The organism is Paenibacillus farraposensis, assembly GCF_020736845.1.
GTDB lineage: Bacteria > Bacillota > Bacilli > Paenibacillales > Paenibacillaceae > Paenibacillus > Paenibacillus farraposensis.
The window spans coordinates 694,719-748,131 of record NZ_JAFFQR010000112.1; the positions used below are offsets into that span (position 1 = coordinate 694,719).

At 45.0% G+C, this 53,413-nt stretch carries 81 protein-coding genes and 2 pseudogenes (1 of these 83 running past the window's edge); 6 read left to right on the forward strand and 77 right to left on the reverse strand.

The annotated features are described in order from the left end of the window. Positions 1-56: 56 nt before the first annotated feature. From JO375_RS21835 to JO375_RS21865, 7 genes are read right to left on the reverse strand one after another with little or no spacing between them, the layout of a single operon-like run. Positions 57-2,057, reverse strand: a complete 2,001-nt coding sequence (locus tag JO375_RS21835; protein ID WP_229526432.1) for a glycoside hydrolase family 55 protein — start codon at positions 2,055-2,057, stop codon at positions 57-59. Further along, positions 2,050-2,598: a YmfQ family protein gene (locus JO375_RS21840; protein WP_229526433.1), complete on the reverse strand. Its 549-nt coding sequence runs from the start codon at positions 2,596-2,598 to the stop codon at positions 2,050-2,052. Before JO375_RS21840 ends, JO375_RS21835 begins: the two co-directional genes overlap by 8 nt. Next, complete coding sequence (locus JO375_RS21845; RefSeq protein WP_229526434.1) at positions 2,591-3,658, reverse strand: baseplate J/gp47 family protein; 1,068 nt, start codon at positions 3,656-3,658, stop codon at positions 2,591-2,593. Before JO375_RS21845 ends, JO375_RS21840 begins: the two co-directional genes overlap by 8 nt. After that, entirely contained in the window at positions 3,651-4,058 is a 408-nt protein-coding gene (locus JO375_RS21850; protein ID WP_229526435.1) for a DUF2634 domain-containing protein, read from the reverse strand. The genes JO375_RS21845 and JO375_RS21850 overlap by 8 nt, the downstream gene beginning before the upstream one ends. Then, the gene (locus tag JO375_RS21855; RefSeq protein ID WP_229526436.1) at positions 4,055-4,393 is read right to left on the reverse strand and encodes a DUF2577 domain-containing protein; all 339 of its coding nucleotides are present in this window, start codon (positions 4,391-4,393) and stop codon (positions 4,055-4,057) included. Before JO375_RS21855 ends, JO375_RS21850 begins: the two co-directional genes overlap by 4 nt. 20 nt (positions 4,394-4,413) lie before the next feature. Further along, a complete protein-coding gene (locus JO375_RS21860; protein WP_229526437.1) occupies positions 4,414-5,412 on the reverse strand; it encodes an XkdQ/YqbQ family protein in 999 nt (332 codons plus the stop codon). A gap of 4 nt (positions 5,413-5,416) precedes the next feature. Next, positions 5,417-6,130: a LysM peptidoglycan-binding domain-containing protein gene (locus tag JO375_RS21865; RefSeq protein ID WP_229526438.1), complete on the reverse strand. Its 714-nt coding sequence runs from the start codon at positions 6,128-6,130 to the stop codon at positions 5,417-5,419. 92 nt (positions 6,131-6,222) lie between these two features. Between JO375_RS21865 and JO375_RS21870 the strand changes: the two genes are divergently transcribed. Continuing rightward, positions 6,223-6,489: a hypothetical protein gene (locus JO375_RS21870; protein WP_229526439.1), complete on the forward strand. Its 267-nt coding sequence runs from the start codon at positions 6,223-6,225 to the stop codon at positions 6,487-6,489. Here JO375_RS21870 and JO375_RS21875 read toward each other — a convergent pair. The 61 genes and pseudogenes from JO375_RS21875 to JO375_RS22175 form a co-directional block, all read right to left on the reverse strand. Next, on the reverse strand, positions 6,467-6,700 hold the full coding sequence (locus JO375_RS21875) for a hypothetical protein (RefSeq protein WP_229526440.1): 234 nt from the start codon (positions 6,698-6,700) through the stop codon (positions 6,467-6,469). The genes JO375_RS21870 and JO375_RS21875 overlap by 23 nt on opposite strands. A gap of 20 nt (positions 6,701-6,720) precedes the next feature. Then, positions 6,721-8,823: a hypothetical protein gene (locus tag JO375_RS21880; protein ID WP_229526441.1), complete on the reverse strand. Its 2,103-nt coding sequence runs from the start codon at positions 8,821-8,823 to the stop codon at positions 6,721-6,723. A gap of 44 nt (positions 8,824-8,867) precedes the next feature. After that, positions 8,868-9,419, reverse strand: coding sequence for a hypothetical protein (locus JO375_RS21885; protein ID WP_229526442.1), 552 nt, complete (start codon positions 9,417-9,419; stop codon positions 8,868-8,870). A 232-nt stretch (positions 9,420-9,651) separates the two neighbouring features. Continuing rightward, positions 9,652-10,074: a phage tail assembly chaperone gene (locus tag JO375_RS21890; protein ID WP_229526443.1), complete on the reverse strand. Its 423-nt coding sequence runs from the start codon at positions 10,072-10,074 to the stop codon at positions 9,652-9,654. 29 nt (positions 10,075-10,103) lie between these two features. Then, on the reverse strand, positions 10,104-10,577 hold the full coding sequence (locus JO375_RS21895) for a phage tail tube protein (RefSeq protein ID WP_229526444.1): 474 nt from the start codon (positions 10,575-10,577) through the stop codon (positions 10,104-10,106). Position 10,578: 1 nt separating this feature from the next. Then, entirely contained in the window at positions 10,579-11,901 is a 1,323-nt protein-coding gene (locus JO375_RS21900; RefSeq protein ID WP_322098769.1) for a phage tail sheath subtilisin-like domain-containing protein, read from the reverse strand. After that, the gene (locus JO375_RS21905; protein ID WP_229526445.1) at positions 11,901-12,143 is read right to left on the reverse strand and encodes a hypothetical protein; all 243 of its coding nucleotides are present in this window, start codon (positions 12,141-12,143) and stop codon (positions 11,901-11,903) included. Before JO375_RS21905 ends, JO375_RS21900 begins: the two co-directional genes overlap by 1 nt. Further along, positions 12,136-12,561 (reverse strand): phage tail terminator family protein, encoded by a 426-nt coding sequence (locus tag JO375_RS21910; RefSeq protein WP_229526446.1) that lies wholly within the window; start codon positions 12,559-12,561, stop codon positions 12,136-12,138. The genes JO375_RS21905 and JO375_RS21910 overlap by 8 nt, the downstream gene beginning before the upstream one ends. Positions 12,562-12,565: 4 nt before the next feature. After that, positions 12,566-12,964, reverse strand: a complete 399-nt coding sequence (locus JO375_RS21915) for an HK97 gp10 family phage protein (protein WP_229526447.1) — start codon at positions 12,962-12,964, stop codon at positions 12,566-12,568. Beyond that, positions 12,961-13,332: an ABC transporter ATP-binding protein gene (locus tag JO375_RS21920; RefSeq protein ID WP_229526448.1), complete on the reverse strand. Its 372-nt coding sequence runs from the start codon at positions 13,330-13,332 to the stop codon at positions 12,961-12,963. Before JO375_RS21920 ends, JO375_RS21915 begins: the two co-directional genes overlap by 4 nt. Positions 13,333-13,334: 2 nt before the next feature. Next, positions 13,335-13,709, reverse strand: coding sequence for a head-tail connector protein (locus JO375_RS21925; RefSeq protein ID WP_229526449.1), 375 nt, complete (start codon positions 13,707-13,709; stop codon positions 13,335-13,337). Between the two features lies 1 nt (position 13,710). After that, positions 13,711-13,983: a hypothetical protein gene (locus JO375_RS21930; RefSeq protein WP_229526450.1), complete on the reverse strand. Its 273-nt coding sequence runs from the start codon at positions 13,981-13,983 to the stop codon at positions 13,711-13,713. Positions 13,984-14,030: 47 nt separating this feature from the next. Beyond that, the gene (locus JO375_RS21935) at positions 14,031-15,074 is read right to left on the reverse strand and encodes a major capsid protein (RefSeq protein WP_025720216.1); all 1,044 of its coding nucleotides are present in this window, start codon (positions 15,072-15,074) and stop codon (positions 14,031-14,033) included. Positions 15,075-15,092: 18 nt separating this feature from the next. Further along, positions 15,093-15,464 (reverse strand): hypothetical protein, encoded by a 372-nt coding sequence (locus JO375_RS21940; RefSeq protein WP_229526451.1) that lies wholly within the window; start codon positions 15,462-15,464, stop codon positions 15,093-15,095. Between the two features lie 15 nt (positions 15,465-15,479). Further along, positions 15,480-16,115 carry a phage scaffolding protein gene (locus JO375_RS21945; protein WP_229526452.1) on the reverse strand — a complete coding sequence of 212 codons (636 nt, stop codon included), beginning with the start codon at positions 16,113-16,115 and terminating at the stop codon, positions 15,480-15,482. Between the two features lie 103 nt (positions 16,116-16,218). Then, positions 16,219-16,533, reverse strand: coding sequence for a hypothetical protein (locus JO375_RS21950; protein ID WP_229526453.1), 315 nt, complete (start codon positions 16,531-16,533; stop codon positions 16,219-16,221). A gap of 89 nt (positions 16,534-16,622) precedes the next feature. Further along, a complete protein-coding gene (locus tag JO375_RS21955) occupies positions 16,623-18,329 on the reverse strand; it encodes a minor capsid protein (protein ID WP_229526454.1) in 1,707 nt (568 codons plus the stop codon). Further along, positions 18,326-19,798, reverse strand: a complete 1,473-nt coding sequence (locus tag JO375_RS21960; protein ID WP_229526455.1) for a phage portal protein — start codon at positions 19,796-19,798, stop codon at positions 18,326-18,328. Before JO375_RS21960 ends, JO375_RS21955 begins: the two co-directional genes overlap by 4 nt. Before the next feature lie 15 nt (positions 19,799-19,813). Next, positions 19,814-21,049 carry a PBSX family phage terminase large subunit gene (locus JO375_RS21965; RefSeq protein WP_229526456.1) on the reverse strand — a complete coding sequence of 412 codons (1,236 nt, stop codon included), beginning with the start codon at positions 21,047-21,049 and terminating at the stop codon, positions 19,814-19,816. Beyond that, the gene (gene terS / locus JO375_RS21970; RefSeq protein WP_229526457.1) at positions 21,046-21,795 is read right to left on the reverse strand and encodes a phage terminase small subunit; all 750 of its coding nucleotides are present in this window, start codon (positions 21,793-21,795) and stop codon (positions 21,046-21,048) included. Before terS ends, JO375_RS21965 begins: the two co-directional genes overlap by 4 nt. 80 nt (positions 21,796-21,875) lie before the next feature. Beyond that, positions 21,876-22,112, reverse strand: a complete 237-nt coding sequence (locus JO375_RS21975) for a hypothetical protein (protein WP_229526458.1) — start codon at positions 22,110-22,112, stop codon at positions 21,876-21,878. Between the two features lie 24 nt (positions 22,113-22,136). Beyond that, positions 22,137-22,628 (reverse strand): hypothetical protein, encoded by a 492-nt coding sequence (locus JO375_RS21980; protein ID WP_229526459.1) that lies wholly within the window; start codon positions 22,626-22,628, stop codon positions 22,137-22,139. Between the two features lie 429 nt (positions 22,629-23,057). After that, positions 23,058-23,579: a sigma-70 family RNA polymerase sigma factor gene (locus JO375_RS21985; RefSeq protein ID WP_229526460.1), complete on the reverse strand. Its 522-nt coding sequence runs from the start codon at positions 23,577-23,579 to the stop codon at positions 23,058-23,060. 1 nt (position 23,580) lies between these two features. Continuing rightward, a complete protein-coding gene (locus JO375_RS21990; protein ID WP_229526461.1) occupies positions 23,581-23,817 on the reverse strand; it encodes a hypothetical protein in 237 nt (78 codons plus the stop codon). A gap of 42 nt (positions 23,818-23,859) precedes the next feature. Beyond that, positions 23,860-24,078, reverse strand: coding sequence for a hypothetical protein (locus tag JO375_RS21995; RefSeq protein ID WP_229526462.1), 219 nt, complete (start codon positions 24,076-24,078; stop codon positions 23,860-23,862). Beyond that, entirely contained in the window at positions 24,068-24,364 is a 297-nt protein-coding gene (locus JO375_RS22000) for a hypothetical protein (RefSeq protein ID WP_229526463.1), read from the reverse strand. Before JO375_RS22000 ends, JO375_RS21995 begins: the two co-directional genes overlap by 11 nt. A gap of 220 nt (positions 24,365-24,584) precedes the next feature. After that, positions 24,585-25,016 carry a hypothetical protein gene (locus tag JO375_RS22005; protein ID WP_229526464.1) on the reverse strand — a complete coding sequence of 144 codons (432 nt, stop codon included), beginning with the start codon at positions 25,014-25,016 and terminating at the stop codon, positions 24,585-24,587. Then, positions 25,013-25,171, reverse strand: a complete 159-nt coding sequence (locus tag JO375_RS22010; protein WP_167438255.1) for a hypothetical protein — start codon at positions 25,169-25,171, stop codon at positions 25,013-25,015. The genes JO375_RS22005 and JO375_RS22010 overlap by 4 nt, the downstream gene beginning before the upstream one ends. Before the next feature lie 25 nt (positions 25,172-25,196). Further along, on the reverse strand, positions 25,197-25,373 hold the full coding sequence (locus JO375_RS22015) for a hypothetical protein (protein ID WP_229526465.1): 177 nt from the start codon (positions 25,371-25,373) through the stop codon (positions 25,197-25,199). Between the two features lie 56 nt (positions 25,374-25,429). After that, a complete protein-coding gene (locus JO375_RS22020) occupies positions 25,430-25,795 on the reverse strand; it encodes a hypothetical protein (protein ID WP_229526466.1) in 366 nt (121 codons plus the stop codon). Continuing rightward, positions 25,792-25,950 (reverse strand): hypothetical protein, encoded by a 159-nt coding sequence (locus JO375_RS22025; protein WP_229526467.1) that lies wholly within the window; start codon positions 25,948-25,950, stop codon positions 25,792-25,794. The genes JO375_RS22020 and JO375_RS22025 overlap by 4 nt, the downstream gene beginning before the upstream one ends. After that, positions 25,943-26,359: a YopX family protein gene (locus JO375_RS22030; protein ID WP_229526468.1), complete on the reverse strand. Its 417-nt coding sequence runs from the start codon at positions 26,357-26,359 to the stop codon at positions 25,943-25,945. Before JO375_RS22030 ends, JO375_RS22025 begins: the two co-directional genes overlap by 8 nt. 43 nt (positions 26,360-26,402) lie before the next feature. Continuing rightward, positions 26,403-27,215, reverse strand: a complete 813-nt coding sequence (locus JO375_RS22035) for a DNA adenine methylase (protein WP_229526469.1) — start codon at positions 27,213-27,215, stop codon at positions 26,403-26,405. Between the two features lie 12 nt (positions 27,216-27,227). Continuing rightward, positions 27,228-27,485: a hypothetical protein gene (locus JO375_RS22040; protein WP_229526931.1), complete on the reverse strand. Its 258-nt coding sequence runs from the start codon at positions 27,483-27,485 to the stop codon at positions 27,228-27,230. A 447-nt stretch (positions 27,486-27,932) separates the two neighbouring features. After that, positions 27,933-28,346: pseudogene (locus tag JO375_RS25180) on the reverse strand (DNA cytosine methyltransferase); the annotation flags it as partial. Positions 28,347-28,395: 49 nt separating this feature from the next. Continuing rightward, positions 28,396-28,836: an HNH endonuclease signature motif containing protein gene (locus tag JO375_RS22050; protein WP_229526470.1), complete on the reverse strand. Its 441-nt coding sequence runs from the start codon at positions 28,834-28,836 to the stop codon at positions 28,396-28,398. Positions 28,837-28,869: 33 nt separating this feature from the next. Continuing rightward, on the reverse strand, positions 28,870-29,391 hold the full coding sequence (locus tag JO375_RS22055; protein WP_229526471.1) for a hypothetical protein: 522 nt from the start codon (positions 29,389-29,391) through the stop codon (positions 28,870-28,872). Between the two features lie 320 nt (positions 29,392-29,711). Continuing rightward, positions 29,712-29,927, reverse strand: a complete 216-nt coding sequence (locus tag JO375_RS22060) for a hypothetical protein (protein ID WP_229526472.1) — start codon at positions 29,925-29,927, stop codon at positions 29,712-29,714. A gap of 69 nt (positions 29,928-29,996) precedes the next feature. Next, on the reverse strand, positions 29,997-30,512 hold the full coding sequence (locus JO375_RS22065; RefSeq protein WP_229526902.1) for a crossover junction endodeoxyribonuclease RuvC: 516 nt from the start codon (positions 30,510-30,512) through the stop codon (positions 29,997-29,999). A 9-nt stretch (positions 30,513-30,521) separates the two neighbouring features. Next, the gene (locus JO375_RS22070) at positions 30,522-30,770 is read right to left on the reverse strand and encodes a hypothetical protein (protein WP_103046793.1); all 249 of its coding nucleotides are present in this window, start codon (positions 30,768-30,770) and stop codon (positions 30,522-30,524) included. After that, complete coding sequence (locus tag JO375_RS22075; protein WP_229526473.1) at positions 30,730-30,897, reverse strand: hypothetical protein; 168 nt, start codon at positions 30,895-30,897, stop codon at positions 30,730-30,732. Before JO375_RS22075 ends, JO375_RS22070 begins: the two co-directional genes overlap by 41 nt. Before the next feature lie 100 nt (positions 30,898-30,997). Then, positions 30,998-31,426, reverse strand: a complete 429-nt coding sequence (locus tag JO375_RS22080; RefSeq protein ID WP_229526474.1) for a YopX family protein — start codon at positions 31,424-31,426, stop codon at positions 30,998-31,000. A 59-nt stretch (positions 31,427-31,485) separates the two neighbouring features. Further along, positions 31,486-31,722 carry a hypothetical protein gene (locus JO375_RS22085; protein WP_229526475.1) on the reverse strand — a complete coding sequence of 79 codons (237 nt, stop codon included), beginning with the start codon at positions 31,720-31,722 and terminating at the stop codon, positions 31,486-31,488. Positions 31,723-31,725: 3 nt separating this feature from the next. Beyond that, positions 31,726-31,917, reverse strand: coding sequence for a hypothetical protein (locus JO375_RS22090; RefSeq protein WP_229526476.1), 192 nt, complete (start codon positions 31,915-31,917; stop codon positions 31,726-31,728). A gap of 34 nt (positions 31,918-31,951) precedes the next feature. Next, positions 31,952-32,110: a hypothetical protein gene (locus JO375_RS22095; RefSeq protein ID WP_229526477.1), complete on the reverse strand. Its 159-nt coding sequence runs from the start codon at positions 32,108-32,110 to the stop codon at positions 31,952-31,954. Next, positions 32,107-32,529, reverse strand: a complete 423-nt coding sequence (locus JO375_RS22100; protein WP_229526478.1) for a BC1872 family protein — start codon at positions 32,527-32,529, stop codon at positions 32,107-32,109. The genes JO375_RS22095 and JO375_RS22100 overlap by 4 nt, the downstream gene beginning before the upstream one ends. Before the next feature lie 16 nt (positions 32,530-32,545). Beyond that, positions 32,546-33,004 (reverse strand): hypothetical protein, encoded by a 459-nt coding sequence (locus JO375_RS22105; protein ID WP_229526479.1) that lies wholly within the window; start codon positions 33,002-33,004, stop codon positions 32,546-32,548. Between the two features lie 17 nt (positions 33,005-33,021). Continuing rightward, positions 33,022-33,747, reverse strand: a complete 726-nt coding sequence (locus JO375_RS22110) for an ATP-binding protein (RefSeq protein WP_229526480.1) — start codon at positions 33,745-33,747, stop codon at positions 33,022-33,024. After that, the gene (locus JO375_RS22115) at positions 33,704-34,510 is read right to left on the reverse strand and encodes a DUF4373 domain-containing protein (RefSeq protein WP_229526481.1); all 807 of its coding nucleotides are present in this window, start codon (positions 34,508-34,510) and stop codon (positions 33,704-33,706) included. Before JO375_RS22115 ends, JO375_RS22110 begins: the two co-directional genes overlap by 44 nt. A gap of 11 nt (positions 34,511-34,521) precedes the next feature. Beyond that, complete coding sequence (locus JO375_RS22120; protein WP_229526482.1) at positions 34,522-34,860, reverse strand: hypothetical protein; 339 nt, start codon at positions 34,858-34,860, stop codon at positions 34,522-34,524. 12 nt (positions 34,861-34,872) lie between these two features. After that, positions 34,873-35,199, reverse strand: a complete 327-nt coding sequence (locus JO375_RS22125; RefSeq protein WP_229526483.1) for a hypothetical protein — start codon at positions 35,197-35,199, stop codon at positions 34,873-34,875. A 2-nt stretch (positions 35,200-35,201) separates the two neighbouring features. Next, entirely contained in the window at positions 35,202-35,483 is a 282-nt protein-coding gene (locus JO375_RS22130; RefSeq protein ID WP_229526484.1) for a hypothetical protein, read from the reverse strand. A 13-nt stretch (positions 35,484-35,496) separates the two neighbouring features. Beyond that, positions 35,497-35,925 (reverse strand): single-stranded DNA-binding protein, encoded by a 429-nt coding sequence (locus JO375_RS22135; protein ID WP_229526485.1) that lies wholly within the window; start codon positions 35,923-35,925, stop codon positions 35,497-35,499. Between the two features lies 1 nt (position 35,926). Then, a complete protein-coding gene (locus JO375_RS22140) occupies positions 35,927-36,526 on the reverse strand; it encodes an ERF family protein (protein ID WP_229526486.1) in 600 nt (199 codons plus the stop codon). Positions 36,527-36,577: 51 nt separating this feature from the next. Beyond that, positions 36,578-36,796, reverse strand: coding sequence for a hypothetical protein (locus JO375_RS22145; protein WP_229526487.1), 219 nt, complete (start codon positions 36,794-36,796; stop codon positions 36,578-36,580). A gap of 143 nt (positions 36,797-36,939) precedes the next feature. After that, positions 36,940-37,104 carry a hypothetical protein gene (locus tag JO375_RS22150; RefSeq protein ID WP_229526488.1) on the reverse strand — a complete coding sequence of 55 codons (165 nt, stop codon included), beginning with the start codon at positions 37,102-37,104 and terminating at the stop codon, positions 36,940-36,942. Between the two features lies 1 nt (position 37,105). Beyond that, positions 37,106-37,294: a hypothetical protein gene (locus JO375_RS22155; RefSeq protein ID WP_229526489.1), complete on the reverse strand. Its 189-nt coding sequence runs from the start codon at positions 37,292-37,294 to the stop codon at positions 37,106-37,108. Between the two features lie 134 nt (positions 37,295-37,428). Beyond that, the gene (locus tag JO375_RS22160; RefSeq protein ID WP_229526490.1) at positions 37,429-37,710 is read right to left on the reverse strand and encodes a hypothetical protein; all 282 of its coding nucleotides are present in this window, start codon (positions 37,708-37,710) and stop codon (positions 37,429-37,431) included. 2 nt (positions 37,711-37,712) lie between these two features. Next, positions 37,713-38,459 carry a phage antirepressor KilAC domain-containing protein gene (locus JO375_RS22165; RefSeq protein WP_229526491.1) on the reverse strand — a complete coding sequence of 249 codons (747 nt, stop codon included), beginning with the start codon at positions 38,457-38,459 and terminating at the stop codon, positions 37,713-37,715. Then, positions 38,456-38,605: a hypothetical protein gene (locus JO375_RS22170; protein WP_229526492.1), complete on the reverse strand. Its 150-nt coding sequence runs from the start codon at positions 38,603-38,605 to the stop codon at positions 38,456-38,458. Before JO375_RS22170 ends, JO375_RS22165 begins: the two co-directional genes overlap by 4 nt. Positions 38,606-38,616: 11 nt before the next feature. Then, positions 38,617-38,883, reverse strand: a complete 267-nt coding sequence (locus JO375_RS22175; protein ID WP_229526493.1) for an XRE family transcriptional regulator — start codon at positions 38,881-38,883, stop codon at positions 38,617-38,619. Between the two features lie 223 nt (positions 38,884-39,106). Here JO375_RS22175 and JO375_RS22180 point away from each other — a divergent pair, with 223 nt between their 5' ends. Next, complete coding sequence (locus JO375_RS22180) at positions 39,107-39,994, forward strand: LexA family protein (RefSeq protein WP_229526494.1); 888 nt, start codon at positions 39,107-39,109, stop codon at positions 39,992-39,994. Between the two features lie 11 nt (positions 39,995-40,005). Beyond that, on the forward strand, positions 40,006-41,547 hold the full coding sequence (locus JO375_RS22185; protein WP_229526495.1) for a recombinase family protein: 1,542 nt from the start codon (positions 40,006-40,008) through the stop codon (positions 41,545-41,547). A gap of 18 nt (positions 41,548-41,565) precedes the next feature. Here JO375_RS22185 and JO375_RS22190 read toward each other — a convergent pair. Both JO375_RS22190 and JO375_RS22195 read right to left on the reverse strand, forming a co-directional pair. After that, a pseudogene (locus JO375_RS22190) lies at positions 41,566-42,450 on the reverse strand (CpaF family protein); the annotation flags it as partial. A 5-nt stretch (positions 42,451-42,455) separates the two neighbouring features. Continuing rightward, positions 42,456-43,637, reverse strand: coding sequence for an AAA family ATPase (locus JO375_RS22195; RefSeq protein ID WP_229526496.1), 1,182 nt, complete (start codon positions 43,635-43,637; stop codon positions 42,456-42,458). A gap of 130 nt (positions 43,638-43,767) precedes the next feature. Here JO375_RS22195 and JO375_RS22200 point away from each other — a divergent pair, with 130 nt between their 5' ends. Then, positions 43,768-43,959, forward strand: a complete 192-nt coding sequence (locus JO375_RS22200; protein ID WP_229526497.1) for a hypothetical protein — start codon at positions 43,768-43,770, stop codon at positions 43,957-43,959. A 165-nt stretch (positions 43,960-44,124) separates the two neighbouring features. Here JO375_RS22200 and JO375_RS22205 read toward each other — a convergent pair whose 3' ends face one another. Then, positions 44,125-46,476: a histidine kinase gene (locus tag JO375_RS22205; protein WP_229526498.1), complete on the reverse strand. Its 2,352-nt coding sequence runs from the start codon at positions 46,474-46,476 to the stop codon at positions 44,125-44,127. 229 nt (positions 46,477-46,705) lie between these two features. Then, the gene (locus JO375_RS24665) at positions 46,706-46,837 is read right to left on the reverse strand and encodes a hypothetical protein (RefSeq protein ID WP_267497801.1); all 132 of its coding nucleotides are present in this window, start codon (positions 46,835-46,837) and stop codon (positions 46,706-46,708) included. Between the two features lie 238 nt (positions 46,838-47,075). Here JO375_RS24665 and JO375_RS22210 point away from each other — a divergent pair, with 238 nt between their 5' ends. Further along, the gene (locus tag JO375_RS22210) at positions 47,076-47,867 is read left to right on the forward strand and encodes a DUF3153 domain-containing protein (protein WP_229526499.1); all 792 of its coding nucleotides are present in this window, start codon (positions 47,076-47,078) and stop codon (positions 47,865-47,867) included. Positions 47,868-47,878: 11 nt separating this feature from the next. On the opposite strand, the gene JO375_RS22215 is transcribed toward JO375_RS22210, so the two are convergent. Continuing rightward, on the reverse strand, positions 47,879-48,298 hold the full coding sequence (locus JO375_RS22215) for a thiol-disulfide oxidoreductase DCC family protein (protein WP_229526500.1): 420 nt from the start codon (positions 48,296-48,298) through the stop codon (positions 47,879-47,881). Between the two features lie 121 nt (positions 48,299-48,419). After that, positions 48,420-48,695, reverse strand: a complete 276-nt coding sequence (locus JO375_RS22220) for a hypothetical protein (RefSeq protein WP_229526501.1) — start codon at positions 48,693-48,695, stop codon at positions 48,420-48,422. Positions 48,696-49,023: 328 nt separating this feature from the next. Between JO375_RS22220 and JO375_RS22225 the strand changes: the two genes are divergently transcribed. Next, positions 49,024-50,343 (forward strand): Nramp family divalent metal transporter, encoded by a 1,320-nt coding sequence (locus tag JO375_RS22225; protein WP_229526502.1) that lies wholly within the window; start codon positions 49,024-49,026, stop codon positions 50,341-50,343. Positions 50,344-50,431: 88 nt separating this feature from the next. On the opposite strand, the gene kdpC is transcribed toward JO375_RS22225, so the two are convergent. The 3 genes in view from kdpC to kdpA are tightly spaced (at most 53 nt apart) and all read right to left on the reverse strand, a layout consistent with a single transcriptional unit that may run on beyond the window. Beyond that, on the reverse strand, positions 50,432-51,160 hold the full coding sequence (gene kdpC / locus JO375_RS22230) for a potassium-transporting ATPase subunit KdpC (RefSeq protein ID WP_229526903.1): 729 nt from the start codon (positions 51,158-51,160) through the stop codon (positions 50,432-50,434). A 53-nt stretch (positions 51,161-51,213) separates the two neighbouring features. Beyond that, the gene (gene kdpB / locus JO375_RS22235) at positions 51,214-53,244 is read right to left on the reverse strand and encodes a potassium-transporting ATPase subunit KdpB (protein WP_229526503.1); all 2,031 of its coding nucleotides are present in this window, start codon (positions 53,242-53,244) and stop codon (positions 51,214-51,216) included. A 44-nt stretch (positions 53,245-53,288) separates the two neighbouring features. After that, positions 53,289-53,413: the end of a potassium-transporting ATPase subunit KdpA gene (kdpA, locus tag JO375_RS22240; protein WP_229526504.1), read on the reverse strand. The gene runs 1,552 nt beyond the window's last position; only the last 125 of its 1,677 coding nucleotides appear in the window; its start codon lies beyond the right edge, outside the window — the gene reads right to left on this strand; its stop codon occupies positions 53,289-53,291.

Sequence of the window (53,413 nt, forward strand, 5' to 3'; positions counted from 1 at the left end):
ATAGATGTTAATACCTTACAATTAGTTGGGAAGTAAAGTCAATTATGTTGGAAGATTCATACTCCAATGCGCAACATTAAATATCCACTAGATCTGATTATGCCTGTATGATCCGTTGGATTAATTGCCATATTACAGCCAGCGTTACCAGTGCTGATAGTTAACGTATTGATCACACGACCATTCGCATCATTTCCTGTAACTGACTTGCTCAATACTGTGCCTACAAATTTCATGGTCGACCCTTCCGCCCAATAGGCCGTTTCAATTCCCTCTGCATCCGTACCAAATGCCGTAGCGGACATTGGGTTGAAAAACATCGTTCCACTTGTTGTGTATGCTGTCTGTGTAATTCCACTTTTCCTGATAGGCGAAACAAACGTATACGTCTTTGCAGATTGAATTGTCAATACAGGACCTGTTGCAGCGAAACCTAAAGATTCAAAGTTTACAAACTGCAAGTTATTGGTCCCGTCTAACGATGGTGTGGACTCATGGTAATGTCCTTGCATCGGTGCGTCATCGTAAACATTATTTTGTGATACAACGGCTTGTAGGAAGTTTGAAACATTAACCCCTCCGCGCTCTGATATCCCCCATCGGTATCCCGTGCCAAGCACCATATTTGAGATTATCTTTGCTTTGCAATAAAGGCTGTTTGTTATAGCTGAATCCATTTCGAGTTGGACCCCGTATAACTGTGCATCTGTTCGAGAATTGGAATCCGACATTATAATTTGATTCGCGCTTATTAAAATGTCCTTAAAGCTATCGGCTCTTATGATTTTAGCCTCTGCATAACCACCTCCTTGACAGGAAAAGCGCACGGTATTGTTACAAATAGCAGCGCTAATACCATTACTTACACGGATAGCAGAAATGTAATGAGCGCTAGTGGAGTCTCTGATATCCATATCAATGGCATTTTCCGATACCAGAACATTTTTGAAATTGGCAAATGTGCTTGGCATCGTAGAGCTGCCGACAAAAATTGCTGCTCGCATCTTACCTGTTACGATATTGCTGGAGATAGATATGTTTTCAAACTTGTTTGTTGGATCACCAACTAGGTAGATTCCTGCACTGTTTATATTGTTGAGTTCTATCTTGTTATCTTCAATATCTGCAGTTGATATTGATGTGTCTTCGTCATTTCCTATCGCGATCTGTCCTTTAGCGGTGCTTGCACAAACAATTATATTGTCTACTACACTCAAGTCCTCTATAGTTGACTTTCCATGTCCAATTTGTAGTATCAATTCAGACATCGAAGTGATATTATTCCCCTCAATAGTCACATTGCTAGGATTTGTATCATCTAATAACAGACCCCAGATGCCAAGCCCTTTCGCCCGGTCAATCTGGATAGTGGCACTCCCATAGGTATCTTGTAAGTTATTACACATGCAATCCCTAATGGTGACATTCCTTGAACCGCAAACATCCACAAAATGCTGATCATGATTTAAAGATCCAACCCGCTCAATTAGCACATTATCCGCATGCCCCAATGCAATTAGATCCCCATATGTTCTAGGAGTTGCAGTAACATCACCATCAGTAATCGTGAAATTCCGTAGTGTGATGTTGCCCGCTGCTTTATATTCACCTTTTGTGTCGTAGTCCTTGTTAACTAACAACACTCCGTCCTGATTACGTTCACTTTCCAGCCTTTTGAGGATGGTGACACCCATGCCAGAACCTTCAATTGTTACTCCAGCTGGAATGAGGATACAAGCTTTACTATGAACGCTTTTCGCTAGGCTTAGAAGGAAGGTACCCGCACCGAGAACAAGTTTTCCGCCGCCTACGCTCTCAAGATAATTAAGCGCATTTTGAATGGCCTGTGTTTGGTCCGTGTTGTTGCCAGTGGCTCCAAACATATCTGACGTAACCACGAATTTAGTCACCTTATCCAAATTTCCTTTTGTTGAGCCAGCAAAGGTGTCTATTGCGCGCCAGTTGTCGTTCATCATCGTCTTAATGTCAAAAAAATCATTCCCGTCTGCCACAGGGTCTTTCATATATAAGCTCAAATTAGGTGTATTACTAGCCAATCGGCACGCCTCCCGCAAAATTATTTAATGGAGTACTGTTTATTGCATTAATCGTCATCGTATGGTGTATTTCACGTATGACAAGATACCGGAACTGATATCTCACTTCTAAATGCGCCGGCTTTATTTCTTCTATGGCATCTTTTAAATCTTGGAGGTTCGGCGGCAATCCTAGTGTTCCTATAAAACGAATCACAAAATAATACTCAGACGGAAACACAGTTACATCAACCTCGCCACGATCATAGCTATCTGCCACATTTTTGATCATGCTAGCTGACACCTTGCCGCTCCCGCGCATCTTAGAGATAACCACGCTGCGGCGCTGCTCGATTGGTTTAGAAGGCATGGAGACTATTTTTAGATCCTTCTCCCAATACTTAATGCCCCAGGTTGCTGTCTCCGGGTGAAACTGGCGGAATGTATCTACTAACGCTGCATTCAGCTTGTCGAACTCGATATCTTCCGTATTTGTGATTTCAACAAATTCTTGAATTTCCTCATAATAGTCCGGCAAGTATGACATTAGTTTTTTAGACATGCACGTCCACCGTCCCAAGCACGGCAACCGAATCCAATGGTACTTGGATATTGCTGGTCACTCCGTTAATGGTTAAATCAAAGTAGTCGATAACAGGCGGCACGTCTAAGATAAAGTTTGCTATCCGAGTAATTCGTACCAGTGTATCGGTATCGTTAAAGGCCAAGCCTTCGAGATGCTTTGAAATGCTGGCCTCCAACTGCTCTTTGACATCTTCGGGTGTCGCATCCCGTGCCAACTGTACTCGCACACTGACGTTTATAGGCACCTCACGAGCTCCCACAACCGTAACCACTGGTCCGATTGGAGCGGCCCCCTCGCCGTGTCCATCCTGTGTAGGGTCTATATATTTTTGTGCGGCTTGGACGACTGCCGCCGAAGGAGCACGCTTGTTATTATCCAAGACGACTACTTTAACCGTTCCAGGCCCGTTCCAAAGCGGAAAAGTTTTCGCATCCCCGACGCCAGATACCTCCCGAGCCCATACGACATATTGGTTTTTATTTGCACTCGTGATGGGCTTCGTAACCTTATCCTGGTATCGGTCATAAAGCGCTGTACCTGTTTCAGTATCCTCACCGGACACCAACAGGTCGACCAACTCAGCACGCGCCAGACCGTTTATAAAATCAATCGGCAACAGTGCACCCGAAAATTGATTACCTATTACGCCAGCCGTTTCGCACTCCACAACAAACTGGCCAACACCCAATTTACTGAGCACGACATAGTTTAGATCCTCGATGCTGTAGCGGCTACCGATAGGTACATCCATCAACGCCCCCTGGTTGTCGTAAAACTTGCCGCGCCACTGCGCCTTTGTCGCTGCCTTACGAGTTATACCGGACCACGCTACAGCCGAGTCCAAATATTCCTCATTTTCAGCGTTAGGAAATATCAAACTTATGTTTGTATCCAGCTCCGCATACATTTGCGCCAATTCCGTAGCAGCCGGGGCCAGTGCATCATATATAACACTTCCCTCCCGCTTGTCCATGCTGTCCGGTATATGAGCAAGCATGCGTTCTAAAATAGTTTCAAACGTTTGACCTTCATACAATGCCGCCCACCCCCGTTGTATCTCTAAAATTCCCTTGCGTTGTTATCACTTCAAATTCGGCCAGAACATCGCTGCCGTTAAATGTGAATTGGAAATCACGTACATCCGTGATCCTGTCATCTGCAAGCAGTGCTTCACGGACCAACCGTTTTAATTCTGTCTGCACAAATAACCGGCTCTGCCCTTGCAGCCGGTCTATCTCAGCTCCGTAATCATCGGAGTATATGAGATTTTCATAACGTAATGTCTGGAGTATCTTATATACTACTTGTCGCATAGCCTCCAAACCGTCCACAATACCGCGTGCGCGCCCGTTTGTGAAGTCTAAGGCATATGTCTTGGTGGGCATTTCTTCCTCTTCAATTTCCTCGTCTACGATGCTACCGCCCTCTGGTATCATGGTGTCACCAACTTATCCAGCACGGCAAACTGTTGACCACCTTGCATGCGTAGTAAGAGCACGGCATCGCCTACCTTAAGGCCTTCCCGGATCACCAACACATCAGGCAAAGCGGTTTGAGTGGTCTTTGTTGCCGTCTCAGTAGGAGTCTCGTCTTTATATACGTGGCTATGTGTAAGACTAACCTCATAACGCGTTACCCGCTCAGTGATTAATAAAAAATCCTCGTCCAACACCAAGCGCTGATCCACGGTTATTTCAAGCGGAGAGACTGCTGTAACCTGTCCAAGCATGCCTTCGCTGGGCTTTGAAGCTTTCATAGTTTCCAACGCCATTTTTTGTAATTGTTTGTACATTAAATCACCTTCAATTCGAGTGACATGGTATGTTCCATCCCTGAAAATTTATGTGTACATGAATCTACCAAGTAAACTTGGCTAACCTTCAAATCATCAATAAACACAGGCACATAGCATCCGGCCCGGATACTCAAGTCCCCCATAGCATCGATGCTTAAGCTTTTGCTTTCTCGGTTGTGTAATGTGAGCAAGTTTTGCGCTTTTTGTTTTATTTGAGCCGCATTCATCTTCTCGTCTACTTTGTCATAGAGTTGAAGCTTACCCCACTTTTTGATATTGTTGCTGTCCTGGTAAACGAAGGCATCTCGTTTACCGCTCTTTTTATTGTCCTGCACCAGCTTTACATAGTTGTACGTCTCGCTGTCTATGGACTTTTTAAGCGCGTATCCGGTCATTAGGCTGCCGTCACCCACCGACACCGATACAAGCATGTCCGCGGCCCGTTTAAGAGCCAGAGCTCCAAAGTCGTCGTAGAACACATAGATGGTTCCGGTAGACATAAGTGTTTGGTCTATAGCCTTATAGATGATATCTAATAGCTTTTGGTTATCCTCGACCATAGCAGGTATTTTGTATCCTGTATCGGCAATCATTCCGGTTTTCAGCTTAAAATCCTCTGCAATCCGCTTGATTACTGCCCCAGCAGTCAAGTTTTTGAAAACGTATGTGTCGTTTGCATTTAAGTAGCGGATTTGGTCGTAAGCTGTAATCTTCATGTCTGATTTTTCTGACTGCTCAACGCTAAAGACATAGCCGTAAAATATCTTGTGCTTACCCTTGGTTATCCGAACAATATCCCCGTTCTGCACCTTAAACTTTTTATTTTGGTAGATACCATCTCTAACAAGCGTGATATCTATGCTTCCTGGGCTCCCGGTGCGTTCGGTCTTCCAAGTTAATTCAGACACCAGCCCGGAGGCATTTTCCTTGCCCGCCATCGCCTCGCCGGACACCTGCCACACGTTGCCATCGCGGTTGTCGATAAAAATATCCATGCCATCACCCCGGCAGTCTTAGCACTTGCCCAACCTTTAGCCGTTTGGCCTGTGCATTTGTAATCTTGTTGAGTGTTTGAATCTCCTTGTAACGGGACCCGTCACCCAAGTTCTTCTTAGCGATAATCCAAAGTGTATCGCCTGCTTTCACCTTTACCGATTTAGGCTTAACTCTCTCACTTGGTCGCTTTGCTTTGGTTTTTGTCGTAGTCGTCTTTTTTGTGCCTGCCTTGGTTGTGGTCTTCTTAACTTTGGCCTGCACAGCGTTGTAAAAAACGTACTTTTTGAATGATATTGTGTACTCGATATCCGATGTACCCGCTACTGGCTTCCACTCGAATTCCTCGATGGTAACCGGCATATTAATAGCAATCTCCTGTGGACTCTTCTGCGCGCCCGGATCAGAACTTATGGCGGAATAAATAAAGCGGATGGGCCGCTTGGCATCCATCCACTTGTCTATTAAAGCTATATATTCAGGTATAGGCCGCAATTCGTTCCCATTAACAAAGGGGTATGCCTGACCGGGAAAGAAACTGTCAAACGATATTTCCGTCAGTTTTCGCCCTTGGATAGCGTTTATTTCATCGCCGCCCACAATCTTATACGTGGAGCCGTCGCCAGCTTCTTTTATGCTCATTTCTGGCGGATTGACCGGGATACGGAATGCTTCTTCTCCGTTGTTGTAACTCAATAGTATGGCGTGTTCTGTCGGCAAGGTATCACCTCCGTGCAAAAGGAATAACCCTCATTCTGTCGAATAATGGTAGTTGTCTGGACTAACCATTACTTGATGAAAGAGGGTTTAAAATGAACAAATTTGAAATTGAACTGCTTAAAAATGCGTTCCACAACCTTCAAAACAATGGAGTTGCGGAAGCAATTTTTCAAATGAAAAATGGAGATGACTGGCTTTATAATTCCGAGGCCCTTAAGTATTTAGCCGAGGAAGGCTACATTTCAGTGAGTGAAGACTTTGACCCAGATGAGAGCAATGTTTTCGTCATTACTCAACCGGTTAAATATTCACTCACCGACAAAGGCGTGGAATACATTAAACAATATTTGAAAATGTAATTTCCCAAGGGAACGATAAGGTTACTACAACTTGTCGTTCTGCCTTTTTTAGGTCTAGGCTACGAAAATGAGGCAGGAGTTCTTCAGTGCTCGACTGTTTCAATTCCGAAAGCAGATACTCAAACGCATGGAGTTTCGCCTCATCATCAGTAGCACTTGGATTGTCATTTTGGAATCGAACTGCTACATCCACTACCTTTTTAATATCCATTGTCATCATCACCTTCCCTTTTACGTATACACTCCCTGTGCTGTAGAAACAAATTGTTCTTCTAGATGATCACCAATCTTTTTGATGATCGTGTCAAGATCCGCCCCACTGTTAATGTCACCTGTTCTGACTTGGATTGTAGGCGTGAGATAGTTGTAATTCTGTATGGACTTCATCTCTGCGAGGTCCCGCATCACTTTCAGGTCTTCGCTTGAAATATCTACTTTGTCCTCGATCTTGCCGACTTTTCCTACCTTGCCGACCTTACCGACATTGTTGCCGTTTTGTTTTGGCATTTTAGGCACTTTGTAGGCACCGCCGCCGAGATTGTTTGTCAATTTACCAACTGATTTTGTAAAGTTTGTAGCAGCTTTATAACCCTTATTGAAATTCCCGCCAATGCTCATCATGGACATTTTATACTTGTCGAAATTAACAACGTTTTTATCGGTTGTTGGTTTAGCAGGGCCAACACCATCCGTAGTGATATGCGCAACTGCTTGTATACCAGTATCAGTTACGCTGTTTATCTTCTGGATTAGCCAGTTAATTCCGTCGATAATGTCGTTAATAAGTTGGTTGAAGAACGTGGTGACTGTTTGAAAAAGATTATAAAACAGTTTTTTTATTGCATACACTGGGTCGATAAAAATATTTACGAGAAACTCTGCAAAACTTAGAATCACATTCCAAACCAGCGCTACTTGGTTATTAATAAATGCAAAAAGTCCATAGAACACACCAGTAACAAATCCTATAACTTCACTTGTAGATACCCCGAATTTGTTGAGTATTGTTATGATACCTATAATCCCGGCAACAATAAGAGCTAACGGCCACACGGCGATAATCCAATCTACGGCAAATCCAATAGCCACAGCAGCCGCTACCACACCCAGTACCAATAGAGTGTTTTTCACCAAGTCCCAGTTGTTCATTAGAAATTGCACTACGCTTGATGTGACTTGAGCTATCATGGTCATACCGGTCTGTATGCTACCGAAAAATTGGTCAAACTTGCCTGAAGCAAAAGCTTTATTGATAACATCAAACAAAGGGGCAAACGCGTTTACCGCAGCATTCCCGGCTTGAGCTAAATTGAATTTAAACGTGTTCACAAGTTTCTGCCATTTCGCAGCAGGAGAATCCAACATTTTTTCAAAAGCTTTTTCTGACAGGTTTTGCTGTATCAGGAGTTTATCCATGCCTTTGATGAATCCTTCAATGTCGCCTGCTTTACCAGCCTTGAGAGCATCGCTATTTTTGATCATTCCACGCCCGATATTAAAACGTTCGACGATGGATGTGTAATCCCCGGATAGCAACTCCTTCATCGAAAACGCTGCTCCCTCAAGTCCTTCCATTGGGTTAAGCTTAGCAAGACGCATAGACAACTTATTCAATTGTGCCAGTTGCTTAGGATCAAGTGTAGAGGACATGAATGACATAGTTCCTGATAAAGCTTGCTGTACGTCTTGACCAGCGGCTAATGCCTGTTTAGTAATCGCATCATAAATAGCGTTACCCAAGGCTTCCGATCCTGAACGGGCAACAAATGTACTAATCATCTGTTGTTGCTCCATTGCTCCACCCATTACAGTTTCAAACAGACCTTTGGCTGCGGCAATAGATACATAAGCAGCAGCGATGTTCCTAAGGTTACTTAGCATTCCCTCGGAGTTGCGTCCGCCTTCTCGTAACCTGCGGTTTAATTGATCTTGCAACTGGTTTATCTTCTGCTCCAACCTTTCAATTCGCTGCAATGCATTCTGCAACTCTGCTGCATTGGCGCCGCTTGTCGTTCGCAGTTGACGCACAACACGAATGAGGCGCAACACAAGCATTTGCAAGTTACCAAACATAGCTTCGAGCGAAGCGGGCAATTGGATTTGTATTCGAGCATGTATTACTCTAAGTTGGCTTTGTATACGTTGCCTAATCATATGCACTTGGTTCATTAATATAGCTTCATTGGCGATTTGGATATCAAACCTCATATGTGCATTTGTGGCAGTTCTTAGCCTTTCCATGTGCCTAGTTGTAGCTTGCACAGCATTATTAATTGCACTAAGACGGTTGGAAAAGTTATCGTAAAGTTGCAAAGTCGACTGTACAGTAGCCATGTTCCCTCCTTTCCAAATAAAAAAGCACCCGAATGGGCGCCTAATTATTTCTTTTTTGCTGGCTCAAAGGTTGTAACCTTGTCACCAACAGTTATTTTTTTCAGTTTTGAAGAATACTCCGCTTGTGCGTCCAGATCTAAAGAAGGTTTTTCCCCTTTAGTAAGCTTATGAGAACTATCAAATATCACAACATCACCTAAAGTACCTCCATTTTCAGACCACGCTTCTTTAGCATATAATTCCTTAATAATTTCGGCTGCTGATTGATTGGTTACAGTACCTTTCGTTTGCTGGATGTAATAATAACGAGAACCATCAACCCGGTATAAAACCTTGAAAGGTGTCTTACTCTCATATTTTTGCGCTAAAGGCGTAAAATCTTGTTTATTCGTCTTCTGATCTGTTACCGAACTAGCAGTTTGTGTCGCCTGCGGTTTTATTGCCCCTGTGCTTAATCCGATCAACAGGAGTATAAAAAAGGGAATTACTATAATTGCAAACCATTTCAGCGCCTTCAATTGCCCTTTTTGTCTTTCTTTCCTCTTTTCCTGCTTATATTGTTTTTTCGTTTCTTGCCATTCGCCGTAATTAGACATAATGACCCTCCTGAGTAGGTATATTTTGCCATTATTCTATCAACCCGCTCAGAAAGAGTAAATCATTTATTTAGTTTTGCTGCCTCTTTCTTTTCGTTTTCTATACGTTCTTTGATCATGGCGTATATCACTCCACGCTCAGTGACAGACATCTTCATCAAATCTTGAGGCAATATTCGTAATTTGTGGAGGGCATAGTACGCGAAATTTGCGTCCGCATCGCCCTCCTCCATTAGTTTTTTGTTTCTTCCATAACCTTGTTGATATCTTGATCGTAACCGTTAAGCTCCTGCACCTTTTCCAACAAAGTAGCAAACTCACCAGACAAAAGCATTTTATTAAGCAAATTGTCAGCCCCAACAACACCATAGTTCTCTTGCAACTCGGCATCTTTCAGGTTAGGATACACTACGCTTTCTAAAACTAGCTTAGTGGTGTAATCGTCTGGGTCAATTTCAGGAACCTTCATTCCCCCTTTGCCCTTCTGTGTTTTTGTACAAGACTTTCTAATGTCTTTGTTTCGTTCTTCTGAAATACCTTGGATCTTCCAAAGAATAGGTTTACCGTCTTCATCTTTAAATCTTTCAGAAACAACAATCTCTTGTGTAATATCTACTGCAGCATTCTCTTTAAAAAACGCGCTAAATTGACTCATTATTTTTATCCCCTTTTATTTAAAATATTTTAGTTACCGCCCAATACAGGTTTATTAAAACTATCCTGCAAGCCGACCCCAGAAAAAGTAAAGTCCAAATCTTCGTCCAACAATTGAGATTCAGTATCCAACTTAGCAATAATAATGCTGCTTATATTGACATTCTTGAGCGTCACGGTTTGTTTGCCGATCGAGGAAGTCGGGTCTTCGTTGATGATAACCAGATCAAAGTAGGTATCTTTCCCTGTGGTCACGTAATCCAGCATCATTTGTCTGAACAACGAGGTCACATAGTAAAAAGTCATCGATCCCGTACCCTTCCAGCTACCTGCTTTATTCTGATCCCCCAGATACCCCAATACTTTTACTTCTGTCATGTTTTTCTCGATCTTTGCCTCGAATTTCTTGCAGTAGGCCATTTCCTCTACACTACCGTTTATGGTGGCGTATAATCGACCCTGCTGGCCTGAAATAGTATCTTTTGCTTGTAACCATTGCGGCATATTATCTCGCCCTCGCTAACTGATAGATTTTTTCAATGCTGTCCACTGGCTTAACGTAATACTCAGCATAAATAGCATCTTTATCTGTACCGGGTACGATCGTTACGTCTGTTTGAGGATTGAACTCCTCAATTGCTCCAATTTGTTGATTAAGCTCAAATAAGGAGATGGCTTCTTTTTTGACAATATTCCGACCATCAGCATTGTTATCAACTTTGCCGATGTAGGACTTTTCAAAGACTTTTTGCAAATCAGTCTTGATTCCATCCAATGTACGAATAACACGATTTTTGCGAAAATCTTTATTCTTTTTAGGCGTAAAGCTACGGAATGTATTGATATCCTGCTGTACTTTGGCCTTGCCACCCTTATAGATAAAAAAGAATTGACCGCTCTGGACACCTGTGATTGCTTCACGGTTGGTGAATCTTACATCTACATCTACAGCATCATCGTAGTCAGCGTAAGTGAGGGATTCGTTAACGTTGGCCGCCGCTGTTGCAGCTGCGACCCAAGCGACTGCTTTAACCTTATCGATCACCGTACCATCTGAAAGAATTACGCCGTTAGTGACGTTTATTACTCCTTCGCTGTCGGCCGCGCTATAGTTTGGTAGTACCACCTGTACATTTTTGCCCTCATCATTGCGCAGGCGATTAACGTAGGTAGTATACAAAGGCTTAAGCGTTGCGTCGTCATAAGGTACGCCTACGGTGTTGAAATCCTGAGTCTCAATGGCTGCCATATAATCCGAGTGGTCTGCGTTGATTGCCGTACCGTCAGTCCCGCCAGTCAGCGGCGCTCCGGCCGTAGCTACCAACGTCTTATCTGTGCCAGATGCCTTGAATGTCACCCAATCATTCGCTACCAGGCCGTCAATATCAGCTGCCTTTTGCGCGTCCATTTCCTTACCCTCGACCAATGTCCGAACATTAAAGATCGTAGGCGTGTCAATGTCAGATTGGATCACAATCGAAATGTCATTGCCTCTCACACCGTCATACTTCGCCGTAGCGACAAGATTACCGCTTGTGACTGTAGCCTTTGTCCCTTGATTTAGGCGGTACACCAACAACGTTTTCGCGCGCTTAAGAGCCTCCTTAACCAACAGAAGGCTCGTGTGTGTGATGTCATATCCCAAAGCTTTTGAAATGTCATCGCCAGCATCTATTGTGATTATCTGTTTCACTGGCCCCCAGCTTAATGTCAACGGCAGAGTAACAACGCCGCGATCACTTAATGTGCCTAGCGGTTTAGGCTCGGAAACGACGTTGGTATAAACGCCGGGTAAATCCTCGTTCTGTGTAACCCATGTGCCGGCCATTATTCAACCTCCTTCTTCAACCAATCAGCGAGAATCCGTCTGGCCTCACTAATGGTGTAATTCTGTCCATCCTCAAGCAGGACGTTCAGTGTATCTTTTTCAATCTGTGTAAACTGCTGTGAATCTTGAAATTGTTCTTTGGCAAAACGGGGTTCTACCGAAGCTACGGGCGCTGCCGTTTCTTTCTTTGTAGGTCCCACAGCAGGCGTTGCCCCGGTTTCTGTTTCTTGGTTATCAGCCACGTATACCAGCCTCCTGTTTTAAAGTCTTCATTTTTGTTTCTGGCCCCTTTGGACGCATCAAATGTACATTGACGTCAATAAAGAAATGCAACACATCATCAACAATCTGGTGTTTCATCCCTACCGCTCTGTACAGGCTGCCTTCCCATTGGATGTACTCCATTTCCTCGTAAAGCCTATCCGCTACTGCTTCGCATTCACGGCGCTTCTCCGGGTTGTCTGGGTCCGGGAAATAATGAATATCGAAACTATCAGTCCGCATGTAACGGCGATTAAATTCCCGGTTCTGCGCTCCATCAATAATCAACACAAAAAAGCACGGTTCCTTGAAACCCTGCTCAATTCTTTCGTCGTACACTGGGACACCCGTTCGAAAGGTGCTCAGGTACTTCAATATTCCGTTTTTTACATCTTCCATTGCATCACCTCAGGTGGTCTTCCATAAATCGTTTCAGCTTACGGTCCATTAGTGCAGGCAACTCACGCTCCAACTCTCGTTCAGAGATGGTGAGCATGAATCTACCTTCCACCCAGCTCGTGTGTAGCCGTGTGCGGTGCCCATATTCCACATAAGGCGCGTACTCAATGGGATTAAATAACTCAATGCTATAGCCGCCCCCTACACGCTCCACAGGCCCCAACTGCCAATTTCGCCGGAGCATACCCGTATCTACTGGAGTACGTGCCACCGTCTTAGCTAGTAGCCTGCTGGCAAGTTCTCTTATGCAGTCCTCGACGAATCGCGGGTAATCGGCTTGCATCTTCCGCAAGCTCTTCCCTAACTGCTCGAACTCGCTAAAATCGAACTCAGCAAAACTCATGCCTTACCAACCCGCTTCATTTTTACCTCTTGATGGGTTGGGTATATGAAGGGCTCTCCCGATTGCTGAAACTCATAGCTCATACCGTCTTGAGTAACAAAGATACGGCTGCCGGACGGAATAACAATATCAGGCGCAATAAACAGCTTACCGTCATATGCGACATCATTGTTCGTGTCCATTTGGGCCGCGCTTGGCAAAGACGCTTGAGACAATGCACACGGCTGGTTGTCGAATATAATGCCCTTTGTGGGCCGTTCTACGCCTGTTACGGGGTCTTTGCGGGTTGTCTGTCCCTCTACCCGGCAAACACCCGTATAGGTCATTTCAAGCAGCCTGCGTTCTATTACGGGATTGCCTAATTGCATGACTACCACCTCAATCTACGGAATGCGTTGAGCTGCGTGGCATACGACTTAATGAAAGCCGTACCCTCTACGCCCTTCTTGGCATATGCAGCAAAATTAAACTGCACATCGCCGCGCTTGACACTTTGGACGTTCAACTCAGCTTCTCCAGCTGTTGCAGGCTCTGCAAACTGGTTGAGGTAATAGTCCTTAGCAATCAGCAGCATCGTATTTTCCAGTTGCTCCGGTATGTCGGATATGTTGCAGTAGTTCTTAATGCCGTCAATGGTGAAATTCAGTGAGAACGATAACTGCACATCCTTACCCGTTTCGGTCACCGGCAGGCCTAGCAAGATTTTAAACTTAAGCAAAAGTGCCTCAAATCTTATGCGGTCCATATTACTCACCAGCCGCTTTGATTTTCTCCAGGATTTCATCCTTTTTAGCGGCTTCGCCAAGATCAATCGAGTTCTGTTCAGCGTAATCCTTCAGCTGCGCCATATTCATCTTGTTAATATCCGTTTCCCCGGGTACTTCTGGAACTTCTGTATCAGAGCTGATAACTCTATCAGCGATCAGGCCCAGCACATGTTTGGGATCTACCTCAATTTCCTGTCCCTTGATATAAAATTCGCCACCATACTTTGCACTATTTGTAAGAGTCACTTTCACTCTACTCACTCCTCCCAAAATAAATAGGAGAGACGATTGTCTCCCCCTTAGTTAACTTTAGCGATAAAGATGTTATTCATTTGTTCAAACGAAGGCATTACGATTTCAGATACGATCGTATTGACGTTTACTGGATGCGGCTCTTTGTAAGTTGTTACTGCCACGCCTGTATTGACGATTTGTACCTGAGCATCTGTACCGCCACTCATCAAATCGGCTTCCTCAGGTGTAGTCCCATACCACGTATTGCCTAGTGTATTAGCTGGGATAAGGGTAAAGTAATCATCAGGGTAGAAGAGTCCTGTTGTGCCATCTTGTAAAGCGAACTTCTTGTTGTATACAGCTACAGTAAGCCCCAATTTGCTGAAAAGATATTGTTTCATCATGGAGTCGGTCATAATAATGTTTTGACCGCCAACAGGATTCATGTCCAATCGAATAGTTTTATTATTTAGAATGTAATTCCACGTTTTCCGTGTGCAAATAGCATTCTCAGGACGTACACCAGTGTCATCCTCGACTAGATCCTGCCACGTTTTGATGTCTTGAATGATTGGAGCATCAGGATTACTCCATTTAGCATCCGCCGTAAGTGTGGTTTTGTGCTCATCAGACATTTTGTAATCGTATTTGTATTGCTGACGATTGGCCACAATGTCGATCCGGCCCAATGAAAGTAATTGCATGATCATTCGTTCAGGTACCACTGTAGCACCATCAATCAGCGTTTTTCTATCATCGTAAATCTTTTGTATGAGTGTTTGATAGTATGCTGCATTAGGAGACGCTAAGAGTCTTAGCAATTCTTGACGCTCTGTTTCATCAATGTTCATACCTTCACGGAAAAACGGCATTTCGGTTTTAATTTCTTCAAAGCCAATTCGGTCTCTCAATGTGGCTTTGGCATCAAATGCAGATGGTTGAAGGGATACCGGCAAGCCTCCCGCCCCTTTAATCCATTTCAAGTCTAGCCCTTGTTGCTTTTTCGCTGGGAACAATGTTGCTCCCAAGTAAGGAATTGCGTTCGACGCTGTCTCCTGATAGTAGGTAGTAATATTCTCGGCTGTTACAAGATCAAAAATAGTTGGCATGTCTTCACCTGTCCTCTCTTATTTCAAAAATGTGATTTGTTTGAGTGCTGTAATTTCTTCTGCTGTTGGTGCTGTTGGAATTTTGCCCAGATCTACAAACCCGTGAATCATCAATGCTCCCGGTGCAGGGCCATAAGTTACATCAACATCTTCAAATAGCACACCTTCCGCATTAGAAACCCCAGTGGTTGTGACTGCTTTTTTGCCCAGCTTCGTAATATCATTCAAAATACCATTGCCGATAATCGTTCCAGCAGGGACGATTTTCTTTCCATCCGAATTAGCAGTAATCCCCTCATCGTCCACCGTAATAGCTAGGTTCACATAATGATCAGGGAATTTGGTGATCCCCTTTTTGTTACCGTATTTAGTGACCACAAATTTACTCATTTTCTCATCCTCCTGTTATTGGAAATACGACTCGCGCGCTTTAGATAGGTCGCCGTTATCTGCCGACTTATTCTGCGCAGCTATCTTCCCATAGTTTGTTTTGCTGTCGCTCGGGTCTTGCTTTCCGCCTGACCAGTCCGCTGGTGTAGCACCTTTCGGTTGAAATCCTGGTTTCGGGTCCTCTTTTGGAACAAACAAAAAGTCATCGCTTTCGCGAAGGCCTGTGAGTTGGTCGTCCAAACCGCTTTTTATAGCACCGTTGTCGTCCAATTCGATTTTTGTTTTGTCCAGTAGCTTCGCAACAATATCAGCGTTATGGACCTGACCACTCAAAGCCATCTTAAGCGCCGTGTTCAAGCGCAGTTCCTTCATATCAGCTTCGTACTTGTCGGTAGCAGCTTTATTGTCTGCCTGAAGCTTTGTAATCTGATCCTGTAGCGCTGGCACATCCCCTGCGGCCTTCTGCAAATCGGTCAGTTGCTTATCGCGTTCCTTCAAATCACCTTCAAGTTGCTTCTTAGCATCATTTATTTCATCAAATCGATGCTTAGGCACATATCCGATGTACTTTTCCTCAACCCCCTTTGTAATAGCTGTGATTTTGTCCGCCGGAACACCTTGACTCTCCAGCAATTCTCTTAGCCAATCCATATATACCGCTCCTTCATCTTCGTTTTTTAACCTGGTCTCGACCAGTGATGTCTTGTGTTTTACGCCCACAATACCAAACGGCGATAATAAGAATTCAGTTGTACTACTGTGCCCTTCCTGATTCAGATAAAAGCAGTGCTTTTTGTTCGACGTATGGAATATCACTTTCATCCAACAAAACGTTAAATGTGTTTATTCCGTCTGGAAAAACGCCAAATGTCTCCGCGAGTTTGACTGTAATTGCCTCGGCCTGCTCAGGGCTAAATTCCTTTTCGATAATCAACTTGCCTTTTTCACTCACTTTGAAATGCCATTCAACCTTAGAAGCACCCTCGTCTTCAAATCCTATTACTTTTTTGAGAATGTCCAATGTCTCTTGCCGTGAAAGTACATCTGACGATTTCAAACCATTACCCATTTATATCATCTCCCTGTCCTGTCACCTGTTGGACGTAATCATTCACCCGTTCGTCTGCCGGCGCAGCGAAATCCAACTCAATCGGCTTATCATCTAAACCGGTTACCATCTCTTGCCGCTTCGTAGTCTTCGGCATATTCCCACCCCAGTTCTGCAACGATGCCCATAAGCACCAAGTAATCAAAGCGTTCGTTTTTAGCTGTTGGTGGCAACTCAGCAAAAACCGGATCATCCTGCAATTGTGCGTCCACCTCGGCAACCACCCGGCGCAGGACCTTATCAAACTCCGATGGACTGCGCTTGCCCGGTGCTGACAATGTACTTGTACCTCCATCATGCCCAGCGACCACCATAGCCCCTATAGCTGCATACAGTGCCATAGAACGGGCATCTTTAACCGATAGCCTGTTGCCCCTCGGGTGGTTGTGAGCAAGCACTAGGCTACCAGCAGGAACGCTAAAGAGCATATCCTGCACTTTAGGTGTGAAAGGCACTTTGTCCTTACTGCCCGTAACCCTCGCTATCTCCTTGCCATCGAAATCAGCCAACGACAAATAGCCCTTACCAGTCTTGGAGCCCTCCCGCACCAGTTCTCGGCTAATGTCTGCTATTTTGTCAGCAGCAGCCGGTGATACATTAGGGATATCCACGTGATAAGAAGCTTTAGGATTGTATGGCCTGTTTGGTATGTCCTCTAACTCAGGCGCAGCCGTTTTAACATCGTTATTGTTTGGTTCGACTGGCTTGATCGGCTCAGTCACACGGTCAGTAGCAGGAACATTTTCCTTGGCCCACTGCTCATAGGTCATGTCGCCGGGAACAGCCTGATTCTTGCCGTCCTCGTCCCGTGCTATGCGTTCCTGTACGTTGTCCTCGTAATGAGGAATCGTTGTGGAGCGGCAATAAGCATGCAATGGTGGGTAATTTACTCCTACCTCTGCCTCGCTAATGGCGAATATCTCTCCATCCATGTGACGGCAGATACTTGATGTGCGTTTATCCAGGGTAGCCGTAAACTTGTATTGCTCCACGCCCAGTTCCTTATAAGCATCCATACGGGATTGACCAGCGAAGTAGGCTGATTCAGTTTGTATGATCCGTGCTGCAGCTGATCGGGAAACACCCATACGGTCAGATAAGGCGTTAATCATCTTGTCCGGTGTATCACCGCGTATCATGCCTTGTGTAAGCACGGTTTGAAGCTCATGAACCAACTTATCACGGTCTTTCCAGATCCGCGCAGAGAAGTTTGAACCATCCGCTGCCCAAGGTTTCGATATGACCGCTTCAATCTGCCGCTTGTCCAACTTGGAGAATGCGACGCCCAGCCCGGTGCCTTTATGGAGCTCAAACACAGAATGATAGTAACCATCCTTGTATATATCGCCCATAAGCTCTTTAGCGCCTGCCTGACGCTTTCCAGTTAGTACCTCGACATGCTGGCGCATCTGCATCTGTAGAGCCTCCAAGCGGGTCATGCGAACGCGTATGGATGCATTCTCAAGCTCTTTCATCCAACGCTGATCAACCGCATTTTCTCGGCCTGCCTTGATATAGTCCTCGACGGTCCATTTGAACTCTTTGAGCTCGCCAGCTTTGAGCACTTGACGCGCTTCCGCTAGGCTGATCTCGTTATTCTTAGCAAACCGCTGGTAGAACACGTCAATATCTTTTTGGATGGATGCGTTAGCCTTGGCATACTCAATCTCCATCTTCCGGACATAAGCATCGCCTTTGCCTAATAACGCCTCATTGAGGGTATCCATGCGTTTAGACCAGTATTCCTCGGACCTCATGACTGTTCAGCCTGCTTTTGCTCTGTCTCAGGAGGATTGCCTCCTGTACCACCGTATGCCTGGTCTGGATTATTGCCAATTGGCTCAGATTCTTCTTCTTTCTTTCTTTCCATTTCCTCCTGAGTGTTGGTCGTCCAAGGATGGTTGGCAATAATCGTTTCCATAGATTCAATCCCCACGCTGTTCTTAGCATTTGTTATCGCTTCTGTTTCGTTAATGAGGACATCTCGATTAAATATAAAATCAACTTCATATTTTGAATAGTCATTGCCTGTCGTATTGGCAAGATGCTGGTCTACAAACCACAAAAGCTGTTCCATAGAAGCTTGAAACTCTGTCTCTATGGTGTTTGCATCCATATCAAGGTCATTATAAGCAAACTTGATGGCTTGTCCTGATTTGTCCCCTTTAAAGTCTTCCGATTGAGTATCCATGCCACGCCCAAACTCATATATCGCCTTCCGTAGCATAGTTACGTGGTTAACAAACGCTTCTGTATCAATGTCAAGGCTGAGAGTATCTACACCGCCTGGATCCCTTACCTTAATCACACGTAACTGAGACAGATTACGCCGCATTTCACCCACATCTGTACCATCGTAGTTCTTAATGACATAAATGCTGTTGGGTAAATCCTCCAAGTTATTGGCGTTCTCCGACATACGTTTATCGTAATCATCAACAAGTGTCTTGAGTATTTCCACTAACGGCATTTCTTCGTCATTGTACTTAAATGGGACGAACGGTACGCGCTCCCAGTTCAATTTCTCCTGCCCGTTCTTCGTTTGCGCCGTGAAGTGCTCTTTTAATTCCTCGTAAAGCATAAGATCGGGGCTAATTGTAGTATCCTGTACCCACTTCATCACACCGTCAGTACCCCATAGCTCTACAATATGAACAGTCTTTTTCGTCTTGGCCTCATAGACTTCCATCGGATAGAATCGGATCATCTTGTCTAACTCCGTATGGGCGCCATCTTTCCACAGCGGTATACACTGTTCTGACGGAATCACCTTAAAGCTCAACTCACATTTTTCGGAATAGTAGACTTGCAGCCAGCCGATACCTTTATTAATAGCGTTTTTCCCAAGATTCTTGAGTTGACGCAAGAATGGTTTGCCAAAGAAACTATCTAATTGTTTTTTGTATTCGTCCGGGCCATCTGTTTGTATGCTGATAGGCTTAGATAATAAATACCCGGTCTTTTGGTCAACTAACTTCCGGACGAATCCGTGAACCAATTTATTGTTAGCCAGGTTCTTAGCTTCGACTTGGGCGCCACCCTCTCCGATGATATATCGTTTGTGTTTAAGTATCTCTGTCTGGTTACGGTAGTAAGCTTCCCCCGTTAGCATCCATTGATAACGTTGTGAGAGTTTGAAGTCGTTAACCTCTTGCTGCGCTATCTCTCGGTTGGTCATAGGAGCATTCTTATCGAGGTTGTACATTATTTCTTCTGCTAATGTCATAGTGTCCTCCTTCCTCTAAAACTCAAATGTAGGTCCTTTACGCATTCCCTCTACGGCATACCGAAGTGCGGCCATTGCATCATCAAAAAAATTGACTGGTTCATCTGTATAGGTGTTTGTCTTAGAATCATGTTTCCACTTCCACTGCTGCATTTCCTTAATCGTGTTCGAGCAGCTTGGATGGATGTGTATCTTATGTTTTTTGAGCCAGTCAATTTGAGCGTTTACGCTACCCGGTTCCTTGACTACGGCACTAGCCTTGTACCCTGCATTACGCCAAGTCTTGATGCGGTCAGGCTCGGCAGAATCGCAATACATTGGTATCCGCTTATCCAACTTCCCGTCAGCTAAGGCTATGATTTCGCCCGTATCTTTCTCATGTACGTATATTTCGTTGCAAATAAAAATCTCACCATCTTTGAATCCGACAGTGAGAATCGCGTTCGCATGATTGAAACCAAAGTCCTGCCCGAATGTCATACTATCGAACATGGCGAACGATGTATCAAAATCATGCACTGTATAGTTAGACAAGATTGTTCCCCCTAATTCGCCCCATTCACCAAGACCATAAATCTTATATCCGTCTGGGTCCCGTTCTTTACGGAGCATCATACGGCGGTGGTAAGCATCATCAATGAATCGGTTCATCAGGTACGTGCTATGGTTCGTTATAATATCCTCGTGCTCAGTGTCAAAGTATTTTCCCTTGATCCAGTGAGTGGCGGATACTGGGTTAAATGTGAACGTCATCTGATAATAGAGATTTGGGTTATCCAATATCCCACGGAGCCGGTCATCTAATATATCAATGTCCGATTCTTGGAGCTCAGTTGCTTCCTCGACCCAAATCCAAGTCAGCTTACCATGAGCAAAGTTGATTGATTTTAATTTTTCCCGGTCCCTGGCATCGTTAACACCACGGAAAATGACTTCATTGCCAGTAGACTTATGTTTTATACTTAACCGCGATTGGGGCATGTCCCAATAATCATCTACTTGGTCCCCGTAGATGCGATTAATTGCAGCCTGTAGTTCAGCGTATGTGCTGTTTCGGTTAGTGTCATTGACCTTTCGGATACAAAGAAGGTTGGCGCCCTTATACCGCGAATCTGAAAGCTTGATAACGTAATCTTGAGCCACATTCACCGATTTGCCAGAACCAGCAGATCCCTTGAAGACTCTATAGCGTTTACGAGTGAGGTTCATATCCTTGAAATTCGGGTTGAACGAGACAGTTACGGCACTCATGACCCATCACCATAATCAACGATAATGTGAATAGGCTCTTTCTTTTCTGGTCCGTCCATCTTCTCGACTTCGCCCTTCAGCTTCTTGATCCGCAGTTGCTGTTCCTTGTCGGCATAACCAAGGCGACACATTTCCTCATACCGCTTAATGAGTCCTTGTAATGTGGTCATAGCGCGGCTCTGAGCATTCATAAAAGCAGCATGTTTATCCCAGGCATGTTGGTATTCCCACTTCTCAGATCCACCAAAAGCGTTATCGGCAGATTCGGTCATCACCTTGGTCACGTCTTCCTTATCCTCAACGTACATAATTGGCTGAGCAGCTATAATCGCAGTATATTGGATCATGATGTTGTCCCAAATCATATCAAGCGGCTCACGTTCTGCTATATGCTCCATGATCTCTACAGTTCTTTGTGGGAAGTATTTACGAAAGAACCCATGCGTCACAGCCTTGTCGTTGCCATAGGGACCACCAGAACCGCCACTATTACCCACCGCGTTCTTGTTGCCTTTAGGAGCTCCATGGCCCGCAGCGTTCCGGTTCCCCTTTGGCGGCCCGCGTCTTTTTTGGGATGCATCTTTACCGTTGGACGCATCTTTTGTGGATTCGGATGCATCTTTATCCCAACCTTGCCGCTGTTTCCGACTCTTGATTGTGGGATATTTGATACCATGCTTATCAGCTAGGTCGGTTAAGGAGATATCCGTTGTTTCGTATTCTTCTCTAATTGCTGACCAATCCATGACTACATTTCACCACCCCCGGTTGGTTATTTGAGTTGGTTTTGCGCTATTGTGGAGAATCAAGAGGTTTGCCGATCTTCCTACCGATTAAGCGCTGCTGCCCCTTCAAACATTCGCTCATATGCCTGCTCGTATTTGGTTACAACAGCTTCCAAGCCTTCTATAGCCTTCTTCCTTCGAAGTTCATTTCTCCATTGCCATACGCTTAGCGATATGCCTGTGAGCGCCAAGACGATTAATAGTATTTGGATAATCGTTTCTGGTAGTACTACAACGACATAATTATGTCCCAAAATTTCATATCCCCCTTTCGGCAAAATAAAAAAGCCGCCTATTGGCGACTACGAAATATATTCATTTTCAGGCGGCTTCGGCTTCAGCCATTCACCTTGCTCATTGATGAATGCATCTTTGTAGCGGCCTGATTCCAACTGTCTTATTATATCCTCTTCTTTAGCTACCAGTATTTTAGCAAGCTGAGTAACAGTATAGTATTCACTACTTTTGTAGTCCAACTGTATAGGAACCGCCATTTCGTACAACACGTTCAGAAATTCATTAAACGTCAACTTGCCCATGTTACTTATTCCTGAATAATAAGACGGTTTATAGTTGGCAAATTCTCGAAATGATTTTCCTTGAAACTCTTTCGCCAAGGCGTTACTAAGACGTACGCTCATGAGATTACCGAACCTTGTCTTAAAGTTCATTTTTTCCATTTTAGCATATTTTGCTTTGAATGCGATTATTTTTACAAGAGGCAAGTATTTGCGATTACCCTCTTTCAAACGCATTCTAAATTGTTCACGATCCATTATCATCGGCTGTACCATCCTCTAAGGCGTGTTTAACCGACATTTTACAGCACGTTTCTTATAATCGTAAACAGATATTAAGACACACAGCGGAATCGAACCGCTATAATCCTGTATGTGTCATAAACGCAAAAAAGCGGCGGTTTCCCGTCGCTCTCTCACTTATATTTTAACGGTAATTATTTCACAGCGTTTACCGTTAATCGCTATAGTCCGCATTACGTGCGGAACAGTCTGCCGCCCTTATTGATGGGGTCTTATTACCCTCTTTACGGCTGTCTCAAATTTATTGGTAATTAGTTTCGATGTAGGCGAGGCGTGTATCGCGGCCTTGCGTCTATTCCGCCACTACATCATTGGATAATCTTCCTTTAAACTATAAGATAACAATCATTTATAGGTTATCCCTATATATAGGTGGCATTTGCCCCACAAAAAACAGGTGTTTTAGGCTAAAAATAGATTGTTGTTGCGGTTTTCTTGAATTTTTTCTTTTGCCCGCTTTAATAGTGTTGATATATTTCCTCTAGATAATCCCAAAACATCCGCAATATAGGAATGAGGCATACAGTGACCGTAAGAGAGAAGGAAGCAATCTCTTTCTAAATCCGTCAGGACCCTTAGGGCTTCCTCAATTACAAAGTAATCACTATCAGTCAGATTGCTCGGGCTTCCGGCTTTAGAATTACTAACGTATGCCTGCATGCGTAATGGATCTACTGGCCGTTCACGTTGGTAAGCTGCAAGTCTCTCTACCCCTCGTTTGTTCCCCGGCCTCCTGCCTGTCGCAAGCCACTCTTCCACGAACTCACAGTCCGATATCATGCCCGATATGGCCTTTTTATCGTCCGCGTCAGCCTTCTTATACAGCCTTGCAGCTATATTCCTTGACTTACGGTAATTCAGCGCTGTAGCCCCTCCTAAGTCCTGCACAATAGGCGTCTGTTCCGTATCTTCTTCCGGTATCATGTTAACGCCTCCTTATTTGTACTATTTCCATCAATTCGAACAAATCCATCTGACCACTGCCGGCAAACTCGCTAGAATCCTGTATAAGACCATCATCCAGCCACTTACGCGGCGCCTGCTGTTGGTAATGAGGCCAAATAGGTTCGCCTTCGATGGATCGGGTAGCATTCACCTTTTCCGCCTTAGCTGTCCATACCCAATGTGTAGATGCGGTCACTCTATCGTTGTTATCTGCCATATTTAATCCTCACCTCGCTTGGCTGCATCTATTAAGCGTGGTTTATTCATGTGCTAACACACCCTGTACCCAATTACGGAATGTATCCCACTTGGACCATTTTGGATTCCCAAGACTGTAGTCTCTCTTGACAGTTACCCATTGAACGTAGGCCGTGCCTGATTCCCGTGTCTGAATTTGCAACACTTTACGCCATGTCTCACTTTTTCCAAGCTTTCCCCAGTAGATTGTTCCTACCTGTATATGTGGTTTATCTGTCATTGTTGTTTCTCCCCCTTTGTATTCCGGTGAGCACTCCCAGCAAATAGGCTGCCGTTAACCGCTCGTCTCCACTTGCGCACTCTATTACTTGGTATTCACCCAAACCCATATCCGCATATAGACAATAGATAATCTTCGGTTTATGGAAGAAGCCTCTTTTTATCGTTTCGCATTCAATTATTAGTTTTCGTTCCCCTATCTGTTCATTGACTTCACATAGATATCCGTACAGTTCGCTATTTGAATCTATATTGGTTTCAAAATGTCCATAAGTGAAAACTGCCATCTATATATCCTCCTCAAAGTATCCTTGCATTAGTGATTTTTAGAATAATAATCACTATCCACATAACAGGCCATAAAAAGATGCACTTAACCGTGTTGCTAAAATCATCTATCAACATCACAATACACAAATTGATAATGCCTAGTGCCATATAAATAGCAGCAGTCCAAAGTATTATGTTTAGCATGTTATATCCTCCCTTAGTGGGTGCAGGTGTTACCTACACCCTGCTTGATAATGTCATATGAGCAGCTTCTGCTCTCTGGCGAGGCGTGGCGGTTAAAAGCCATGAGACTCCTACAGGGTCCAAGCAGCAATCACTACTCCAAAAAACACCTGCGTCCATAATGGCAACCAGTTTATTCACATAGCCCTCTGCATCTACCTCTATAGCCTTTGCCTGTACCTCCAGAGAGGCGGCAGGATCAGCGCAGTAGTTTGTGGAGTCTGTCCATGCCTCTTCTGCTGTAGCTCTCCACTTTGCTTTTTTCCAGTCTCCTGTGAGCGGGTGAGTGTTGTACGTTCCGAAATCACCGATTATTACTACACGCGAATCCGTGTCGCGACTACATTCCCGTGCGTTATAAACCAACTCCGCCAGCACCCGGTTAAGCTGCTGGTCTGTCATATCCAACATATCTATATTTTTCATTTTTTTCTCAGCTCCACATTGGGTTTATATTTTTGTTTGACCAGTGAATAAGCAGAATTAGCAACTTTTCTTATCCATTCCTGGTTGATTGCTATTTCCTCATCTGACATTTCAGTTATCTCGTCCAGTGCTTTGAGCACTTCATATTTTTTCACATCTATCATCCTTCCCTGTATTGGTTTAATCCTCGTCAATCCTTTTTACATTATCCGAATAAGTTGTAATTTCTGTTTCCTCTTCGTCTATAACAATCGTTACGCGATCCTCTATGCTGTCATATCCGACTGCGCGCCCTTCAATTTCTGCACATACTCCAGCAAGGATTATATATTGCCCATTAATAGTGATTGATCTCATGTATCTCTCATCCTTCCAACGCTCCTGCACTCTGACGGAGCGTATTGTATTGGTGGTTACTCCCCTAATATTTCGTCTATACTTTTCTGGGCTTTTTCGTACCATCCAGTGGCAAGCAAACTTTCGATTTCTCTAATTTTTTGGGTGAGCTGGGCTATTGTCTGTTGTGCCTCTCTCAACTGCGCGCGCACCTCTGTTAAGTCCTCTTCCTGTACAGTGGCCAGGATGTCTTGGGAAAACTCTATCTTCCGTGCCTCTTCCAGCGCCTTGCGGAGCCTTGCTATTGTCCGGTCCCTCTCTGCTAGTTGCTGCTGGAGTGAGTCTACCTCTCCATACAATCTCTCAAGCTCGGCAAGCACAAAATCCGGACAGCCTATTCTATGTTTTGACAGCTTACTGAGTACTTCGTTAATATCTTTCATTTCTGTTCTCCCTCCCCTAATTTCTTGCCGCATTTACCGCAATACTCATAATCAAGAAGGGCTGAATCATTGATGTATAAGTATTTTTGTTCAGTCATATCTTTTGGGTGCAGACACTGTGTTTGTAATTCATACAAGGTCTGTCGTTCACTCACCTTTACCGCCTCCTTGTAGCAGCTCCGGGTTATCGTGTATGTTGCCTATTACCGTGATCTCTGCCGATTCGCTGAACAGATAATCTCCGTCCTTTCCGTCCAAGTCTTCAAGCAGATACGATCCGTCAATGTACTTAACAATTCCCGTCCGGCTGCCTGTAAGGGGATATGCAACTTCCTCCGATATGCATATATCATCTTCGCAGATTTCCTTACTATTTTTGTCCTTTCTTCCGGTGTATTGCATCAAAATGTAGACTCCATATTCCCCACTGCCTTCACCATTTTGGAAGTTGTAATATAGAGCTTGGTTATCATCCGTGAATATGATAGCGTCATGCTCATTATCCCCGCACACATGCATCCTTTTTAAATCCTTATCCCACACTCTGAATTTAATATCTCTCATGCTTATCGCTCCTTTGGTATAGGTGGTAGGGGGTGTATCCCCCTTAAAATAGGGTTAATTGACGATTGTCAAAGTTCATGAGAAGCATTTCCTCTGTGTCGATATCCGCACCGGAGCCGCCTACCACTTGCTTATGTGCGTTAAATGGATCTCGAGTGAAGTCGGGGTAAAGCTCTTTTACAAGCTGATCGTCGTAGTATGACAAGACGACTTTTCCACGTACATTGTGCAGCAGGTCCGCTAGGTCACGGTGATCACGCTCTGTGAAGCTGCCTGCGTAATATTTCTCCCTGCCCACGTAAGGTGGATCCACGTAGAACAGGGTATGAGGATCATCATATTTCTCAATAATCGTCCGAAAGTCTGTATGCTCGATCATCACACCTTTCATCCGCTCCGCGAAGTCCGGCAGTAGTTTACAGGCGCTAAGGTATCCGTTCGCCGGGCTTTGGCCAGAAACTGTACTGTGCCGCCAGCCTGTTTGCGGAACCTCTTCCGCATTCCCTTTGCCTATGGCTGACCGATTTAGATAAAAGAAACGTACAGCTCTTTCAAATTCATCCTCCGGCATCGCTTCACGTTTCCACCGTTCATAGAGCTGCCGACTATATGGCAGCGACTCACAAGCTTGCCGAAGCCGTTCAGGATCCGTTCTGTTCACCAATAAGAAATTAACAACCAGTCCGTCTATATCGTTGTATACCTCGTGGGTTATACGTGGTTTTTGAGCAATTACATGAGCTGCTCCGCCAAAGGGTTCCACATACTTCCTATGACTGGGGAAGCGGCTTATGATGTGCTGTGCATATTTGCTTTTACCACCAAACCAGATTAATGGGCTTCGTACTCCTTGCATGGTGTATCCCCCTTATAGACTGTCATTTATTGCTTTTATAGCCGCCAACACTGGGTAAACCTGATGTGGATTAACTGCATTGCCCAGCGCCTTGAGTCTTCCCGTCCGGTTTTTAATCCCTGTAGCAACCCTCGGCGGCTCCCAATCATATTGCTGCATACCCATGAGTGCCGGCTGAGCGTATGAATTAATAAAATCACTCAGGGCATTCAGCGGGTTTACTCCACTTCCGTCCAACCAGCCGGGAAGTTCATTAGAGCCTCTACCCATTCCGGATTGAGTTGGCCTGTGTACCCCTCCCTCATAATCGCTCCCGGAACTGTATCCCGTTCTATCTGAGATGCTGGCAGCGTTGCATTCTTGCTGTCCTGTGCTGCCGGTGTTGGCCGCATTTTCACAGCAGCATGTAAATCTGGTGTCCGACGTTCCCACTCCGATGGGCAATCCCCTCTCAGACTCGCTTTTGGAGTAGGCCATAGATTTGCATGATGTACAGCTCCCGATAGAGCATAGTTCCCCTTGCTGTCTCGGCTGTTTGGCCCTCCGTGCGGACCGTCCCCAGCCCTTGGAGTTGGCCATAGCTTCACCTGGTCGTTCAGATTCTGCGACCAGCCCTGTTCCAACTTCCTCTGCGCTCTCGGCCCGGCCGGGTTGTCTCCACTTCGAAAATCCCGCGCTTGTGGTGTGGCCCACAATGAAGACTCGATCTCTTCTATGGCTGGCGTAGACGGCAGCAGCCGGAATAACAAATGTTTGCGCGGTGTAGCCGAGCCCTTCCAAGTCAGTAAGCACCTCGTCGAGCCCCAAAGTGATGTGCCCAGCAACATTTTCACCAAGGAACCAATGGGGCCGGACTTCCGATAGTAGTCGAGCAACCTCCGGCCAGAGGTGGCGGTCATCCGCTTCGCCTCTTCGTTTCCCGGCATGGGAAAAGGGTTGGCATGGTCAAGGATATCCAGCGGAAATAAGGTCAATTGTTCTGGCTGGATCGTCATCGGACATCACTCCCTTCTCTATCAATTTTTCTTTTGTTAGTGTTCTGACATCTTCAAAAATAGGCACGTCAGGCCAATGTTTCTTTAAAACTTTTTGAGGGAATGGTTCAATTTCGCAAAACGCCGCTGGAGTCATTCCTGCCCATTCGGCTGCAAGAGTAATTCCCCCTATCCCCGCGAACAGATCAAGCGTTCGCACGTTTCCTCAACTCCTTTGGCGTATACTGATTATGACCGGGCGAATATTGTCTTGTATGCTCTGCTTTAGGTAGACATTCAAAATTGGAAATGTCGTTATTATCCTTGTCTTCATCAATGTGGTGTATATCCCAACCATCCGGTATTTCACCTTTGTGATAGACCCATACATCTCTATGCAAGAGACTTCTATCACCTACTGTTTTTCTCCAATAGCCCAATGTACCTTTTGTATATCTACTACCGTTGAATTCAACATAATCTTTAGATTGAGGTCTTTTTCTGAGTTTCAATGCTCGTCTCGAAAAACATTTATACACCGATTGCCTCGTTATTCCGTACTTAGTGGCTACCTCAGATAGACTCATGCCAAAAAGGTAGTCTCTATACATTTCTGAAACTCGTTCATCTTGTCTTAATCCAGGCATATGTCTATCCCCTTTATGGAGGGCTGTTCCCTCCTAAAATAGTGTTAATTGCACTGAACGCCTTGGCTCGGGTGGTATCCACTGCTTACCGTATTCCTGCATCCACTCTGCCACACTCTTACGGCGGTTCCACTCGCTCCGGGGAATCCAGCTTGTATTGTCTCCCTGTACAGCAGCGTTGTACGGGGCAAACCATTTAGGTAGCATCATTCCTAGCAAATGCACACGGGCACGGACAGGGCCGCATAAAAGGTCGTCCAGATAACGCATGCGTTCCTCTTCGTTCATTCGGACAGTTCCACCGATAAAAACCAATCTCTCGGTTTGCAGCAGCCCCGTATCTCCACCAGGCTGTAAGATGGGAACCGGATTGTATCCTCGGCGCCTCATATCCTGCAAATACCATGCTGTCGCCGCTGGATCACCAATCTCGTCATACTGCATGTACACATGTCGTGACTTGGCATGCCGATCAAGGTACGTCCGATATCCCTGGTAGCTAATGCAATCCTCCGTGAACGTTCCAGGGTCCCATATCACCGCTCTATTCCGCATATACGGCTCAAGCCAAGACGGATATTTCCGTAACAGGGTCGCACTCAGGAGCCAGTACGGTACGCTACTGGCCTGCTCTGCAAGGTGTTTTCGATTTACTCCCGCGACATATATGATCCGTTTCAGCAGTCATCATCCTCTCTTTGCACAGATGGCATAACTCACGAGTCGTATATATCCGATTACAGCCGCGGCATAATTTTCGATCCGCTATCATCTGTATCCGTCCTTGCATGGTGTATCCTCCTTATGGAGGGCTGTTCCCTCCTTCTTATCCCCAAAGGTGTGTTATGTCCTCTCTGCCCTTGGGGGCTATATATTTAATCTTCTGGAAGCAACTTGTTAAAGGCTCTACGGTATAATTCCGATACTTTTACCCTCTTTGCTCGCCCTTCTTGCCGGACGTTTACTTTGCCACTGTGTTCTTTTATAAGCACCGGTAAGCCTGTTTTCGTATGTGGAGCATATACTTTTCCATCTTCATCTATGCGATATGGATAATAGCCTGGGATATATTTCATCGTTTTATCACTCATTTCAAATACTCCTTTATACGTTGTTATATGAATTAATTTGATATTTTCACCCTGTGTTAAAACAGTATCCTATGCTTTTTTCTTCTTTTTCACTGGAGGCTTTAAAATGGCTTGTATGACTTCATCTTGGAATTTAGCTGTATTGGTATTACCTCGCAATGAACGGGCTATCTGGGCCAAAACAAACGCGTCTCGGACGTTGTCTGAACCATGCTGGAAGCCCCACCGTTTAAAAATCTCTACTGCCAATTCATCTTTCTTGGTGTTTCCCTTGCCTGATGCGAATTTTTTAAGCGCTGAAGGAGCTGCTTCCTGATATTTAATGTTGCGTTCGTATAAATTCAGTCTGATTCCCCAACCGATCCCACCGAGCAAGAAGCCAGATTGTGACGCAAAGCCAAAACCCTCTATCACTACCACATCGCCGTAATCTACGTTCTCGCAAACATCGGTGATGATGTCTGACATACGTTCCGGATCTTTCCCGGTTGCCGTTACTTCCAATGCATCCAGTACATTGCCATCTGCATCCAAGATGCATACCCCCGTTTTGGTACTTGGGTCAATTCCTACATATCTGGTCATATTGTTCACCTATCCTATTTTCTTTTTTCGGCCCGGCTTGCCTAGGTCACTTGCTTCACGTTTTTCCGCTATCTGATCTATCATATCTACTAACTTCCGCTTTATATAATCCGTTCGTGCTTCTGGCGGAATACCAAACATTGATCCCTCGCTTTGAATAAGCGCAACAATCCGGTCAGCACCAGCAAGCTTTTCATACAGGTGATATTCCCAAGTCTCAAAAATTGCGTCCATCCGGTTTGTGTAGTCCGTTGCCATCCGCCACACCTGCCCTCCGGTAGATTTCTTCATGCGCAAGTATTCGATAGTCATAATCTTTAGTTTCGTCATAAGCAGCAATAACCAGTTCAGAATTGGTCATGCTTTCAAACGGTCTCACGTTCAATTCTCGGCCTCCTGTGCTTTCTCCCACTCCAACTCTGCTCTAGCTATACGAAGCGATCCTTCAAGGTCCTTATCTAAGTAGTCATAGTCGTCTATTGGATTCATGGGGTATCCTCCAATGGAGTTTCATAGATATTCCCAATTAGCTCACCCTTGTATAGGCCATTCTCCATACCTCCACGCAAGTTGTACGCGGCTCGCGCATAAACAAATCCGATATCGTATTCAACGACAGTTCTTTTTTTAGGCTGTCTTTCTTTCGGGAAATATGCCCCATCGCTATAATCAAGTTCTTCTACGATATCCCCCTCATATATCTCTTTACCGTTACGGTCTTTTAGTCCGGTGGAGTCCTGACGGATGAATCTACCTGGAAACATGCTTTCGTGGATGAACGTACCGTTCTGTCTTAATACAAATTCTCCTGATAAACCTATGAATAACTGCCCGATACATCCTACATGTGCCTCGTTGATGTTCTCCCAAAAGCACTTACTTTCTGTGTCCCAGACTCTATATGGTCTACTCACTTGTATCCTCTCCTTTCAAAGCTGCACGTGCATGTGCTTCTCTTATCTCTTGTATCTTCTTATCCAACCTTATCAACCTCTTTCCTTTGTTCATTAGCTGGACTATCTACAGTCATTTCCCATGCTTCATATGCAACAATTTCAGCTATATCAAAGCCAAACTTAGCGTGTGAGGTTATACCTTCAAACTTATATCCTGACAATCTCGAACCATCGTTAGACCGTTCAAATTCAAAATTTCTAGCACGGATTTCAATTTCTTTACCATTTCTCAAATGAACTTTTATCTTGTACATGGTTTAGACCTCCTCAATGTCATCGACTTCAATTTCATCTGTTTGCCCATTCCGTAATGCATCCCACCAATCGATTGCCGATTCAAGGAGTTCGTTTTGTTTTTTCTCGGTAAGTTCATAAAATTCATCTTCCGTCAAATCCAGTTCTACTTCATAATCCACGAGTACAGTTGCTCTTCCTGATATTTTAATCATCCCTTATTCCTCTCCTTTCCCTTTAGGGGCTGTATTAATAGCGATCTTCGTAAGCAACAAACTCTTGTCCAACCAAATTACAAAGCTTTTCTAGCGCGCTGTCATAAGCATAGGATAAGGACACAATTCTTTCGCCGTACTCTTCCCGTTCCTGCTTCAGGTCTTCGATGATTTTTTCTATCTCCTTTTTCATTCCTCTATCCCCTCTCCTTGGGTAGCTATTAGAGCTGCTAAACAGATGGCTTCGGGCATAGTTTCTCTAAACGCAGGAGTGAAAATGCCCTTAGTTGCGATATGAAAATTACACATGTTGTCTCCTAATTTTGCTTCACCTCGGATGAAAGAACCGCTTTTTTCAGATACTTCACCAAGCGTGAATGAGTAACCGTTACCTCTCACACGTTCTAACACTTTCCAAGTTGCTCCCATTCCGGTAGAGTAAACAGGCAAGTTATTCATCGCTCCCGGCTCGTCCGCTGCTCTAACCCAAACTTTCCCATAAGGTCTTTTTTCACGAACCACCGTCAGTCCCATAACTTCTTCTGCCACCCAAGCATCCCGTTCCCTCGGTTGCATACTATTCCATTTAGCTATTACTTCATCACGATTCATATCCGATCACCTTTTCCTATAATATTTTCAGCTTTTTGCGGCGCTCTCCGAACAGCTTTTCCTTAGCTTCTTTTTGACTCACCGGATAAACAGGTCTAGCCAAAAACGATATAACCAAATCAGTTCCTTTAAGGGCTATCTCTGTATACTCTTGGATTTTGTAATATTGACCCCTATTCAAAATTGTTGAGCCAAGACCATACCTTTTCAATTCAACGTCATCGTATTTACCTTTGATTTCGAGTTCTACAACGTAATTGCTAGGCTTACGAGTATGAATCTTGGTAGGCGCTTCGCGGTCAAGTCGCTGGCATGTATACCAGATTATTATCTGATCGTGCCATAATTCGTATTTTTCAATGCCGATCACAAGCATAGGTTCACTCGTATTGTTTAACGTAAAAGTGTCACCAATTTTGTGCGGCTGCTTGAATAGGCGGAAAACGCATCTAATCGTCGTAATCAGCCTTTCCATCCTATCTTCTTCCCTTCTTATTGGAGTCTATAATTCATATCTTCACGGCTGCCGTTTATAACCGCTCTGTAGTCTTTTGTAACTTCGGCGATCCGGCTTCCCATTGCCTCATCAATATCCAACAAGTCCGAGATGCTGCGTTCAGTGCTAGCCAGTATGGGTTTGTTGTTCAAGTAACGATAGTTCAGCACTGCCCATGCCGTTTCAAACTGGAATTCTGTCGGTTTGTCTCGGCCTTTGAATAGATCATCCAGGAACAAAACTTCGCACTGCTGCATACGATGGATGATTTCTTGCTTTTGCTCGAAACTAGCATTTGTTAGTTCCTTGATCCCTTCAACCCACGGAAAGTAAAAGACCTCAACACCTTTGCCAAGAAGGTTATTAGCTATCGCCGCAAGTAAGTGAGTTTTGCCAGAACCAGGATTCCCCATCAAGGCTATACTGTTCTTCTTATTTCCCCGAATCTCCTCAAAAGCGATTGCATAAGCCTGTGCAATCCTCTTAGCTTCCTTGATTGCATCAGGTCTGTCTGATACATCAAACGATCCAAATGTTTTATTTTTGAATTCATCAGTTATTTGGGCCACTTTAACCTTGCGCTGTATGTCCTCAATCTTTTTAACATTGCAATAAGTGCACTCCCGAAGAGTCCATGTATCAACCCATATGTCTCCAGTGTCTTTGCAATGCTGGCATTTATATGAGTCCTGCGAGTTCTTCGTCACTGAATTCTCGGACATTCGATGTTTGGTCATAGCGCGTAATTTTTCGATCCGATCCGCCATATCCTTTTTTAGAATCCCCTTGGTACTTTGGAAGCCCGGAACTTCCTCCATGTCTCCGCTCCTCCTCTTCTACTCTTTTGACAACCCAGTTTAAAATAGCTCGATAATCGCTAGCGTATTTTTTATTGTTTGCCCCTTTGTAGTTGTCCAAGATTTCAATCATTTGTTTTGTTTTATCCTCTCCATAGAAGGAAATGAGTTTGTCATATTCCTCCTGAGATAGATTTACGAATTCAGCGTATTGGTTCTTTTTAATATCTTTTTTACTTTCTTTTTTATTTCTTTTACTTTCCTTTCCTTTACTTTCCTTTGCATCATTTTGCATTGCACCTGCATCTGTTTTTGATGCATTTGCATTATTCCAGCGTTTATTAGCTGCATTTGACCTTGATTCGCTGATTTTTTTCTTCTTTTCCATCCGTCTTAATAGTGAGTTACTCCAAAAAAACGCCCCATCACTTTCAAAAAGACCAAACTCGTTTATACAATCCATAATAAAGCTCTGTATTTTCGTACTATCTGCATACAATTGCAATGCAAATGCATTAAAAGAGTACTTTGATTGCATATCTAATTTGTAGTCACTATCATCACGCATCATCTCGACTAGCATCCAGTACCATCCGTATCCTTCAGCACCGTAAACACTCAGCATGTCTAGTATTTTTTTGTCATTCCGAGCGTTGCTATCATGTGAGAAGTAATATGCCTCTTTCATTTCACCACCCGCTATTCTTTGTCCTGATCGTATAATTGCTGTCGGAACTCCGCCGCCCATTCCCGGCCGGCTGCCGTATAATCTATCCAGTTATGACACGTCCCACTGTTTACGCTGGGGCCACACAACATAGCTACATCGTTTACTGTCGTTTCTCCGTCTATCTTCCAACGCCGTATAAGGTGAGCGCATTGCAAACCCTCAACACTCCCACAACGTTCACAGCGACCGCCTGAGCGCACCATGGCCTTGTTATATACCTCGCTACTGATCCGTCCGCGCATCTTAGTAGTAGGCTTACGGCGTCGATATGATGGCTTAGGAGCTGGATTAAATCCGAACTGTATCATGCTGCACGCCTCCTATATATCCGTCTGCAACTTGAGGATGCTCTGTAATGCCGAAACTTGAACCTTGATAGCATCTGCCGCTTTAATGCCAGCTTGAAACTGCGTCTCTGCCAAGTCCCGTTCAAACAGCAGCTTTGATACGTTCCCCTTAGCCATATCTGGTATAAGTGTCACAGGAACTTTATCCTGGCGCAGCTTAAACATTTCTTTTGCTAACTCTGCACGATATACACGCTCTGTCTCTGCCTTATCACGGCCCAAACCGAATAGCGCATCCGCTGACTTTCCGAGTCGTTTCGAGGCGGCATACAATTCCTGTGTTACATTGACTATTTCCATAATTAAGCCCTCGTCAATTCAAAGTCTGTACCATGTTTTCGATTAATCTGCTCCAGGAATACCTCAAATTCATCTTGCGCCACCTGTAAACCTTCATTCGTAGCAATGAATTCAAAGTCAACTTTGGTACCTCTCCTATTTGGCTTAAGCCATTTAGTAGGACGATGCCGACTTTTAAGCATATCCATCCAAATGAACGCCTTCCCGATATCGTACTCTTTTTGGTCCAGACTACTTTTTAATCTTGGGTATTGAAGTTGCCCACCAATTATAGATAAATTCATTTTGCATGCCCTCCTAGAAAGGTAAATCATCATCGTCAATATCAATTGGCTTTCCGTCGTCCGCAAATGGATCTCCATCATATCGAGGGCGATGGTCAGGTTCGTTCGGGTCCCCTTGACTGCGATTGGACTCCAGGAAACGCACATTGTCCGCTACAACCTCAGTTACATAGACACGCTTGCCTTCGTTGTTCTCGTAGTTACGCACCTGTACACGGCCCTCTACGGCGGTCAGCCGACCCTTTTTAAGATAGTTGGCGCACGTCTCTGCAAGCTGCCGCCAGGTCACAATAGGTAAGAAGTCCGTCTCACGTTCACCGCCTTGACTCGTAAATGGACGGTCTACAGCCAGGGTGAAAGTCGTTGTAGCAATTCCGTTCGGGGTATATCTAAGCTCAGGGTCCTTGGTTAAACGGCCTATCAAAATCACACGGTTCAGCAACTTAATTTCCTCCCTTGTTCTTGTCCTGCATCATTTTGGTCAACACTGTATCTGCATCTTTGGGATGCTGCGCGACAAAAGCTTCAATGCCTTTCAAATCGCCGTGAATAAGTTCATATTTAGCTTTAATGCTTGGTGTAATGGCCCCGGCATCAGTCTTTGTTTTGTTTGTTGTGCCGTTTTTGGGGTCAACCGATCCTGTATTACCGTCGTCGTCATCCTCGGAGGCAATCCCCAACAATGCTGTAAGGCTGTAGCGGCGTCCGTACGTTATAGCAGCTCCGATCCCTTGAGAATTGAAGTCTTTATCTCCGTTCTTCTTAACTTGAAACCCTGGTAATTTAAGCGGGTCGGACTCAATAAATTCGCCGGACTCATGAAACAACACTGTTTTAATCACAACGTTTGTTTCATCTGTTGAAACTGGTTGTACATATGAAAGACCATTGTCTGCTAGAGGCTCAGTGATTACAGCCACTACACCCTCCAGCGGAACGTACTTGCTATTAAAAAAAGGATTGTCGCTATCTTTTTTGGGTTGCTTTACTTGTTTCTGAAATTTCGCCAGAGCTGTCACTATATTTGCGATGCTTTCACTCATTCGCATCTTTACAACCTCCTAAAAGTGTGATATTGTTTCCGTAAATTGTTATTAATAAGCGGTTTTATTTTCGACTCCGGTTGCCGCCAGAGTCGTTTTGCTTTCTAAGCCATTTCGCACGTCATATAAAGCTTCAAGCACATATTGCAGCTTTCCATCCCTAAAGATTAGCAAAGGCTCTACTATGTTATTGAGCGACTTACCACGGATTTCAGTTTCAGATTGAAGTTCCTCCAGCGTTTGGATAGCTTGTTCTAACTGCGTTTTCACGCTTCATTCCCTCCCTTTGTTCACGCCGAATACGGCGGTATTCCCGATAAGCAACGTCACTGCTGAATATAAACATCACATTTCCGTTTTCTTTCTCGATGGTTTGTCCACCAACTTGCAATAAGGCCTGTAGATCGGAGTAGTTATTGCTTCCTTTGCAACGAGTTTGCATATGCATCGTCTATCACCCTCACAAGCACCTGATTTTTACACTCAACGGCGTCCAGCATGCATTCCATACAGTGTGGTTCTTCATGCTCATAGACCAAATACTTGGCTTCTGCGCTGCATCCGCATTTGATCACCATGTCAAACCTCCCACTTAATCTTTCTCTGAACTTCTAAATATACAGAAAATGGTATTTGTTCTTTAAGCTTAATGTCGCCAAATTCTTGCTGTAAGTAAGACTCGGCCAAACATTCTAAATGCTCGTCCGTTAATACGCTCAAACCAGTTAAGTTCTTAGCCATAACAGGCTTCTTACGGCGCCACCACATACCTATCAACTCCCTTTGATAGATTCAGCCTGCAACCTTGCCATCATGGACAATCGCAACCATACTCCATTCCGCATTACATACAACTCACCATTTATACGTTTGCCGGCTTGGAAGCCTGAAAATAGCATTCTTCATTCTCCTTTCTTAATAGAGACATCATCCAATACCATATTGATTTCCTTACGGTATTCTTCATTTGCATCTCCAAGCAACTGTTTCAGCTTGTCCATGTTTTCGGCTTGGCTTTTAAATCCTTGTGCAGCACAATTATTACCTTTAGATGCATGCACCACGGATTTAGTAGACAAGTCTTCTGCTACAGCTTTAATACCGTCCAGTACGTTCAGCATGTCATCAAAGTCCAGCGTACGAACAAATTGGATAAGTTCACTTTCCTGTTTGCTCAGCTCCATGTTCAAGCACCCTCCTTGAATTTATTGATAAAGTAAATTTGACCTTTACCCGTAATTTTGGTTGTCCGTGTGATCTTGGAACCTTCACTGGAACTCATTCTCTGCCCCATTTTGATTTCCATGATCTTGAGATCCATCGACCGTTGAGTTGGCATGTTGCGTTCGCTGCCGGATTTAATCAGGTATCCATTTTGCCGCAGCCATTCAAATAACCTAATTTCGCCGACATCAAATCCGTTTTGCTTGAGCAACTTGGCTAAGTCAGCGACAAGAATAGAATCCTTTGAAACCTCCAACGCTTCTGCAAATACTACCTTAGGCTTGTCCTGCTCGATCTTAGCTTGGAGTTTTAAACGTTCCTCGCGTTCTTTCTTTAGCCGTGTAGCAGCTTCAATCAACAAGTCCGGGTTATCAAGTAATTCTGCTGTGGCATACATCCCAGTGCGCCGGATTGATGGAAGTATTTCGTCTGCTACCTTGGTTTGGAATGCTTCTGCAACATCGTTCTTCGCTTTCATCGCCAAACGGTAAAAGATGTTTTCAGGTATAAAACCTGCGTGCCCACTTGTGGGCATGAACCCGAACTCAGATAAATAGTTATTTACTCGTTCCCAACGAACTACTGTGTTCCCACTCCCGGCTGTTCTTACAAATCCGAGACCACGAGCAGTATCTTCTAAATTCAATTGCACTGTTCCGTTTTCGTCGGTGAATCCTCTAACACCATGGATAGTTACTAATTGAGTCATACAGCAGCCTCCTTCCTATTCATCTTCGTCACGATTTCGTCCGAATGATTGACGTAAATTTTCGCGACGACTTGGTGCAATCTTATCCACGCCTTATCAGACATACCAGCCGGTTTACCAACAGGGACCTTAATTTCTTCTGGCATATGCAACCCCCTTAACTTACTCTTTGGATTAATTCAATGAGTTCCTTAGGTAAGACTTGTTTTATCGCAGCCACTCTTAATTCTCCAGCGTCTATGCCGAGTACTTGAGCCAAAATGATATTGAGTTCGTCTTTTGCAGGTGGATGCTTCCCATTCTGCATCTTGCTCAAAATTGCTGGATCGAGCTTAAAACCAAATCTATTCACACGGCGACAAATCTGAGCAAGTGACAAATCAGCGTTTTTTATTGCACTCTTTAACATTGTTGAATAAGACATATCTTCACCTCCTTGCTCATTCGTAAATAATCATTTACGTCTTGATAAACAAATCATAAATCCGATCATGGTTAGTGTCAATAAATATTTACTCTACAAATAAAAAAATCGTTGAATATTTAATCAACAACGTGGTAATATTAGTATCAAATAATGATGAGGCGGTGTAATGGTGCGGTATTCAGAATTGTTAAGCAAGTACATTGAAGAAAGTGGTCTAACCATGGCAGATATAGCCAAAATGATCAATGAAAAAGGTGTGAAAATCGAACGTTCTTACATATCTATGCTTAAAAACAACAAGACCAAGAATCCAGCATCTGAAGAAATTAACATAGCTATTGCAGAAGTTACTGGTGGCGATAAAGAACAATTATTGATGGCGGCATACTTGGATAGAGCACCAGAGAAAATTAAAAAAGTATTCGACAATATGGAAAGTGTAAATTCGTTTCTTGATGGATTTTTGGTCAACAACAAGATAATTCTTGACCAAGACTATCTGAAGGAATGTTTAGACGAATCAGAAAATACCACATTTGAAATAAGCAATATTCCAATCTCAGAATTAATTAAATTAATGAGTTTTGAAGAAAAGTTAGAAGTTTTAAAGGTGTTCATTGAAGATGCAATGAACCAGAATAAATCATTTGATAAGTATTTGAAGGATATTAACGAAGTGAATCCTGAATTAAAAGCCAATATAATACCCTTTGACTCTGGAACTATGCTTCGCGTCCCTGTGCTTGGCAAGATAGCCGCTGGTACGCCAATAGACAGAATTGAAAATGTTGAGAATTATACTCTTATCGACCCATACATTTTGCGGGGGAAAGATGGATTTGCATTAGAAGTCCAAGGCGACAGCATGACGGGTGACAGGATCTATTCTGGTGATTTGGTTATAGTCGCTAAACAAGACGAAGTGTCCCCTCATGAAATAGCTGTAGTTACTGTGAACGATAATGACGTAACTTTGAAAAGAGTACGACGTGAGGGGGATGTGTGTTTGTTAATCCCTTCTAACCCAACGATGCAGCCAAGTTTAGTCCCGGCAGATAAAGTTAAAATCATCGGCAAAGTAGTTGAGGTAAAATTTTGGCCTAAATAAGGAGTGTTATAATGTCAGTATTACCTTTCAAAAAAGCAATACAAGTACATGACGACGGTCGATTTAAAATTAGAGTCGCAATATATATAAGGGTATCAACCAACATGCAAGCAGAAGAAGGATTCAGTTTAGATGGACAGCGATCCAGGTTGACCAGTTTTGCCGATTCTCAAGATTGGGAAATACATGACTTTTATGTTGATGAGGGTAAATCAGCGAAAGACTTGAATAGGCCAGAAATGGAACGCATGTTAAAAGACATGGAAGAACAAAAATTCGATGTTGTATTGGTCTATAAATTAGATAGATTAACGCGATCAGTTGGTGATTTACACAAACTTTTGAAAAAATTCGAAAAATACGACGTGAAATTCAAGTCAGCAACCGAGGTTTTTGATACAACAAATGCTATGGGGAAATTATTTATAACCATAGTGGCTGCTTTGGCTGAGTGGGAACGAGGCACCATTTCCGAGCGCGTACGCTTTGGTATTGAGCAGATGATAGCTGAAGGCAAGCGGCCTGGTGGAATTCTTCCCTATGGATATACACAAGATAGTGAGCCTATAGAAGAAGAGGCGGAAATAATACGCTACGCCCGTAAATTATATATGAGCGGTTTGGGATTCAAATCTGTCGCAATGAGGCTTAATCGAGAAGGTAAACTTCGCAGAGGACAGCTTTGGACGGCTGCGACAGTTGCCTACACGTTGGAAAATCCTTTTTACGCGGGAATACTAAGATTGGGTTCTAAACTCCCAGGCGGAGGGTATGTTAACCATGGGAGAGACGACAGAGTAAAGTGTTTGTACGGTGACGGTGATCATCCTGTTATCTTTACACGTCTGGAATATGAAGAGACAAAAGAGTATATGAAGCGTAGAACCAACGGGGGTTTTAGTCGCATACAGACATACTGGTTTTCTGGTGTACTACGTTGTGGTAGATGCGGAGCCGCTATGTTTGGCAGGTTGTCAAATAAGCGCCAGAAGACAAGTGGAGAAATTAAACGCACTCCTTACTATATTTGCTCTAACAAGCATGCAAATAAGAGTTGTGATATGCCTACTTTTAGACAGGTACATGTTGAACATTTGATGAAAGAGTATATTAAATCTATCAAAATAGATAATGAAACAATCAATAAATTTACGTCAGAATTTGAGAAAGACGCAGGAAGCAAAAATGAAGAAATTAATTCCGTCAAAAACGAATTGAAGAGAATAGCTGAACGACGTGAAAGATGGCAGTTTATGTTCGTTGAAGGTTTAATCTCCAAAGAACAAGTGCGCAAACGTATACAAGAAGAAGATGATGCTGAAGCAAAAATAAGACAAACTTTGGGCAGTCATGTTCACGAAAATTCCAAAGTACCTAAAATAAAAGATCTACTGGAACTTGATCGAATATGGGATATTTCAAACGATGCTGAAAAAAAAGAGTTGATTTATACAATCTTCAATAAAATCGAATTGATGACTGACGAAACAAATGTGAAAGGTGTTAAAAACAGATTCTTCGATGCTAGTTTGGGCGAAGTTCTGTTCAATTGACTACCATTATATATTGTATAGAGATCCATCATGCCCTGTATTCATTGCCTGCAGCATTTCCAACGCCTCACTCCCCCTGACCTCACCTACTACAATCCGGTTGGGTCGCATACGCAAGGAGGAGCGAATCAGATCACGAATCGTAATTTCTCCTTTGCCCTCGGTGTTCGCGTTTCGTGTTTCCATGGAAACCAGGTTAGGAACGGTCACAATTTGCAGCTCTGCCGAATCTTCAATGGTAATAATCCGTTCGGATGACGGGATAAACTGGGATAATGCATTCAGAAAAGTTGTTTTACCAGACCCTGTTCCTCCGCTTATAAAAATGTTGTACTTGCTGCATACCAAGTCCTTAAGCATTGCGGCGGTTTCCCCATCCAGCACACCTAATCGTATCAAGTCATCCATCGTCATAGGGCGTTCGGGAAACTTGCGTATTGTCATGGTTGGTCCCTTGAGGGCGACTGGCGGCAACACAATATTTACGCGTGATCCATCCCTTAAACGAGCATCTACAATGGGTGAAGCTTCATTCACAATTCGATTCACCCCGGCCACAATTATCTGAATCAGATCCTCCAGCCGCTCCTGGGATTCGAATTGGTCGGGTACCCGAATCACCTCACCTGCCCGTTCTACAAAAATCTCCCGGTGACTGTTGATCATAATTTCTGTAACTGTCGGATCATCAATCAATGGCTGAAGCACATCCAGCCCGCGGAACGAATTGTAAATTTTACGGACGAGTGTATGCTTCTCTCGGGAAGTTAAGCCCGCCAGCTCTACATCGTGTAAAATTCGATTTTCGATATGCCGGACCAACTCCGTATCCCCTACCGAGGACGTCACGTCCAGCCCGCCGCGGATATCCGCTCGTAGTGCCTTAAACCTTTCCTCATTTATATTCATCAGCCCCTTTGCCCCCTTAAAGGCCAGGAGGCGGACGGCTGTGTGATACTCTCATTCAGCAGCTTACGACATAAATGACGGATTTCCCGCTGATAAATCGGTGAACTAAGCAGCAACTCATGGTGCAGAACCTGTTTCCATGCAGGAATATACGGCAGCGCTCCGTTTAGCTCCATGAAGTCTCGCGGTAATGAGTTGATCATAGCTCCTGTATAACGATTCACCACAAAGCTCGTTTTGGCCAGCATGGCCTCAAATTCCTCTGGCTGCGTTACCTCCAGAACATCCAGCCACAGGCCGCACTTACGCATGCTCATCACATCGTCGGACAGCAGCCAGATCAGCTTATGACTAGCTTCAAGCACTGCTTGAGCCCTGCCACCGATCTCAGATGCACTGTCTACGATCACTACATCATACTGTCCGCTTTTGGCAATCGTCTGAATCAGCTCCACTGCTTCGTCACAGGTCATATCTATTAGTTCCTTGCGGTTATCAACTAGCAAAAAAGTATTGGCCTGAATTTCAGGGCAATGCACACAATAGGAAGCCACAGATAAGGGAAGCCCCTCACCCTTCACCGCCTTGAGATCATAAAGCAGCCTGGACAGCCCTTCTCCTTTTGTACCGTTAGAGCTGCCTGAACCTGTGAACAGCGAGCTTGAATCTACCGTTTCCAGATTCAAATAAAATACCGAGTATCCTTCATTCCCGAGTTGCTTGGACATATTGAGCGCAACTGTTGTCTTGCCCAGTCCACCGCAAGCTGCCACCATGCCAATGATGATTCCGGCTTGCCGGCTGTTCATACTTTGCCGGCTGCATGACCACTGCCTTGCTGTTTCCAAAATGAAACCTGCCAGTTCGGATAAAGGCTGATATTTCAATAAAGGCTGTCCATATTCACCCACTTCTTCCCCCTCGTACAGTACCAAGCAGGGTATATCCGCAGCTTGCCGATCTGTCCACAGACTTAAAAAAGCCGCTTCACCCACCACAACATCCGGTCTTTTCATCCCGTTCATTTCCATCATGTATTGACGAAATGCTTCCGGCTGTGAAAATGCTGTTATCCTCAGCCTTCTGGCATACTCGCTTCCGTGCACATAATTCAACAATGGCTCAATATATTCCCGATTTTCTACAGCCAATACCACTTTTACCGGAATTACGGCGCTCATCCTCCTTTTCAACACAACAACGCAAAAAAGCACCATTCATCCATCCGTACATACATACATACATACGGTGGTGAACGGTGCTTCCGTCACGTGCATACTATTTATTGGTAGAATAGCATAGCACTTATTTTTGAGCAAGTATTTTTTATGCAAATATGATTCCATTTTCTTTTTAGAAGAAAAAGGCGGGGATATTACTTCCCGCCTCTGCTGGCTTTATTTTAGAAGAACTTGTGGTGATGATGGCGGTGATGACGATGTTTCCGATGATGGTGACATTTTTTTACAAAAAAGTCTTCATGAAAAAAATGATCATGTTTGACTCTAGGTCTGAACTTAATGACAGTCACCTTAATAATCTTTTTGAAGATACGTTTTTTGGGTCTACGAAAATGACAATGATGTTTAAACATATTCGAATTCGCCTCCATTTCTTTGAGATAGAATATACTATGGAAGCTTTGAACAACCGGAAACCATCATATGACTATTCAAGGATGAATTGAGCAATACACCCATCCCATTCCAAATTGATATCCGGATCGTAGTCCGCTACGATCAGTACATCCATATGACGCGCTTGACGGAGTATTTTCGGTACGATTGCAACCTTGCCCCAGCATTTACTTCGCGAAGACTGTCCCACAATTAGCTGCGTTCCCGTATAACCTTCCACCGGGGCTATCAAAATATCGGCAATTTGGTTCCGGCTGGAAACCACCCGAACTTTGAAGGTTCCTCCCAGACGGTGGGTCAACATTTTCAGCTGTTCCAGACGCGGAGTCAGCCTTTCGGGTATGCTTTCTCCGACATGAACATAAGTTACAATCCACACGGCCTTCAGCCGAAAAGAGATACGGAAGCCACGACGAATCAGCCGTTCAGCATTTTCACTCAGCGTCACGCCTACGAAGATTACCTCTTCCCTTCGCCACGGTCCCCGCAGCGAATCGTGACGATCCCACGATTCCAGCCGTTCATCCACATCATCTGCCAATTCCCTTAGAGCCAACTCACGCAGCGCAATCAGATTACCAAATTTAAAGAAGTGGCTAAGTGCCTGCTCTACCTTGGCAGGATCGTATATTTTGCCATCACGCATGCGCTGCTGTAGCGATTTGGGAGCCACATCCACAAGCTGCACCTCATCGGCCAGACGTATCATATGATCGGGGACAGTCTCTCTCACCCGGATGCCGGTAATTTGCTCTACCGCGTCATTCAAGCTCTCCAGGTGCTGTACATTCATCGTAGATACGACAGAAATGCCCTGATCCAGAATAGTTAATACGTCCTCATAGCGTTTGGATCTCAGACTGCCGGGAACGTTGGTATGTGCCAGCTCATCAATGAGCACCACCTCGGGATTGCGCCTGAGAATGGCCTCGGTGTCCATTTCTTCCAAATGAACACCATGCCGCTCAATAGGCTGGCGAGGAATCATTTCCAGAGCGCCCACTTGTGCCTGCGTTTCTGCTCTCCCATGCGTTTCCAGCAGCCCGATCACAATATCAATCCCACTCTCTAGCAAGTCATTGCCTTCTCTCAGCATCGTGTATGTTTTGCCGACCCCTGGAGCCGCGCCAATGTACACCTTGAGCTTGCCGCGCCGGATTTTGGCCACCTCAGCCTGTGTCTCCTCATCGGTCAAGCGGTGATACGGATCATTATCTCCTTCCTCCTGTCTCATCGTTGGCAAAATCCGCTCCCCTTCCTGTTCGGCTCGATCCGCAATCAGCAGCAGGTCCATGTTTCTCATCCGTTTCAGAATTCCGTTCACCAGCGATCCTCTAATCAGCTCCTCCCATCGGGTCTGGCGAGAATGTCCCATGACAATCCGGGTAACATTATGTGCTACTGCATAATGAATAAGCTGACGAGGCAACTTTCTGCGGGAAAAGTGAGGAATTTCTTCAAATGTTGATCCGATCTTGTCAGCCAGCTGCTCAATGGAGCGCTTGAAGGCTGCTGATTCCTTGGACAGCCTATGCTTTGGACTGACAAAGGAGACCACCAGCATATCTCCACCCAACCGCTTGGCGACCTGCTCCCCTCTGCGAACATAAATAGATCCGTTCCAATGATATTGGACAGGCACCAAAATCCGTTCTGCGACTCCTGACGCCCCGTACAGACCTAATTCCTCCCGGTGCCGCTCCAGTGAGTCGTTCACATCCTCTGCCACCAATCGAAGCGCCAGCTCCCGCAGTTTCCCCAGATTTCCCCGGTGAAACATTTCAGGATTGGGCGCATGCATATACCCTTTCGCCATTCGCTCTAAAATCGTCTCTGGTGTGACATCAATCAGACGGATTTCATCCGCCAGCTCCAGTGTATCGACCGGAACTGTAGATGCCGCTTCAATCCCTGTCAGCTGGTACACCCACTCCGTAATCCCCTCGAGTTCATAGACATTGACCGTCGTAATGACGCTAATCCCCAGCTCCAGCAAATATTGAATATCCTCCAGCCTGGTTGAAAATGGAGCTCCCGCCCGGTTACGGTGGGCCAAATGGTCTACCAGTACCACTTCGGGATTGCGTTTCACCAAAGCTTCCACATTCAAATCTTTTTGCTTCACACCATCCTGCATCCAATGAATACTGGGCACTCGCTCCAACGTGCCGACCTGTTCCACAGTTTCACGGCGCTGCATGGTCGAGACCGCACAAATCACTACATCTATGCCTTCCTGCTGAAGCGATTGGCCTTCCTGAAGCATATGGTACGTTTTGCCCGAACCGCTGACCGCACCAATATAAATTTTAAGCCTGCCCCGGTGCAGTTTATGAATGGAATCCAGTATTTCCTCGGGTGATTTACGCTTGAAGCTCTCCAATTTTATTCCTCCCCGCCACACAACAGCTCATTTTCGTCCATGCAATTCTGGTTTTAATGAATGTACTCCCGTGTTGCAGACAATTCAAGTTGAACCCGCGGCTTGCCACGAAAAAGGCGGCCCAAGCCAGTATACTTGCAAAAAAGCGTGAATCCAGACACTATTTGCTCATCAGCACGTTTTTTGCGGGATCTTATTATAATTGTTTCCTATGAATCACTTGCGATCCTCACAGGCTAATCCCCGCTACTAAGCCTTGTTTGCGCAATTCTGAGAGGCAGGCTTCCGCGTTACCTGATTTCATAATCCCCATAACCTCCACATGATCACCGCCGACCTTGCCGACAATAACATAGATCATGCCGATCGTCGCTGTAGCCTTTTTTTGGGTCCAGCCTCTCTCCCGGTTCCCTGCTTAGCATCGATGCATAAACACTTTTTTTATGCTATTAACCAAATTTTATATATTAAAACTTTCTTGATAAAATATAATCTTTTTCTTTCTGTCATATCATTCGATTTTTGTCCTCTGAATATGTAATATATAGAAGATATCCAAACGTCAAATAAAAGTATGTATATTAAAGAAGGTGCAAATCATGAAACAAACAGGAAACAACCTTGGTTGGGACCAACATCGGCAGCATCGTATTCAGCCATTCCTGCGCGTTTTTGCGCTGCTGTTCTGCCTGTCTACCCTTACCTCCTGTGCTCGGGGGGATATTCATGTCGTTGTTCATCTCGACCGGAGTATCGATATGGATGCATCGTTCAGTGTGAATAATCAGACGCTGGTGATGTTGGACAATCCGGGGCTGCTGGATCAATTAGCCAAGCGTATTCAAAGCAACAATGTGGACGTGCAGCCGCTAGCTGAGCAAGGCAGAAAGGGGTATCACATCAAGGGGCATTATCAAGGAGATTGGAGCACCAACGGAAAAAATCCCAATCAAGGATTCAATCTGCCTGAGGGATTAAAAATCAAACGCGTTGTGACCCAACATTTTTTTACTACGAATTATGATCTTACGATGAACCTGGATCTGCCACAGATGCTTCCTGAAGAAGCCAGGGGACTGAGTGACAAATTTAAGAATATGAATGTGTTCGCGCGTAAATTACTGGAGCGGCAGCTTGATCTTAACTTTAGCCTGTCCCTGCCCATTGAGCCGGCAGCCAGCAATGCGGACAGTGTATCCCAAGACGGAAAAACACTGCGTTGGGATATCGCCCCCTTGGAATCCAATGAGCTAAAATTATCCATCAACGTACCAAATTTACGACATATCTTGTATGTAGCTATTGCAGGCTTGATACTGATAGCAGCCATTATAATATGGCTGATCCGCAGACATCACTCTAAAAGGAAGCCCGATCCCTCTGCATCTTAAATCCTTAGCAGCTAAAAAAATCGTTGCCGAATCTCTGGTGGGGGGATCTCACATTGATCCTCTTCATCTTTTCCAAACCAGCGGTACCGGTTACGTGCCACCCAGTTATAGGCAGCATCACGCACAACGCAGGGAACCAGGACGAAAACATAAACCAGCGGGTACGGAAAACGAAGACATCTGGCTATCCGCAAGGCCGCAGTTGACCTGGTATAATACGTGCCGTCTTCAATCAGGACGAATGTATCCAGCTGATTTGCTGATAATCCTCCTGTACGCAAAAGCCTTTGTCCTTCCTCTGATTGCAGGGACCCAAAGTGGAATATTCCCTCGGGATCACGCTTGATAATGAAGCGGACCGCACCCTGACAAAAATGGCATACCCCATCTACGAGCACAATCGAATGATCCAAATGCTCAGACTGCTTCATAATGCATTCACCTCCATAAGATCAACTATACAAATACAATCAACCATATACATATAACAAAAAAACGCCGAAATCATTCGACGCTTGTTTAAAAATGTATAGACTTTGAACCGTTCGAAAACTAGCTCAATGCCTTCTCATACAACTGTTTGGCATGAATCTGCTCTGCAATCTCTCCCTCAAACTGATCCATGCACTTGCAGATAAAATCCTTATGGCATACCGGGCAAGGCGTCGTTAGCAGTCGACTAATATTCGTCAAAGTCCACTCCGGTTTACGTTGAGAAAAAACGCGGCATTCCGTTCCATCAGCCAAACTCATTTTAAATTCATATAGTCCTTCTTTTTCGTTGCTGCCAGCCAGCGTGAAATTAACAATATTCGGTCTGTAAGACATCATATCACCCGTATTTTCAAATTTGTTCCGTACCTGATGACCAGAAAAATCACCTAAGCAATCTTAATGAATTTTGGCGATGATGTCAAATGGTCGGTATTTCGCAGGAATCTATCGTCATATCAATTATGCTTTCCTTCTCGTATGTACTTTAAACAAACTGCACAAAATGAATCATTTTAATCAAAATTACTTTAAAAATATGATGAATTTGCTTAACCGCACAAAAGTTGCACTAGACAAAAACTATTGTGTGTGTACAATGGAGATAGTGCAATTGTCATGTTACTAATACTATATTTCATCATGAATAAAGAAGGTGGAGCGTATGAAAAGTATAAAGGGCAACTTGGCGGAAATCGCTTCACTGTCGGAAGCGAAGCGCTCCTTGAGTGTCCCTAAGGATGGCACCTGGTTTCGGAAGTTTCTTGCCTTTGCCGGACCCGGTTATATGATTGCTGTCGGCTATATGGACCCAGGCAACTGGGCCACAGACATAGCAGGTGGATCGAAATTTGGCTACACACTACTTAGTGTCATTCTGGTCTCTAACCTGATGGCTATCCTGTTGCAAGCCTTATCCGGCAAGCTTGGCATTGCCACAGGTAAAGATTTGGCACAAATGTGCCGCGATGCCTATAGTCGTCCCGTCGCAGTCGGCTTGTGGTTTTTATGCGAAATTGCCATTGCAGCCATGGATTTGGCCGAAGTCATCGGTTCAGCCATTGCACTGAAGCTGTTGTTCGGTCTACCACTGCTGTATGGTGTTATCATTACTGCATTTGATGTCATGCTCATTTTATTGCTGCAAAACAAAGGTTTTCGGGCTTTGGAAACATTGGTCATTGTGCTAATGGCGACGATTGCAGGGTGCTTTGGCATCAATCTCATATTGGGACAGCCATCATGGAGCGGTGTGTTCGGCGGATTTGTGCCTGATTCACAAATTTTGACCAACCCAAGCATGCTGTATATCGCTATCGGTATTATGGGCGCTACCGTAATGCCCCACAACCTGTATCTGCATTCATCCATTGTACAAACTCGCAAATTTGAGCAGACTTCAGCAGGTAAACGAGAAGCTATCAAATTTGCAACCTGGGATTCCAGTATCGCGCTTATGTTTGCTCTATGTATTAATGCTGCCATTTTGATCGTGGCAGCAGCGGTGTTCCATAGCGCCGGTAGAACAGATGTGGCAGAAATCAGCGACGCCTACTATCTGCTGTCGCCTCTGCTGGGAACCACACTCGCAAGCATTCTATTCGGCGTGGCATTACTTGCCTCGGGTCAGAATTCGACCGTAACGGGTACGTTAGCTGGACAGATCGTTATGGAAGGCTTTCTCAACCTTCGTCTCTCACCTTGGCTGCGCCGCCTGGTGACCCGGCTCATTGCTATCATTCCAGCGGTAATCGTCACTGCGATCGCCGGTGAAAAAGGAGCGGAAGAGCTGCTTGTACTGAGTCAGGTCATTTTGTCCATCCAGCTGCCCTTTGCCATCATCCCACTATTGCTCTTTACAAGTGATCCAAAGCACATGGGTGAATTCGCCAACAAAATGTGGCAAAAAGTATTAACCTGGATCGTGACAGCTATCATTATTGTCTTGAATGTGATCCTTATTATTCAGACGATTTCAGGTTAAGCATCCGATCGACAACCCCTTATACCAAAAAAAGGTATCCCTTTAGCCAAAAAAGCGGCGGCGGGATACCTTTTTTTACATTCTATACTCAACGCTTGGCAGGCGCTGCCTCCAGCTCCGCTTCAAGCGCGAGGTTCAGCTTGAGCACGTTCACACGCGGTTCTCCGAATACTCCGCCACTGCGACCCTCGGTTAGCGCCTCCACCATTGCTTTCAGCTGATCCTGCGGGATGCCCGTCAGGCGGCTTATACGCGGGATTTGCACCTGAGCTGCCTGTGGCGAGATATGCGGGTCTAGACCTGAGCCGGAGTTTGTAATCAGGTCCACCGGAACCTGACTAATCGGCACATCCGGATTCTGCTTCTGCCAAACCGCAATGGAATCCTGAATCCGCTGTATCAAGGCCGGATTCGACGGGGCATAGTTGCTTGAGCCTGAACCAGCCCCGTTATAGTCAACGCTCGATACCCGGCCCTGGAATAGCGCCGGATTCGTGAAGGATTGCCCGATCAGCTCAGAGCCAATCACCTGTCCCTTCGTATCCCGCAGCATACTGCCGTCCGCCTGCTGCGGGAACAATACCTGTGCGACTCCTGTGCTGACCAGCGGGTAAGCCAAGCCGCACAAGAGGATCATCAGCACCGAGGTTCGCAGGGCAACTGCAATGACCGCGCTTCCTCGCATCTCCTGTATCTCCGGTTGTCCCCCCGCCTCAGTCTCCGGCTTTGCAAGCTGATTATTGTCTCGTCCGGCAGAGCCGGCTTTTTCGTGTGCAGCATATTTGCGCCCAGACATCATTCGATAAAAGCTACTCATATGACTCACCCTTTCCGTCCACTGTATCTGAAATGCATCCTCATCCAGGCTGCTTAAATCCACAAATGCACCAGCAAATCAATGGCCTTGATGCCGACAAACGGCACCACCATACCGCCTAAACCATAAATCAGCAGGTTCCGTCCGAGCAGACGGTCCGAGCTCATCGGCTTATACTTTACCCCCCTCATGGCCAGCGGAATCAGGAGCGGAATAATAACCGCGTTAAAGATCAGCGCCGACAAAATAGCTGACAGCGGGGAGCCAAGTCCCATGACATTCAAAGCGCCCATTTGCGGAATGGCCAGCATGAACATCGCCGGGATAATGGCAAAATATTTGGCAACATCATTCGCGATGCTAAACGTTGTCAGCGCGCCGCGTGTCATGAGCAGTTGCTTGCCGATCGCGACCACCTCGATAATTTTGGACGGATCGGAGTCCAGATCCACCATATTGGCCGCTTCCTTGGCCGCGACCGTCCCGCTATTCATGGCGAGACCGACATCTGCCTGGGCCAGCGCAGGCGCATCATTGGTGCCGTCACCGGTCATGGCCACCAGCTTGCCCTGTTCCTGCTCACGGCGAATAACCGCTATTTTATCTTCCGGTTTGCTTTCAGCTACAAAATCGTCCACACCTGCTTCACGTGCAATGGTAGCAGCGGTGAGCGGATTGTCCCCGGTACACATAATCGTACGAATACCCATTTCCCGGAGCTGGTCAAACCGCTCCTTCATGCCTGGCTTCACTGTATCCTTCAAATAAATAATGCCGTATATCTGATCATCCAGCGCGACTGCCAGCGGCGTACCTCCTTCAGAGGCGACCTGGTTTGCTTTTTCCTCCAGATCGGCTGGAACATGGCCTTTTTGCGATATGATCCATTGCCGAACAGAATCCACCGCTCCCTTGCGTACCTTTCGGCCATCGGCCAGATCCATACCACTCATCCGGGTTTCCGCCTTGAACTCGATAAAGGTTCCGCCTGTCGCAAGGGTTTCTTCCAGCGTATATTCCTGCTTGCGCATCAATTCCAGTACCGAGCGTCCCTCAGGCGTCTCATCCTTTATGGAACTCATCGCTGCCCATTTCACTAGCTCTGCCTTTTCCACGTTCCCTACGGGCACGAATTCACTAGCCATCCGGTTCCCGAAGGTGATTGTACCTGTTTTGTCGAGAATCATCGTGTTGATGTCCCCGGATGCTTCCACCGCCTTGCCTGACATTGCCAGCACATTAAACTGGGTAACCCGGTCCATACCGGCAATCCCAATCGCGGAAAGCAGCCCACCAATCGTGGTCGGAATCAGGCAAACCAGCAACGAAATCAATACCGGAACAGGCAAATCAATGTTAAAATGACGGGCAATCGGGGCCAGCGTGACCACTACGATCAAAAAAATAATCGTCAAGCTGATCAACAGCGTGTTCAGTGCAATTTCATTCGGCGTTTTTTGCCGCTTTGCCCCTTCCACGAGCGAAATCATTTTATCAATAAACGTCTCGCCTGGTTCTGTCGTAATCCGCACCTTGACTCGGTCGCTCACTACCCGCGTACCACCGGTTACCGAGCAAAAGTCACCGCCCGATTCCTTGATGACCGGAGCCGATTCCCCTGTTATCGCTGATTCATCCACCGAGGCCAGTCCTTCAATAACCTCACCGTCACCCGGAATCATCTCGCCCTGGGAGACCACTACAATATCGCCTTTGCGCAGCTCTGTTGAGTTAACTACCTGAATGTTATTCCCGACAAGCTTGTTGGCTTTTGTATCCTGCTTGGATTTTTTCAACGAGGCAGCCTGCGCCTTCCCCCGTCCCTCCGCGAGCGCTTCGGCAAAATTAGCAAAAAGCAGCGTGAACAGCAGAATAACAAAAACAGCCAGATTAAAGCCCATTTCCTTCCCGGTCCCAAAATAACCGGGAAACAGCAGCATCAACAGCACGACCAGTGTACCGATCTCCACGACAAACATGACGGGATTTTTCATCATGATCATCGGATTTAATTTTATAAAACTATCCTTGACCGCATGCTTCAAGATGCTTCTGTCCAGCATGCGTTTACGTTGTTCCTTCATGATCAAGCACCTCGTTCATCCATTCTCATGTTCTTCATACATCTTTACATGGTCAAAAATTCGGCAACAGGCCCCAAAACGATTACAGGTAAAAAGGTCAATGCACCAATCAAGAGCACTACTCCGATCAGAATAGCCCCAAACAGCTTATTGTCCGTGCGAAGTGTGC

Bases quoted from the DNA above. Each gene is read 5' to 3' on its own strand.
- JO375_RS21990 (WP_229526461.1), bottom strand. From the start codon at position 23,817: ATGGCAGATAACAACGATAGAGTGACCGCATCTACACATTGGGTATGG.
- JO375_RS22175 (WP_229526493.1), bottom strand. From the start codon at position 38,883: ATGTCTTATTCAACAATGTTAAAGAGTGCAATAAAAAACGCTGATTTG.
- kdpB (WP_229526503.1), bottom strand. From the start codon at position 53,244: ATGAAGGAACAACGTAAACGCATGCTGGACAGAAGCATCTTGAAGCAT.
- JO375_RS21950 (WP_229526453.1), bottom strand. From the start codon at position 16,533: ATGGGTAATGGTTTGAAATCGTCAGATGTACTTTCACGGCAAGAGACA.
- terS (WP_229526457.1), bottom strand. From the start codon at position 21,795: ATGGATTGGTCAGCAATTAGAGAAGAATACGAAACAACGGATATCTCC.
- JO375_RS21940 (WP_229526451.1), bottom strand. From the start codon at position 15,464: ATGAGTAAATTTGTGGTCACTAAATACGGTAACAAAAAGGGGATCACC.
- JO375_RS21900 (WP_322098769.1), bottom strand. From the start codon at position 11,901: ATGGCCGGCACATGGGTTACACAGAACGAGGATTTACCCGGCGTTTAT.
- JO375_RS21995 (WP_229526462.1), bottom strand. From the start codon at position 24,078: ATGACAGATAAACCACATATACAGGTAGGAACAATCTACTGGGGAAAG.
- JO375_RS22220 (WP_229526501.1), bottom strand. From the start codon at position 48,695: ATGTCTTACAGACCGAATATTGTTAATTTCACGCTGGCTGGCAGCAAC.
- JO375_RS22160 (WP_229526490.1), bottom strand. From the start codon at position 37,710: ATGGAGCTGAGCAAACAGGAAAGTGAACTTATCCAATTTGTTCGTACG.
- JO375_RS22180 (WP_229526494.1), top strand. From the start codon at position 39,107: ATGGCAGATATAGCCAAAATGATCAATGAAAAAGGTGTGAAAATCGAA.
- kdpC (WP_229526903.1), bottom strand. From the start codon at position 51,160: ATGAGTAGCTTTTATCGAATGATGTCTGGGCGCAAATATGCTGCACAC.
- JO375_RS21925 (WP_229526449.1), bottom strand. From the start codon at position 13,709: ATGGACCGCATAAGATTTGAGGCACTTTTGCTTAAGTTTAAAATCTTG.
- JO375_RS21895 (WP_229526444.1), bottom strand. From the start codon at position 10,577: ATGCCGCAATGGTTACAAGCAAAAGATACTATTTCAGGCCAGCAGGGT.
- JO375_RS22040 (WP_229526931.1), bottom strand. From the start codon at position 27,485: ATGGGTAGAGGCTCTAATGAACTTCCCGGCTGGTTGGACGGAAGTGGA.
- JO375_RS22150 (WP_229526488.1), bottom strand. From the start codon at position 37,104: ATGGTGATCAAATGCGGATGCAGCGCAGAAGCCAAGTATTTGGTCTAT.
- JO375_RS24665 (WP_267497801.1), bottom strand. From the start codon at position 46,837: ATGATCTATGTTATTGTCGGCAAGGTCGGCGGTGATCATGTGGAGGTT.
- JO375_RS22130 (WP_229526484.1), bottom strand. From the start codon at position 35,483: ATGAATTTATCTATAATTGGTGGGCAACTTCAATACCCAAGATTAAAA.
- JO375_RS22165 (WP_229526491.1), bottom strand. From the start codon at position 38,459: ATGACTCAATTAGTAACTATCCATGGTGTTAGAGGATTCACCGACGAA.
- JO375_RS22035 (WP_229526469.1), bottom strand. From the start codon at position 27,215: ATGCAAGGAGTACGAAGCCCATTAATCTGGTTTGGTGGTAAAAGCAAA.
- JO375_RS21910 (WP_229526446.1), bottom strand. From the start codon at position 12,561: ATGGAAGATGTAAAAAACGGAATATTGAAGTACCTGAGCACCTTTCGA.
- JO375_RS21875 (WP_229526440.1), bottom strand. From the start codon at position 6,700: ATGGATATTAAAAAGGTAGTGGATGTAGCAGTTCGATTCCAAAATGAC.
- JO375_RS21860 (WP_229526437.1), bottom strand. From the start codon at position 5,412: ATGGATATTTTTATCGACAACCGCGATGGCAACGTGTGGCAGGTGTCC.
- JO375_RS21980 (WP_229526459.1), bottom strand. From the start codon at position 22,628: ATGGTACAGCCGATGATAATGGATCGTGAACAATTTAGAATGCGTTTG.
- JO375_RS22140 (WP_229526486.1), bottom strand. From the start codon at position 36,526: ATGAGTGAAAGCATCGCAAATATAGTGACAGCTCTGGCGAAATTTCAG.
- JO375_RS21855 (WP_229526436.1), bottom strand. From the start codon at position 4,393: ATGGCGTTGGAAACTATGAAAGCTTCAAAGCCCAGCGAAGGCATGCTT.
- JO375_RS22015 (WP_229526465.1), bottom strand. From the start codon at position 25,373: ATGAGATCAATCACTATTAATGGGCAATATATAATCCTTGCTGGAGTA.
- JO375_RS21985 (WP_229526460.1), bottom strand. From the start codon at position 23,579: ATGATACCGGAAGAAGATACGGAACAGACGCCTATTGTGCAGGACTTA.
- JO375_RS21935 (WP_025720216.1), bottom strand. From the start codon at position 15,074: ATGCCAACTATTTTTGATCTTGTAACAGCCGAGAATATTACTACCTAC.
- JO375_RS21915 (WP_229526447.1), bottom strand. From the start codon at position 12,964: ATGAGTTTTGCTGAGTTCGATTTTAGCGAGTTCGAGCAGTTAGGGAAG.
- JO375_RS22120 (WP_229526482.1), bottom strand. From the start codon at position 34,860: ATGATACAGTTCGGATTTAATCCAGCTCCTAAGCCATCATATCGACGC.
- JO375_RS22050 (WP_229526470.1), bottom strand. From the start codon at position 28,836: ATGCCTGGATTAAGACAAGATGAACGAGTTTCAGAAATGTATAGAGAC.
- JO375_RS21890 (WP_229526443.1), bottom strand. From the start codon at position 10,074: ATGAGTCAATTTAGCGCGTTTTTTAAAGAGAATGCTGCAGTAGATATT.
- JO375_RS21850 (WP_229526435.1), bottom strand. From the start codon at position 4,058: ATGATACCAGAGGGCGGTAGCATCGTAGACGAGGAAATTGAAGAGGAA.
- JO375_RS22095 (WP_229526477.1), bottom strand. From the start codon at position 32,110: ATGAAAAAGGAGATAGAAAAAATCATCGAAGACCTGAAGCAGGAACGG.
- JO375_RS22030 (WP_229526468.1), bottom strand. From the start codon at position 26,359: ATGAGAGATATTAAATTCAGAGTGTGGGATAAGGATTTAAAAAGGATG.
- JO375_RS21945 (WP_229526452.1), bottom strand. From the start codon at position 16,115: ATGGATTGGCTAAGAGAATTGCTGGAGAGTCAAGGTGTTCCGGCGGAC.
- JO375_RS22210 (WP_229526499.1), top strand. From the start codon at position 47,076: ATGAAACAAACAGGAAACAACCTTGGTTGGGACCAACATCGGCAGCAT.
- JO375_RS21955 (WP_229526454.1), bottom strand. From the start codon at position 18,329: ATGAGGTCCGAGGAATACTGGTCTAAACGCATGGATACCCTCAATGAG.
- JO375_RS22170 (WP_229526492.1), bottom strand. From the start codon at position 38,605: ATGCCAGAAGAAATTAAGGTCCCTGTTGGTAAACCGGCTGGTATGTCT.
- JO375_RS21880 (WP_229526441.1), bottom strand. From the start codon at position 8,823: ATGGCTACTGTACAGTCGACTTTGCAACTTTACGATAACTTTTCCAAC.
- JO375_RS22070 (WP_103046793.1), bottom strand. From the start codon at position 30,770: ATGGCAACGGACTACACAAACCGGATGGACGCAATTTTTGAGACTTGG.
- JO375_RS21885 (WP_229526442.1), bottom strand. From the start codon at position 9,419: ATGTCTAATTACGGCGAATGGCAAGAAACGAAAAAACAATATAAGCAG.
- JO375_RS21870 (WP_229526439.1), top strand. From the start codon at position 6,223: ATGAACAAATTTGAAATTGAACTGCTTAAAAATGCGTTCCACAACCTT.
- JO375_RS21965 (WP_229526456.1), bottom strand. From the start codon at position 21,049: ATGAGTGCCGTAACTGTCTCGTTCAACCCGAATTTCAAGGATATGAAC.
- JO375_RS22195 (WP_229526496.1), bottom strand. From the start codon at position 43,637: ATGAGCGCCGTAATTCCGGTAAAAGTGGTATTGGCTGTAGAAAATCGG.
- JO375_RS22110 (WP_229526480.1), bottom strand. From the start codon at position 33,747: ATGTCCGAGAATTCAGTGACGAAGAACTCGCAGGACTCATATAAATGC.
- JO375_RS22100 (WP_229526478.1), bottom strand. From the start codon at position 32,529: ATGAATCGTGATGAAGTAATAGCTAAATGGAATAGTATGCAACCGAGG.
- JO375_RS22065 (WP_229526902.1), bottom strand. From the start codon at position 30,512: ATGACCAGATATGTAGGAATTGACCCAAGTACCAAAACGGGGGTATGC.
- JO375_RS22020 (WP_229526466.1), bottom strand. From the start codon at position 25,795: ATGAAAGATATTAACGAAGTACTCAGTAAGCTGTCAAAACATAGAATA.
- JO375_RS22215 (WP_229526500.1), bottom strand. From the start codon at position 48,298: ATGAAGCAGTCTGAGCATTTGGATCATTCGATTGTGCTCGTAGATGGG.
- JO375_RS21840 (WP_229526433.1), bottom strand. From the start codon at position 2,598: ATGTCTAAAAAACTAATGTCATACTTGCCGGACTATTATGAGGAAATT.
- JO375_RS22060 (WP_229526472.1), bottom strand. From the start codon at position 29,927: ATGAGTGATAAAACGATGAAATATATCCCAGGCTATTATCCATATCGC.
- JO375_RS22005 (WP_229526464.1), bottom strand. From the start codon at position 25,016: ATGAAAAATATAGATATGTTGGATATGACAGACCAGCAGCTTAACCGG.
- JO375_RS22000 (WP_229526463.1), bottom strand. From the start codon at position 24,364: ATGGCAGTTTTCACTTATGGACATTTTGAAACCAATATAGATTCAAAT.
- JO375_RS22055 (WP_229526471.1), bottom strand. From the start codon at position 29,391: ATGCGGAATAGAGCGGTGATATGGGACCCTGGAACGTTCACGGAGGAT.
- JO375_RS22225 (WP_229526502.1), top strand. From the start codon at position 49,024: ATGAAAAGTATAAAGGGCAACTTGGCGGAAATCGCTTCACTGTCGGAA.
- JO375_RS22155 (WP_229526489.1), bottom strand. From the start codon at position 37,294: ATGTGGTGGCGCCGTAAGAAGCCTGTTATGGCTAAGAACTTAACTGGT.
- JO375_RS22125 (WP_229526483.1), bottom strand. From the start codon at position 35,199: ATGGAAATAGTCAATGTAACACAGGAATTGTATGCCGCCTCGAAACGA.
- JO375_RS22105 (WP_229526479.1), bottom strand. From the start codon at position 33,004: ATGGAAAGGCTGATTACGACGATTAGATGCGTTTTCCGCCTATTCAAG.
- JO375_RS22115 (WP_229526481.1), bottom strand. From the start codon at position 34,510: ATGAAAGAGGCATATTACTTCTCACATGATAGCAACGCTCGGAATGAC.
- JO375_RS21960 (WP_229526455.1), bottom strand. From the start codon at position 19,798: ATGACATTAGCAGAAGAAATAATGTACAACCTCGATAAGAATGCTCCT.
- JO375_RS22090 (WP_229526476.1), bottom strand. From the start codon at position 31,917: ATGATTAAAATATCAGGAAGAGCAACTGTACTCGTGGATTATGAAGTA.
- JO375_RS22085 (WP_229526475.1), bottom strand. From the start codon at position 31,722: ATGTACAAGATAAAAGTTCATTTGAGAAATGGTAAAGAAATTGAAATC.
- JO375_RS22185 (WP_229526495.1), top strand. From the start codon at position 40,006: ATGTCAGTATTACCTTTCAAAAAAGCAATACAAGTACATGACGACGGT.
- JO375_RS21920 (WP_229526448.1), bottom strand. From the start codon at position 13,332: ATGCAATTAGGCAATCCCGTAATAGAACGCAGGCTGCTTGAAATGACC.